The organism is Microcoleus sp. LAD1_D3, from assembly GCF_036702135.1.
In the GTDB taxonomy this organism is placed as follows: Bacteria; Cyanobacteriota; Cyanobacteriia; order Cyanobacteriales; family Microcoleaceae; genus Microcoleus.
Map to the genome: position 1 here is coordinate 1 of NZ_JAUBSB010000045.1, position 50449 is coordinate 50449.

Here is a 50449-nt window from a genome sequence, read left to right on the forward strand (position 1 = left end):
TTGCACACGCGGAGCGTTCAAACCATTCAAAGTCTTTCTCTGTCGAGGTTTTAGGCTTTTTCGGCAAGCCCTAATTAGGACGGGCTCTCCGGCCCATCCCACAAGAAAAAATACAGCATATTCCATGTAGATGTAGAGCGCGATCTACCGGGTTTCGAGCAACAGAATCAGTAATGATGCGAGAACTCCTAAAAACCAGGTTTTGCGCGGCGTACTTCATAAAGCTGGAATACGCTGTATCACTCATCAAGCTGCCGTAGTCTCACTACTTCAAATTAGCAGGAGGATTTTCAGGTACAACCCAGTAGTAGACTGTTCTGCCGTCCACTTTTACTACCTGCTCAGGTTTCCACTCGCCCATATCGAATTCATGGGACACAATGCGCGTACCTGGTTTTAATTCACTGAGTAATTTGGGGCGCAGTTTTACGTTAAGTTCTGGCAGTAGGTAAAGCGTGACAACTGTTGCCTCACTGAAGTCTGTTTGGAATAAATCTTGCTGACGAAACTCGACACGATCGGTCACGCCAGCCTTTTTGGCGTTCTCGTTAGCTTCTCGAATGCGTTCTGGGTTGATGTCAATACCAATGCCCCGCGCGCCAACCTTTTGAGCGGCTGCAATCACAATCCTACCGTCGCCACTACCTAGGTCGTAAACCACGTCATTGGCTTGCACGTTTGCCAGCCGCAGCATTTCATTCACAACCGGTACAGGGGTTGGAACGTAAACGACATCGGGTTGACGGGTGGGAGCTTCTGTTGTGGGGCTAGGAGTCGCTTGAGCCAGATCAGAAACAGAATTAGTTGGGGATGTGGCAGCCGGAGTTGGAGCCACTGTCTCAAAGTTACGTTGTTCGGTACAGCCGATCGCAGCAAAACTGAGAATGCTAACGCCAACAAAGAGTGATTGCCTAATGGTTTTGAGTTGCATGATCGTAAATCTCCAAAAAAAGTTGCTATGTAGTATGACGGGCAAAGGGAATACCCAGTAGAACAACGATGACCCCTGCGATCGCGCCGACGCCTGTATAGACCAGGCTGGAATAGAGCAAATAGCCACAAATGGCGCAGAACACTATGGGAATGATCGGGTAAAGCGGTACGCTAAACGGGCGGAGTCGATCGGGTTCTCGAATGCGTAAAACAATTAACGACAGGGTGCTGATCAAAAAGAAAAACCAGAAGATGGGCGCAGTGTAGTCCACCATTGTTTCAAATCCTTTGCGGGTGAAGGTTCCCAGCCCAATCAGCGTCAGGGCGATCGCACCTTGCAATAAATAAGCGGTTGTCGGCGAACTCGGATGCGGGTGCCAGCGTCCCAACCAGCGAAACGCAGACCTATCCTGCCCCAGAGCAAAGCTGCTGCGTGCCCCCGTAAAGATGCTGGCGTTGATCGACCCCAGCGTGGCGGTCACAACCACTAAACTCACAAACGCGGCTCCCGGTTCACCCAGCACTCGCCGCAGTAAATCTGATGCAACGGCTTGAGAGTCGGCCATGCCTGCGATACCCAATCCCCGCAGATATGCCAGATTAATCAGCACATAAAGTCCTGTAATGATGCCAATGCTCCAGAGGAACGATCGCACAATATTGCGCTGTGGGTTGTGAATTTCGGCAGAAATGTAAGCAGCTTCATTCCAACCACCATAGGACAGCAGCACGAAGACCAGCGCTAAGCCCCAGGAAGAGGTAGGGGAGGCATTCGAGGAAAGGGGCCCGACGGCAGGAGGGGAGGAGGCCAGACCAACTACGATGACCAGCAGTAAGCCTAAAACGAGTATCACCGCTAGCCAGTTCTGGAGGCCTTTACTCTGGCGCAGTCCAATGATGTTCAGCATTGTGAGCAGGGCGATCGCGAGTGCTGCGTAAATTGCAGGCGAGTAGCCACCTAGTCGAAATAGCTGAGAGGCATAGTCGCCAAACACAAATGCCAGCAGCGCGATCGATCCAGTCTGAATCACGGTCATGCGTGCCCAGGCAAATAAAACTGCGATCGGTTGCCCAAATGCCCGTTTCAGGTAGTAGTAGTTGCCGCCGACATGGGGATATGTCGTTGCCAATTCCGCGTAGCAAAGTGCCCCCAGCAATGACACCACACCGCCTATCAGCCATACTCCTATGACACCACCAACCGTTCCGGTATTAGCAGCGACCAGAGCAGGGGTTTCAAAAATGCCTGCGCCGATTACTAGCCCGACAATCAAGGCGATCGCATCAATTAAAGTAATAGAGGGTTTTGGAGTCCCTGTTAGGGATTCGTTACGTTCTACCAGTGCAGTGTTCTCTAATCTATCCACAGTTTTAGCTTCTCAACGAGTAGAATTTTTAACGACACCCAGGCGTAAAGCAATTTCCGTTTTGCCCAAAAATCCAACGCCCACTCAGAAGAATTAAAATTCCTACGATACCAGAAATTAAAAAGAGTTGCTGGAAACGTGAACTGTTCATCCTTAAAAATCTATTTAGGAGAGGGTTGACAATCAAGGTCTACTCTTAGCGTCAACAGCAAATGTGACTCAAAGGTGACAATCCCCACATTTTTCCAATTAATTACTCAGAACAGGCTCCCATGCTTCGATTGTTTGCAGGATAATCAAACCAGAACGAACCATTGCTTGCAGTTGAGGTAGTATCTACCAAATCCGCGTCACTCCTGAAATCAATAGATGAGCGCTTCGATCGCCAATCAGACAACCGCACAGATAATCCAGAAACTGCACTCAGCCTTTTGTAAGATGATCGGCTCTACACGATCTTGCACAATAGCAATCATGTTGTTGAATGGTCAATACTCCGGACAGTTTTTGGAACGAGACTACAATCTTTACAGCGCAAGGATCATAAATAAAGTCCAATTAAATGCAACGAGCGGGGTGGAGCTGACATTGATTTAATTATCCACAGTGGCTCAAAGTCCTACAGAATAAGCCATTGGGCCATATGAAAACAGTCCGGACTATTGTGAATGGTTAGAACCACTGGATTGCTAGATCGGGGCTTGGTATTGTCGGCAAATTTTCGGCTTAAAAGTGATTAAACGACGATCGATCGTGTCTACAAGAAAAAGTGATTTGAACAAGTGGATAAGCGGTGTTAGCTCTTTTCTTTGATTCACAAAAAAAACTGATGGCAATTGGAGCATAGCTCAAAAGTAATTAGTAGGTAAAAAGGCATGAAACGAACAAACATTCTTAAAAGTGGACTAATGTTCAGCATCATGGGTCTAGTTGGCTGCAGTTCTCCCCAGACGCAGGTGCGCGAAACACCGGCTTCTGTCCAAATCAGTAGTGAAGCGCAACAGGCACAAACTAATCAAACTGCCCAGCCAGCCAGTTGCAAATTGGTAGAAAACGGGTTTGGTCCGCAGGGGCAGGTGAGTGTACGGGTGGAGGAAGTGGTGACAGGGCTGGATGTTCCCTGGGGGATTGCCTTCTTACCAAACCGCGATCTGCTTGTTTCTGAACGATCGGGACGGGTGCGGCTAGTGCAAAATGGCAAGCTGCGCCCCCAAGCGATCGCCACCATCAATGTTAGCGATCGCGGTGAAGGTGGATTACTGGGCATTGCCGCTCATCCCGATTTTGCCAATAAGCGATTCTTTTATGTGTATTTCACTGCCAACCAAAATGGCACTCCAGTGAATCGTGTGGAACGCTGGCAGTTGTCCCAGGATGGGGTGAGTGCAACCCGCGATCGCACCATTGTTGACAATATTCCGGTTGCTCAATTCCACAACGGCGGACGGATTCGGTTTGGTCCCGATGGGATGCTTTATATTGGCACCGGAGACGCCAGAGATCCAAACCTTTCTCAGAATGTCAAAAGTCTTGCAGGCAAGATTTTGCGCGTCACCCCTGATGGCCAGGTGCCCGCTGATAATCCCTTCCCAGGAAATCCAGTTTATATCCTGGGGATTCGCAATACTCAGGGGTTTGATTGGGTGAATGTATCGACTCTGTGGGTCAGCGATCATGGCCCCAGTGGCGAGTTAGGGCGATCGGGACACGATAAAGTCAGTGTTGCCAAGGCAGGTGATAATTTGGGCTGGCCCACTATCTACCGCTGTGAATCACAGCAAGGATTGGTAACTCCTGCGATCGTGTGGCAGCAGGCATTACCCCCCGGAGGAGCCACCATCTACACAGGCAATGCGATTCCTGAATGGAAAGGCAACCTCATAGTTGCAGGACTGCGGGCAGAGCAATTGCAGCGAATCGTCATTGATCCTCGATCGGGTCAGGTGCAGCAGCATGAAGTTTATTTGCAGGGGCAGCAGGGACGGCTCAGAGAAGCGATTATGGGCCCCGATGGGGAATTGTATGTGACCACCAGTAATTGTGATGGTCGCGGCAGTTGCCCACCAGAACAGGACAAGATTCTTCGGATTACTCGCTGAGTCTGTTTTTGAACCTGTCACCTTCTGATCACTTTTGGGCTTCAAATTGAAAACAGGTAGAGAATCACGATCGCTCGATCGATTGCTTTACCTGTTCTTTTATGAGTTGAATGGGTAATTCTAATGCTGGATCTCTGGTACAAAAATGCCATCATCTATTGCATCGATGTCAAAACCTTCATGGATGCCAATGGTGATGGCATTGGTGACTTTGCAGGCTTGACTGAGCGCGTTGATTATCTGTCTGGGTTGGGCGTTACCTGCATCTGGCTCATGCCTTTCTATCCATCTCCCAATAAAGATAATGGGTACGATGTGATGGATTACTACAGCATCGATCCTCGTTTAGGAACATTGGGAGATTTTGTTGCATTCACCCATAGGGCAGAAGAACGAGGAATTCGGGTTATTGTTGATTTGGTTGTCAACCATACATCTGATCAGCACCCCTGGTTTCAAGCAGCTTGTAGAGATAAAACTTCCAAATACTGGAACTACTACTTGTGGTCGAAAGAGAAACCGGAGGATTTGCTAGAAGGTATTATCTTCCCTGGTTTTCAGAAAGCGACGTGGGCATATCAACCAGAAGCAGAAGCCTATTATGCCCATCGGTTCTATGACCATCAGGCTGACTTGAATATTACTAATCCTGAAGTCAGGATAGAGATTCAAAAAATCATGGGCTTTTGGTTGATGTTGGGCGTATCTGGGTTTCGGATTGATGCTGCTCCCTATCTCATTGAACTGAGACAGGCTGATAACCTGTTTGAGCAAGTCGATGATCCTTACATCTACATTGATGAACTGCGGAATTTTCTTTCCTGGCGACGGGGAGATGCGATTTTGCTGGCAGAAGCCAATGAACCTCCCGAAGCACTATCCAGGTATTTTGGGGATGGCAACCGGATGCAAATGCTGTTTAACTTTTGGGGAAATCAACATTTAATGCTTGCCCTGGCACAGGAAACAGCAACTCCACTAATTGAAGCATTTAAAGAATTGCCAGATGTCCCCCCCATTGGGCAATGGGCAAACTTTATTCGCAATCATGATGAACTGTCGCTCGATCAACTCTCCAATGTTCAGCAAGACGAAATTGCAGGGGCATTTGCGCCCGATCGCGATCGAATGTGGATTTTCGATCGCGGTATCCGTCGTCGATTTGCTCCTATGGTCAACGGCGATCTTCAGCGACTGCGACTAACCTATAGTTTGCTGCTAACCCTACCAGGCACGCCAGTGATTAACTATGGCGAAGAATTGGGTATGGGTGATGACTTATCATTGAACGAGCGCGATCCGGCTCGGACACCAATGCAATGGTCGAGTGCGCCCAATGGTGGATTTTCGACGGCCGCGGCCGATCGACTCCTCCTTCCTGTTATTTCCGAAGGCGAATACAGCTACGAGCATTTGAATGTCAAGGTTCAACGTCGAAACCCTGACTCGTTGCTCAACTGGATGGAACGCGCCATCCGCGTGCGGAAGGAATGCCCAGAGTTTGGTTGGGGCGCATGGCAAATCTTGGAGGCAAATCACCCCAGTGTATTTGCCCATCGGTGTGAATGGCAGGGCAGGGTGGTTATTGCCGTACATAATCTGGCAGAAGCTGCCTGTACAGCAACATTGACACTGAAAGAAGATGCCAACAAATATTTGATTGATTTGTTTGAAGATCGGCCCGATGAGGCGATCGTGGATTCAGCTCATAAAATTCATCTCAAAGGCTACGGTTACCATTGGTTTCGCGTGGGCAACCAGCCTTTTTAACAGCTTTCCATACACAGCAAAGGAGTTAGACCCCCATCTTTTAAAAAGGTCAAGAAATACCAATCTTTCACCCTCAAACAAGCTGGATACAAGTTATTAGGAGCTAACCGCATCAAAATCGGTAAGCGCATCTATCAGTTCTGGAAAAGTCAAGAAATTATAAGCAGAGTTAAAACTGTTACCGTTAAACGGACTCCGCTGGGAGAAGTGTTTTTAGCTGTTGTAGTGCATGATGTGGCAGAACCTACATCGAAACTAAGTCAGGTAAAATTGCAGGTTTTGATTTTGGTTTGAAAACGTTTCTCACTATTTCTGATGCTACTCGAATTGAGTCTCCAGAATTTTTAAAAGCAGGACTACGATCAATCCAAGTTACTTCTAAAAAACTATCCAGAAAAGTCTAGGAGTTTGTTATGAAAAGGTTGTTGATGCATAGCCCGAGCGCTGTTGCTGTTCTCTGGATTGTAGGGTATTTGTCACTAACTCTATTTCCTCTGTTGGTGCTGTTACTGCATCCGGCTCCCTCTGGACGTGGATTCTGGACTGAGTTTTCGGTAGCACTGGGCTTTATTGGGTTGGCGATGATGGCGTTGCAATTTATCCTGACGGCCCGCGTCAATCGGATCGAAACCTCTTACGGGATTGATATCCTGCTGCAGTTTCATCGCTATACCTCACTGGTGGCATTTTTCATGGTGCTGGTACATCCAGTTATCTTATTTATTGCTCAACCGGAAACCCTGCAACTACTCAACTTTCCCCAGGCGCCCTGGCGGGCGCGGATGGCTGTCTTGGGTACACTGGCATTTCTGGCAATGGTGGTGACAACTATCTGGCGCAAACCACTAAAGATTCCCTACGAACCCTGGCGAGCCTCTCACACCATTCTGGCAGTGGTGGCAGTGGGGTTCGGCTTTGCACATGCCCTCGCTGTTGGCAATTATTTAAGCTTGTTCTGGAAAGCTGTGCTATGGGGAGGCATTATTCTCGTCTCGCTCTGGCTAATCATTTATGTGCGGTTGGTCAAACCCTGGTTGATGACTAAAAAGCCCTATGTGGTAGAGGAAGTGCTGCCACAACGGGGTGATGTCTGGACGCTGGCATTGCGTCCGCTGGGACATGAAGGCTTTACCTTTGAACCCGGTCAATTTGCCTGGTTGACGCTGAATATTACCCCGTTGAGTATGCGAGAACATCCGTTTTCGATGTCGTCTAGTGCCGATCGCGCCGATCGCATCGAGTTTGGTATCAAAGCGATCGGAGATTTCACCAAAGGCATCAAAGATGTTCAACCGGGAACGAGAGCGTATTTGGATGGGCCCTATGGGGTATTTACGACCGAGCGCTATTGGGACAGCGCTGGCTTTGTGCTGATTGCGGGTGGAGTGGGGATTACACCCATCTTCAGCATCCTGTTGACAGCGGCGGAACGAAAGGACGATCGCCCCTTTTTGCTCATCTACGCGGCTTCCTCCTGGGACGACCTGACCTATCAAGAAGAGCTAGATGCTTTAAAGGAAAAATTAGATCTATCGATCGTCTATGTGTTGCGAAAAGTTCATGACGATTGGGCAGGTGACACAGGTTATGTTGACCAAGCATTATTAGAAAAATACATTCCTCTTCATCGGGGCAGTCGGCATTACTTTGTCTGTGCGGCTCCGGTGATGATGGATGCAGTTGAGCGGGCGTTATTTGAACTAAATGTTCCCGTCACGAACGTTCACATGGAACACTTTGATTTAGCTTAATGGGGGGCTATGCGTTACAGTATCATGTTGCAACTGGTAGCAGGCACAACGCTCATTTTGTTGGGAGTTGCTGTTCTCTTTGCCTGGCTTCAAACTCGAATTGAGCCTATTGATCTTAGAGAAGACACAATTTCTAGTCCTTCTCATCAAAGGCACTAAATCCATGCTTATGATCGGCGGCACTCGATCTATTTCCCACTCGCGAATGGTGCAGCAATTTTTCGATCATCCGCTTAGTGCTTCATCCGGTAGCTGATCAATTTGCGGACATTTTCAATCGGCATTGCTAATTCTTGGGCGATCGCTGCTTCGACCTGACTGGTTTGGGTTACTGGAAACTCGTATTCCAGCTTCTTTAAAGTTGAGTCACTGGTGTTGACAAAAATAGTGGTAACACCCAGGCTGCGATCGATTTCTGCATTTATGCTCAAGATTGTTACTGGTAATCTCCGATTTAACTGTCTATCTGCCTGGAGTTTGTGCACAGAGTTAAAAGGACGGCTGAGAATTTGGGTCGCGATGAAGTTACCTGTAGTCCAGAATAAGGCTGCTACTAAAGGCAGGGGTACCCAGAATTCCCAGGCAGCGCGGTGTAGAAGTGGTAAAAAGCGAGGTAAAGCCATTGAAATGTTGGATTTTAGATTTAGATTGCTCGAAATAATCTGGAGAAACTACCAACATTTTAGTTAGCAACAGATTGGCATAAATCTTACCTGTGATGGAGGATTTTCCTAAATTTCTCCTCTACCATACATACAATTTGCCGAACAATGGTTAGACGGATGCGAATTCTCCTGGTAGAAGACGATGTAGATCAACTGGAGCCACTTCAAGCTGCTCTCTCTGAGGCAGGACATATTGTGGATGGTGTAGAAGATGGGGCGACAGCCCAGTGGATTTTATCGAAGCGGGACTACGATCTGTTGATCCTGGATTGGTTATTACCGGAGGTCAGTGGCTTAAGCTTATGCCAGCAATACCGCCGTCTGGGAAAAACGGCCCCAGTGTTGATGTTGACAGCCAAAGATGCGATTGTTGACAAAATTAGCGGTTTAGACGCTGGAGCAGATGATTATCTCATCAAACCTGCCGATGTGTTTGAACTGCTGGCACGGGTGCGGGCATTGGGGCGACGATCGCCACTTTGGAAAGGGGATACTTTACAGGTTGAAGATCTGACTCTACATCTATCAACGCTGACTATTGAACGGGGGGAGCAAAGTCTGCATTTATCGACTCGGGAATTTCTATTTCTAGAGTATCTGATGCGCCATCCTCGTCAGGTACTCTCCCGTAGCCAAATTGAACAAGCCTTGTGGCAGTGGGGCAGCGAACCGGAGAGTAATGCGATTACTGTCCTAGTGCGTCGTCTGCGGCAGCGATTGCAGATGATAGGTGCTGTCAGTTGGCTAGAAACCGTATATGGTATGGGATATCGCTTGAATCCAGATGTTTAATCGTAGCCGCCGCAATCTTGCCCACTGGTTTACGCTGTCGATGGGGACTATTCTCATCATTTTTGCAGGCATCATTTACTACCAGCGAGCGGTTAACAGCTTAGAAGAGAGCGATCGAATACTCTACAAAAAAGCAAGAGTCATGGCTGCCAATATTGACTATGGTTGGCGGCAGGGAAAAGAGCAAATCGATCTGAGTAAGGTTCCGATTCTGGGGAATTATTCTCCCCCCTCTGACAGTGAAGTGGTTTACGCTCGCTGGTATGCAGCGACTGGACAACTGCAACAGTTTTATGGGAGGCAGCCCTCGGATCAGATTCAGGTGATCGCGGCGTTTCAAACCATTGAGTCTCCCCCCGAGTGGCTGCGACAATTAACGCTTCCGGTTGACCACAACGGACGCACGATTGGCTACCTCCAGATTGCCATCCCGTTGACGGATGCTCAGAAAACACTGAGAGAGTTACTGATTGTGATGGTGGTAACAGTGCCCTTGACCCTGGGCACGATTAGTCTAGTAGGTTGGTTTTTAGGCGGATTGGCAATGCAACCCATTCAAAACGCCTATGCCCAAATGCAACGATTTACGTCTGATGCTTCCCACGAACTAAGGGCACCGCTTGCTACTATACTCAGCAATGCCCAAGTTGGCTTACTCAGCCCAGTCGATGCCGGCCAGCCTAAGCACTCTCGATTGGAAAAGATTGCTGAAACGGCTAAGTCGATGAATCGGTTGGTGACTGATCTCTTGTTTTTAGCACGACAGGCAGGACAGTTAGACCCAAACTCGCTTCAATCGATTCACTTGAATGACCTGTTGAAAGATACGATCGCCACTTCATCAATACAGGGTGTTGCCCAGCATTTAAGCCTACATTTAGAACTGCCAGAAGAGAGAGTTATCATCAAAGGGAATTCTGATTTATTAAAACAAGCTATCACTAATCTACTCACCAATGCCTGCAAATATACCTTACCTGAAGGAAAAGTGTGGCTGCGGTTATTGACTCAATCTCATCGCATTTTAATTCAAATAGAAGATAGGGGAATCGGCATTCCAGAGGCAGATTTGCCACACATTTTTGATCGATTTTACCGAGTTGATGAGGTACGAACACGGAAGAAAGGTGGCTCTGGATTAGGATTGGCGATCGCCCAGCAAATTGTGGAAGCTCACGGCGGACACCTAACGGTAAGTAGCGAGGTTGGGAAAGGTTCTCTGTTTCAAATAGAACTGCCCCTGTCATAGAAGATATCCTGCGGCTATAACGGGGACATCCAAGATTGTCACTCTTGAATCAGAGTTGCGATCGATTGTGTAGTTGCGGTTTCAACCGCCGAGGGTAAAGTGCGCGACTGTATTAACTTCCACAGCCGATCGCACTTTTGTCGATCTGTCGCTGTCGCGCACTCTACTCCCAAATCAATCTGAAACAATCAGATTTAATCTCAATTAGCAATTAGCAATTACTAATTACCAATTAGCAATTAGCAATTACTCTACAAGTAATTACCAATTACCAACTCTCAACTATTTATTCAACGCTTCGCGGGCGGCTACCGCTTCGTCGGGATGAATGTTCAAGCGGGTCAAATTAATTCGACCTTTATTGTCAATCTCTCGCACTTTGACAATCACTTCATCGTTGACAGCTAACTCATCTTCCACTTTCCCGACGCGGTAGTCCGCTAACTGGGAAATATGAATCATTCCTTCTTTTCCTGGCAAAATTTCCACAAAAGCGCCGATCGGAATAATTCGAGTTACGCGGCCGACATACACGTCTCCTGCATTCAACTTGCGCGTCATGCCTTGGACAATGTTGTAAGCCCGCTGAGCTTTTTCGCTGTCGTTGCCAGCAATTGTCACGGTTCCGTCGTCTTCGATGTCAATTTTGACACCGGTTTCTTCGGTGATGGCTTTGATCGTTTTGCCACCTGGCCCAATTACCAAACCGATAAATTCCGGATCGATTTTCAGGGTTAGCAAACGCGGTGCAAACGGCGACATTTCCTTGCGGGGAGTGTCGATGGTTGCCAGCATTCTTTCTAAAATTTGCAGTCTGGCCGGTTTGGCTTGGCGGATGGCATTGGCAATCACATCTAAGGGCAAACCTTTGATTTTCATGTCCATCTGCAAAGCGGTAATGCCGGTGTCGGTACCAGCTACTTTGAAGTCCATGTCGCCTAAAAAGTCTTCAATTGCCTGAATGTCAGTCAAAATTCGGACTTCATCGCCTTCTTTAATTAAGCCCATTGCCGCGCCGCTGACGGGTTGGGAAAGGGGAACGCCTGCATCCATTAATGCTAGCGTTGAGGCGCAAACTGAACCCATTGAGGTGGAACCGTCGGAAGAAAGGACTTCTGAAACTACGCGAATCACGTAGGGGAAATCTTCTTTGGATGGCAAAACCGGCAGCAAAGCGCGTTCTGCCAGGGCTCCGTGACCGATTTCTCGGCGTCCGGGCGATCGCATCGGCTTGGTTTCTCCCACAGAAAACGGCGGGAAATTGTAGTGGTGGAGGTAGCGTTTGTCTTGCTGCGGGTGCAAGTCGTCTCCTAAGTCTTGGGCGTCGCCTGGGGTTCCCAGGGTAGCAGCAGACAAGACTTGAGTCAACCCCCGATTAAACAACCCACTGCCGTGTACTCGCGAGGGCAGCACCCCTACGCGACAAGAAACTTGTCGCACCTCGTCTAGCTTGCGGCCGTCTACACGGACGCCATCTTCGAGGATTTGCTTACGCATCATTTTTTTGGTAACGTCTTTGAAAACGTTGCCGATCGTCTTGCTGTTGGCGCTGGCGGCTAGTTTTACCGGATCGTCTTCCGAGAGTTCGGCGATCACAGATTCGACTGCATTTGCCTTAACTTCGTCCAAAGCTGCATTCCGCTGGTTTTTGTCTTGTTCAAATTTAGACAAAATGATGCGGATTGGGGCTTCGGCGTGCTCGCGAATGAAGGTTTCCAGGGCCGAATCTTGCGATGGCCGTTCTTCTACCACCAAATCGATGCCCAATTCCGCCATAATTTCGCGCTGGGCTTGAATCAAGTCACAGGCTGCTTCGTAGCCGAAGTCGATCGCCTCGATGATATCCTGTTCGGGCAACTGGTTGGCACCGGCTTCTACCATGATTACTCCGTCAGGAGAACCAGCTACCACGAGATCCAACTCGCCTTCTCTGATTTCGCTGTAGGTGGGGTTGATGATGAAATCGTCCCCTACCAAACCGACTCGCACCGCCGCCATCGGCCCGTAAAACGGCATTTTCGCCAGCAGTATCGCCACCGAAGCCCCCGTCACCGCCAAAACGTCCGGTGGCACTTGTTCGTCCATCGAAACCGTTGTGGCTACAACTTGGATGTCATCTCGCAGCCAGCTTGGAAATAGGGGACGCAGCGGTCGATCGATCAAACGACCCGTGAGAGTCACTTTTTCGGGGGGACGCCCTTCCCGGCGCAAAAATCCACCGGGAATTTTACCGCCAGCGTAGAGTCTCTCTTCGTAATCCACCAACAGGGGCAGGAAATCAATTCCCTCTCTCCCCTGCGATCGAGTCGCTGTCACTAAAACCGCCGTGTCACCCGACTGAATCAAAACTGCACCGCCTGCTTGAGGCGCTAGTAAACCAATCTTCAGTCTAATATCCCGTCCATCGAAGGATATTGACTTGTCTATCTCTACCATGTAGCACTGCTTCCTTATCTACCACATTCTTTCTCTGTCGGGATCGTAACATTACCACAGGATGTTTGAGAGTCCGACGCCAAAAGACGGGGATAATTCGGTGTCGATCGACTGCTGGCCGCTCGACTGTAAGCATTTATACTCTTTAATGGTTTTTGGTATTGGGTGATCGATCGCCCAATACCTGAAATAGATGGTAGGATCAATTTTCATTTGTCTGTTGTCTGTTGTCTGTTGTCTGTTGACTGTTGACTGTTGACTGACTCATGAGTAATTCGGTGGTTAGTTAAAAAAATATTTTTTACAAAAAAACACTATTTCTGTAGTAAATTTGGCAAATTATAAAATTATAAGGGTTCAATAAAATGGCAATTTTACACGGCACTTGGCTGCTTGATGTCGAAAAAAGTGGCTTATTTATTTGGGGGGAAACTTGGCGAAAAATAGGAACCATCGAGATCATTGAATCGATAAATGTTCGCCATCCATTGGCAATGACCGAAGCTGAATTGAAGAGGTTCCTAACTTCCTTGCAGCAGTCGGGAAAACTGGATTGGCAATTACCGGAAACCGCAGCAACTCCACCGGAAAAAAGGCTAAAAACTAGGCGATCGACCAAAACTCAAAACGCAGCAGAAGTTCCCGCCCAAAACTCTTCACTTCAAAGGCAAGTTCGGGCGATCGCACTTCCCACCCAAATCTCAGAATCGAACGCAACCCTGATGCCGCAGCATTCAGCCGCAGCACTTGACGAATCTGTCCCTACCGAGGAAATTTACCTTTATCCCTGGCAAGTCGAGGGTTATTTTCTCAACCCTCAAGCAGCTTTTGTTTTCTTGCAATCACTGCCGCTTAATAGCACAGAACCAGACTCTTTTATCGGCTCAGATTTACGTTTTTGGTCTCATGTTGCTAGGTGGAGTTTGGATTTGTTGGCAAGATGCAAATTTTTGCCTGGATTGGAGAAACAGTCGGACGGTTCCGCTATTGCTAAATGGCAACCGTTGTTAGATAGTTCTACAGATCAACTCCGTCTCGCTACTTTCGTCAAGCAAATGCCGACGGCTTGCCGAACATATCAATCGAAGGAAGAAGTCCGATGGAAGTCGGAAGAAGGAAGTTCGGCAACGGATTTTGTAACGGATGTAACGGATGTAACGGATGGAAGTCCGATGGAAGTCGGAAGAAGGAAGAAGGAAGAAGGAAGAGGGGAAAAGGAAGAAGAATCCAGTCAATTGCCTTTAGCGGTGGATTTGCCGACGGGGGCCCAGGAATTGGTGTTAGGCTTTTTGAGCAGTATTGTAGATAGTCAAGTGCGATCGGCTGGTAGCTCTACTTTAGACATCAAAGCAGTTTCTCCTGTGCGCGACTGGCTGCAAGCTTTGCAGCAGGAATCTGGGATAGTTCAAGTAGAAACAACAGCATTGGAAAACTTGGCAACCAAGCTGAGTGCTTGGACTGCACCGCTGCAAAACCAATTATCTCAACAAAGTCAATTTCGCACTTGCTTTCAACTCATACCGCCGTCTCCTGGTAAAGCCAACTGGAATTTAAATTATTGCTTGCAAGCAGCAGATGAAAACGAATTTTTGGTAGATGCGACAACTGTTTGGAACAACTCAGTTGAGCGTTTGGCTTATGCGGGGCGGACAATAGAATTGCCTCAAGAAACTTTGCTCAGCGGCTTGGGTTTAGCCTCGAAACTTTATCCGTTAATTGAACCGAGTTTGCAAGCACAGCGGCCTCAATCTTGTCTTTTAAAACCGTTAGATGCTTACAATTTTATCAAGTCTGTGGCTTGGCGGTTTACTGATAGCGGATTGGGCGTAGTTTTGCCCCCTAGTTTGACAAAGACTGATGGTTGGGCGAGTCGTTTGGGTTTGAGTATTTTAGCCGAAACTCCGAAATTAAATCCTGCTAAGGGTGGAGTGGGATTGCAAAGTCTGCTAAATTTTAAGTGGGAATTGACGATCGGCGGACAGCGCATTTCTAAAGCAGAGTTTGACAGATTGATCGCGTTGAATTCGCCTTTGGTGGAAATTAACGGCGAGTGGGTGGAGTTGCGCGCGCCGGATGTGAAAGCGGCTCAAACTTTTTTTGCTAGTCGCAAAGAGCAAATGACTCTTTCTTTGGAAGATGCTTTGCGTTTGGCTTCGGGCGATTCTCAGATGATAGAGAAATTGCCTGTGGTGAATTTTGAGGCCACGGGTCAACTTCAGGAATTGTTGAATACTTTGAGCGATAATCAAGCGGTAAGTGCGATCGCAACTCCGGCTAGTTTCCGAGGAGAATTGCGACCATATCAAGCGCTAGGAGTCGGCTGGTTAGCATTCTTAGAACGCTGGGGTTTGGGTGCTTGTCTCGCGGACGATATGGGATTGGGGAAGACCATCGAGCTAATTGCTTTCCTCGTGCATTTACAAGAACAAGATGCCCTAGAATCACCAACATTACTGGTTTGTCCGACATCGGTACTGGGCAATTGGGAGCGCGAAGTCAAGAAATTTGGCCCGACGCTGAAAGTGTTAGTTCACCACGGAGACAAACGCGCTAAAGGCAAAGCTTTGGCGGCGGCCATTAAGGGAAAGCATTTAATAATTACCAGTTACTCGCTAGTGTTCCGCGATGCCAAGGAAATTCAAAGCACTAAATGGCAAGGATTGGTTTTAGATGAAGCCCAAAATATTAAAAATTCCGAGGCGAAGCAGTCGCAATCGGTGCGACAAATCGAGGCATCTTTTAAAATTGCGCTGACGGGCACTCCCGTGGAAAATAGGCTGCAAGAATTGTGGTCTATTTTAGAATTTCTGAATCCGGGATATTTGGGGCCGCGCAATTTCTTTCAGCGCCGATTTGCAATTCCGATCGAGAAATACGGAGATAGGGAATCATTGCAGACTTTGCGATCGCTCGTTCGGCCTTTCATCCTCCGCCGCCTGAAAACAGATAAAGAAATCATCCAAGATTTGCCCGAAAAACAGGAGATGACTATATTTTGTGGGCTCGCGACTCAACAGGCGGCATTATATCAGAAAATAGTCGAAGAGTCAATAGCGGAATTAGAGTCAGCCGAAGGTATTCAGCGCCGGGGAATGATTCTGGCTTTGCTGGTAAAACTCAAGCAACTTTGCAACCATCCGGCTCTTGTGAAAGCAGAAGCTAAGCCGAAAGAATTGGGCATTAAGAGTCAGGAATCGGGGAAACTGCAGCGGTTGGTGGAAATGTTAGAAGAGGTTGTCGCTGAGGGCGATCGGGCTTTAATTTTTACTCAATTTGCCGAATGGGGAAAACTCCTGAAACCCCATCTAGAACAGCATTTAGGGCGAGAAGTTTTGTTCTTGTACGGCGGAGTTAAGCAGCAGCAGCGGGAAGAAATGATCGATCGCTTCCAGCACGACCCCCAAGGCCCGCCGATTATGATTTTATCTTTAAAAGCAGGCGGTACAGGTTTGAACTTAACCAGAGCAACCCACGTTTTTCACTATGACAGATGGTGGAATCCCGCAGTTGAAAATCAAGCAACTGACCGCGTATTTCGCATCGGTCAAACCCGGAATGTGCAAGTTCACAAATTTGTCTGCACGGGCACGTTAGAGGAGAAAATACACGATATGATCGAAAGTAAGAAAGCTCTAGCCGAACAAGTTGTCAGCGCCGGCGAAAACTGGCTCACCGAGTTAGATACAGACCAACTTCGCAATTTACTAATTCTCGATCGCAATGCTATCATAGAAAACGAAGAAGAATAATGTGCTTAATTTTTTTCGACTTGTAGTAAGGACTTCAGTCCTCAAAAATCAGAGGACTAAAGTCCTCACTACAAACCTTGGGACTTCGGACTTACATCCGTTACATCCGTTACAGAATCCGTTGGTGAACTTCCTTCTTCCTTGGGCTTATGATTGATAGAGAATGGTGGACACAACAGTGGTTAGATTTAATCAATACTTACCGCTTCAAAAAGCGCTTAGAACGTGGCTGGCAGTACGCGCGGGAAGGTAAAGTTCTCAGCATTAAATTTCCCAATCAAGAAGTAATTGCCATAGTTCAAGGAACCGATCCCAAACCATATCAAGTTTCTTTAGGACTCGACACATTGACTGATGAAGATTGGGATTATGTGATTGAAAATATGTCGCAAAGAGCTGTTTTTTCAGCTAAATTACTAGCAGGAGAAATGCCGCACAATATTGAAGATGTATTTGCAGCCGCGGGCAAAACGCTATTTCCGTTAAGTTTATCTGATATTCGATCGCGCTGTAGCTGTCCTGACCCGCAAAACCCTTGCAAACACATCAGTGCAGTATACTACTTATTGGGCGATCGCTTCAGCGAAGACCCCTTTGTACTCTTTCAATTGCGGGGGAGAACCAAAGAGCAAATCTTGACAGCACTCCGTCAAAGACGAGGTACGCAAGGAGAGGAAAATTCCCAACTCAACTCCGGCGAAAATGCCCCCACTGCGAATGCTAAATTGCCAAAGGTCGATCGCTTTTGGGAATACAATCACCAGCTAGAATCATCTTTAGTCGTGATTGTACCGCCGCCCAGCAGCGAAACAGTATTAGATATCTTAGGGCCAATTCCCCTCGCAACCGACGGAAAAGGAACCGCTAGCAAATCCTCCCCCGCATCAGACGTTCTCAAGCAGCATTTTAGCAAAATCTACCAAGCAGTTAGCCAGCAAGCAGTTTTAGCAGCACTGAAACGGGGCGAAGGAGATTAACATAATTTACTCGCAGAGATGATACTAGGGAATATGGTCGATCACAAATCAGGCTTTAATACCCCTTTTATTCTTTAGTCCCTCTCTGGTGGAACGAGAGTTTGTTTAGAATAGATTTCAACCGACGAGTCTTACTTTTTGCAAGGTCAGTTTACAGTTCCCGCAAATTACTCATAATCTCTATCAATTCCTGGGGGCGTTTAATCAAAAAATCGGGATTGTGTGCAGCCAAAGCCTCCTGAGAATTAAAACCCCAACCTACAGCCATTATCTTAATTCCCGTTTTTCTAGCAGCGTCTATATCTCGAATCTCATCTCCCACATAAACGACTTCTTTAGCATTTATATTCTCTCTTTTTAGCCATCTATTAATAACTTTATGTTTGCCAAAAGTTGAACCAGAGTAAATAAACGTGAAAGTGTCTTGCAAACCGTTTTTTGCCAGCGATGCCAAGACGTTTTCTCTGGAATTAGAGGTGATAATGCCGAGTTGAAATCCCACTTTTTTTAAATCGAGTAAAACTTCTTTAATTCCCGGAAATAATTGAATATTGGGAATTTCGCTGCGTAACTCTGCTTTCAACCTTCTAATCAACAGCGGGAATTTGAAGATAGAAATGCCAGAATACTGAAGGAGTTGCCAAGAAGTTAAATTGCTCAGTTGAGCGATTTGCTCTTTGGTCGCAGACTTAAAGCCTAATTCTACTGACAAACGGTTGGTGATGCTCAGAAGAATATCGATTGTATCTGCTAAAGTACCGTCAAAATCAAAAATAATTACTTTGGTCATTGGACAATAGCAAATAAGGAACGGGGGATCATACAATTTTAGATTTTAGATTTTAGATTTTAGATGGGGAATGACCGAAAGCATCCAGGATACAAGCCCCCGGATTCATCCGTCCAGAAATAAAAAACCTGTATCCTATGAAACCTGCCCCCCGAATTTATCCGTGGGGTCAATGCTTCAATTCTTTAATCTAAAATCGCGCAATCGATGGACTTACTACATAATGTATTGGCTCTTGGCGCTCCGTACATACCCTAGGGTTATTATCTATAGGGTAAGGTGCCGCCTCAGCACCCTGAGCGCGAACATCTCAACTTTTAATCGTTAATTTGATTGGCTTTAGCATTTCGCCGCAGCATTTCGGGTTTAATACGCCGCAGCGCCGAAGCGGTAAATCTGCGGTTCCATTCCTCGTCGGAAATGTCGGCTAATTCTGCAAGTGTCGGTGCTATATTTTCAGGATAAGGCTCAAACTCTGCCACATCAGTTGGTTTCGCAAATCGCTGATTCCAAGGACAAACATCCTGACAAATGTCGCAACCTGCTACCCAACCTTGTAAATTAGATGCAATTTCGTCGGGCAATTTTTCGGCTCGATTCTCGATCGTGTGATAAGCTATACATCGATCGGCATTCACCACAAAAGGCTCAGTAATTGCTCCCGTCGGACACGCCTTAATGCAGCGAGTACAAGTACCGCAATGTTCCGTATGAGACTCATCCGACGCTAACTCCAAATTAGTCAAGATTTCGCCCAAAAACACCCAAGAACCGTATTCGCGCGAAATTACATTACCATTTTTAGCAATCCAACCAATCCCGGCACGCTGCGCCCACATTTTATCCTGAACTGGCCCGGTATCAGCATAATACCGCGCTTCAATTCCCTCGCCTTGCGATCGCAGCCAATTTGCCAAAATTTTCAGTTTTTTGTGCAAAATTTTGTGGTAATCCCGCCCCCAACCGTAGCGAGAGATTTTAGCATATTCGACCGCTGCATCGTCCCCCCCCTCCCACAGGGGATTTTCGGGGCGTTGGTGGGGCGTGTAGTAGTTGATGGCGACACATATTAATGACTGCACCTCTGGCATCACCAATTGAATATCCTGCCGTTTCGGGTTTGCCATCCAGGCCATATCCGCCTGATAACCCTTATCCAGCCAAGCCTGCAATCGTTGTTTTTCTAGATCGAAATCCGCGTCTTTTGAGGCTATCCCGACTTTGTGAAATCCCAACTCAAGGGCTTTTTGCTTAACCAAAATGCTGTTAATTGGCGCTTTCATTTGACACCAGGCAAATATTTACCTTTTGTATTGACTATTTTGATTTTATATGATATGCAAAGCGATTTTAATGATCGGTTTCCTAGATAAACTAATTCGGGGCACAGTCTAGTGACGGCGATCGCAATTTACCAAACCATTGATTATAGTTTTGTAACTCAGTCATATGTAATTTATATTTGCAAAAATTAACAAAACGTTACATAATTTTAATCAAGGGAGCTTGACGTTTCCTAACTCAAGTACCTCACTAAAACCACAAATCCCACAGCATACACATGGCAGTTAGTATTCAATCAGCTCAATCTATTTTCTCGAACACCGAGATTGCTAGCGTTGTTCCGGCTACCACGGAAGCGTTCTACAAACTCAGCGTTGAAGACCAACTCGCACTGCTCTGGTATGCCTACACCGAAATGGGCGTTTCCATCACCGCAGCAGCACCGGGAGTAGCCAGCATGGCGCTTGTCGAAGGCATACTGACCGAAATCAAGCAAATGTCGCCGGCTGCTCAAAGCAAAACCATGTTTGACCTCGCCAGCAACGCCGACACCACCATAGGTCGGATTTACACTTCTTTGCGCGTCAATACCAAACTCGGTTTCTGGTACGAGTTGGGACAGTTGATGAAACAGGGCCTTGTCGCTCCGATCCCCGCTGGCTATCAAATGTCTCCCGAAGCCACCCAAGTCCTTGAAACCATCAAGAAACTAGATCCAGGTCAGCAAATTACCGTACTTCGGAATACCGTAGTTAACATGGGCTACGACCCTGCTTTTAACCAAGAGTACGGCAAACGCTCAGCCCCCCGCAGCACTCCCACCGCTCCAGAAGAGCGGGTGAAAACACAGATTGAAGGTATCACCGAGCAGACTGTGCTCAGCTACATCGACTACATGAACGCCTTCGACTTCACCCCAGCCGTCGGTTTATTTGCTGAAGAAGGTGCCCTGCAACCGCCTTTCCAAAAGCCGATCGTTGGTCGCGAAGCTATCCTCAACTATATGCGGGAAGAGTGCATCGGACTGAAAATGATGCCACAGCAAGGCGTATCTGAACCTGCCGAAGATGGCTACCGCCAAGTGAAAGTCACGGGCAAAGTCGAAACTCCCTGGTTCGGATCGAATGTGGGAATGAACATTGCGTGGCGGTTTTTGCTCGATCCCCAAGGTCAAATTTTCTTTGTGGCGATCGACTTGTTGGCATCTCCTAAGGAATTGCTCAATTTGATGCGCAAATAGAATATTCTGGTTCGCTCAGTCAAACAGGCTTGCCCAGAAACCCAGATGCCATTAGGTGTCTGGGTTTATAGCATTTTAGATTTTAGATTTTAAATTTTAGATTCAAGAATTTAAGGATGGAAAATGACTGATGGTATCAGGGTTTGCAGCTTGGCTACACTTGTATTTTTTGAAAGTAGTATTGATTTTGGTCGATCGCTCTGAAAGCTGCGATCGACCCTCTCCGGTTCCTCCTTTTTTCGGAGAATTATTTTCCTACCCCTACTTATATCTTTTGAGGGATTTGCTGCGACAAAGAGAATGATTACAGTATACTCATTCATCTTAAATCACTTCTTTTATGACCGCAACAACTCCACCTATTATAACTAACTCTATAAAAATTGCAGGCATCACAAACCCAACGGTAGTGGGATATTTTGAAACTTTAAACGCGGGCGATTTTGACGCGACGGCTAATTTGTTTGCTGATGACGGGGTTCTGCACGCGCCGTTTGAAGAGCCAATTATCGGCAGCATCTCGATCGCTACTTATCTAAAAACCGAAGCGCGAGGAATGCAGCTAGAGCCCCAGAAAGGTGTCAGCCAAATTTTAGAAGATGGCAATGTGGAACTTCAGGTCAGCGGCCGGGTGCAAACTTCCGCATTTGGTGTTAATGTCGGATGGCTGTTCTTGCTCAATTCTGACGAAAAAATCCTTTCTGTCACGGTCAAACTGTTAGCTTCTCCCCAAGAATTGCTAAATCTGCGGTCACATAAGAAATAAGCTGTTTGATAATGTGTTTCACATTTAAATTGTCTATTTTGGTTTGACCTGTCGATCGCACGTAATGGCTAAAGTCATTCAATGGACAGGTTGAGTGCCTTTTTATAGCAAGAATGAGGCAGAAACCGGGTTTTTTATCCAAATCTCTGGTGAAGTGCCGCTAACGGTATAAAAAATCGGTTTCTTGGCTATTTGTGCGATCGGGACTGTACCCCTACAATCTTACAGTCTCTTAGAGAGGGACGATACTGCACGAAAAACTGGCTGTCACCGCACCGTGCGACAGACAGCCAAAGCGAGTCAAAAAGTGCATTGTCAATCACTAATCACTTATGACTAATGACTAACGACTAATTAAGATTTTTCCGGCAAACTCGCTTCCAACTTTAGACAGTTGCGACCGTCTATTTGCAAAGTGTAGTCCACCCGATCCATAAGTCTGCTCATAATCAGCCAGCCGTAGCCGCTTTCCTGTTTAGCTTCCGGCCTCGGGGGATTGTAAGTATCCATTTCGTAACCTTTACCGTAATCCCAAATTTCTAAACCAATATCCCTATTTTTTAAATTCAAGCGAATTAACACGGGCAAATTGGGTTGATCTTTGTGAGCATGGCGGATCACGTTAGAATAGGCTTCTGCTAACACCAAGCGCAAACGATTCGACTGACGCGGCCAATCGACGTGCTCTCCTAGCTCTACTTCCAAACTGCTCAGCAACCAATTTTCAACAATTGTTAAAAACCGCAAGTCGCTTGGCACATGAAGCTCAGTATTCATAAAAAAATCCCGTAAGTTTGAAAACCCTGTGTCTTCACACCAGGTATGAAACACGACGCGCCGAATTGATTCGGCCTCAATACTTGTCGCTACTCGGGGGATACTAGCCTTTTCTGTTTAAAAATCAGGCATTCGTCATTCGGTAGAAGGCAGAAGTTAAGAGTATCGTTGAAAACTTTAGTTATGGGTATAAAGCCCATTAACTATTGATAATTATACCGAGACTGCAAGCAGGGAGGTATAAAAAATCTGTGTTTCAATCCTTTGCTTTTAAGCGTTGGTTTTTTCTGACGAATGCCTTCTACCTTAACCCTTTACAGGTATTTAATCCCCCAGGAAAGCGATTCAGGAAACTAGCTGCGCCATCGCCGGCTAGGTTTTTTACTGTGGTTTTTTACTGTTGACGATAACGCCGTCCTTTGCAGGACTACTCTATGAGCCGTCAACAAGCAGAGCTTAAGTTTTTTCGGCTCTCACCCCCGACGATGCGTCGGGAGTCGCTGACAGATTCAAAGAACCTCCAGAGAGAGTATGGTTTGGTCGTCTTCCTGAACGGGATTGTCAGCTCGGATGTGAGCCAACAAATTGTCCAAGTTGAAAGAACCAGGTTCCTGAATCAAAAGTTGCCAAAGCCCTTCTTGTTGTAGCATAGAACGGGTTGGTACACCCCCTGCGACCGCTTCAGTAGTCACGCTAGCTTCAGTAATCCCGTCACTCGTCAGCAGAAATACATCTCCTGACTTTAATTCGATCGCACCCGCTTTGCCCCTCCAAACTGGCAGTATCCCCAAGGGAATGCCACGAGCTTTCAGGAAATTCGGCTCGACTGGCGTTTTACCGCTAGCGGCTTGAGCTTTCACCTCCGAGTGAGACCAAACGATGGGGTAAATGTGACCGGCATTAGCAAACGCGAGGTGTCCCGTTGACGGAGTGTAACGAGCTACAACCATTGTAATAAAATGGTTGTTGCCGATCAGGTCGTCAGACATAGTGCTATTCATGTTCTGCATAACTTGATCGGGTTCTGGAGAAACTTCTTGGGAAAGTTCCCGCCGCATCACCGAAATCGCGCTGGCCATAAATAGAGCAGCCGGAACTCCCTTACCCGAAACATCTCCCACCGCTATCCAAATATCCCCCTGAGAGTGGACGTAGACTTCAAAAAAGTCGCCGCCAACTTCCCGCGCGGGATAGCAGCAAGCTTGCACCCTGACAGTTTCAAAATCCGGCCAACTTTGGCGCAACAAGTTTGTTTGGATTTGGCGAGCCACTTCCAACTCGTTTTGCATCTGCTTGGCTAAATCCAGAGTGCGCTGGTAGAGCTTAGCTTGAGACAGGGCCAGAGCAGCTTGAGCTGCTACACCTTCTATTAACTCTATATCTTCTGCCGACCAAGGGTTAGCGCCGCCAATCTGGCACAAAGCCAGTACCGCCAGCAATTCTTGCTGGTAAGTCAGGGGCACAGCAATCTCAACCGAGTTACCATCCCCCCCACTGTTTGGGTTCACTTGAGTTTGGCGGGTGGCTACGGCTTGAACCAGCAAATTTTCATCAAAAGAAAAGCTACTGGCTTCAGAGGTTTGGGATTGGTAAGGGAAGGTACTCGGCAATAGTCGATCGGTCTCTACCGGCCGCAGCATACAATAGTTGGCCTCAAAAGTTTGACCTACGGTTTGAACAATAGTTTGTACCATACTAGAGTAATCTAGCGACCCGCGAATCACGCTCATTACCTCATTGAACAGAGATTCCTTGCGTAAAGCGCGGCGCAATGCAACGCTGCGCTGCTTGTAGTATTTGTAAGTGTCTGAGGCTTGATTGATCACCAATTTGAGTTCTTCTGGATTCCACGGTTTGGTGATGTATTTGAAAACTTGACCTGAGTTGATGGCCTCAACCAAATCTTCAACATCTGTGTATCCCGTTAGCAGAATCCGAATCGTATCGGGAAATCGCTCGACTGTTTTCCCCAAAAACTCGGTCCCATTCATTTCTGGCATCCGCTGGTCAGATATAATCACAGCCATCTCACCCTGTTCGTCTAGAACTTCCAGAGCGCTGAGGGCGCTATCTGCTTTGTAAACCTGAAAGTCGCGTCGAAAGGTCCGGTACAATAAATCCAAGTTGTCGGGTTCGTCATCGACTACCATCAGTTTCAGCTTGCTTCCATCTCCCCGACTCATCTTTCTTCCCCCTTGAAAACCCCCACCATAGCTGTAATCAGCAAGGTGGCGGGAGGAAAAGGGGGGCTGGATATATGCAACATATCAGTTACGTCAAGTTGAGTTAAAGAAACCCGTTTTACCTCAAGGTGAGCATTCCTTTCGCACCATCGGTTCGCACAACAGATGAGAGGCTTTCGATACTGTAACCCGCCTCGGTAGGCCGCTTCAATAGGGAAAATTCCCGAGTCAGCTTTCACGCTGTGATACGAGCAATGACCTGGTTAGCAGTCGGTACTTTTCTAAACACACCAGCATTCAAAACGGCTAATTAATGCTCTGATTGCAGAGTTCTTAACTAGCTGGGCACTGTCCTCGGTGTGAATTTTAACACTTACTACTAAGGCAGGTATTGCTACCTAAGTCTGGTCAACACCGGCTGTATTTCAAGCCCCACGGTACCCGAAGGGTTAGTGGTGGGTTGTTGGCGCTATTCCCTACATCTTTGCCGAATCGTACTTGATTGCTGCATGCAAGTCTCCCTAATCTCTGAACTTTTTGCAGCAAGCATATTACTACTGCCGAATCAAGTTATTCTTTCTGCTAGTCTGAGCTTAGCAGAACGAGAGCGGGGATTTCTAGCGACTTCTTCGGATTGCGGCCCGATCGGCTTTTTTGTCAGTACCTGCAAACTGGGTGTTCCTCTGAGTTGGTGCTTGACCGGTCGGTCTTCCAGGCTGTGAAATGTAATGATTCCGATTCTCCCACCGGGTTTTAACCACCGTGGGGCTTGGTTGAGGAAAGTTTCTAAAGATGATAGTTCCGAGTTGACGGCTATCCTTAAAGCTTGGAAAGTGCGGGTGGCCGGATGGATTCTGCCGTTGCGCTGCTTGGGGGGGAAGCTGGAGGCGATCGCCCCTGCAAGTTCTGTTGTAGTTTGAAAAGGACGCCCTTGCACAATCCGCCTTGCGATGCGCCGCGACAGTCGCTCCTCGCCGTACTGGTAAATAATATCTGCTAGTTTAACTTCTTCCCAGTGATTGATAATCTCTTCTGCTGTCAAAGATTGCTGCTGGTTCATACGCATATCTAGTTGAGCTGGGTGGCGAAAACTAAATCCTCGTTCCGGTGTATCGAACTGAGCAGAGCTGACGCCCAAGTCTGCTATGATACCATCAAATTCGGCCTCTGAGGACTGATATTCAGCAAAGTTGCCGTGCCAAAACTCAACGGGCGAGTTGGCAAATCGGGCTTGGCAAAAACGGATGGCTTGTTCATCGCGGTCGATCGCCACTACTGTAACATCGGCCGCCGCCGCTAAAATCAAACTCGTGTGTCCGCCGCCCCCAAGCGTCGCGTCCAAATAGCGGCCGCCGGGACGGACAGCCAAACCCGCAATTAACTCTTGACCCAAAACTGGAACGTGATAGGTGTCAATACTGACATCTGATCCAAGGGTCTCCTTCTCAGAGAGCTCGATATCCTTCATAATCATAAAAGCCAAACCAAAATCAACAATAGCTAGTAATCATTAATTCATTTAATTATGTCAAGAATTGAGACTAGAACCGAACCGATGGTGCTCAACATGGGGCCGCACCACCCATCCATGCACGGGGTACTCCGGCTAATCGTCACCCTAGACGGGGAAGATGTGGTGGACTGCGAGCCTGTTTTGGGCTATCTGCACCGCGGGATGGAAAAAATCGCCGAAAATCGCACCAACGTGATGTACGTGCCCTACGTGAGCCGCTGGGACTATGCCGAGGGGATGTTTAACGAAGCGGTGACAGTAAATGCGCCGGAAAAGTTGGCGAATATTGCTGTCCCCAAACGGGCGAGTTACATTCGGGTAATCATGCTGGAGTTGAACCGGATTGCTAACCATTTGTTGTGGTTGGGGCCGTTTTTGGCGGACGTGGGGGCGCAAACTCCTTTTTTCTATACTATGCGCGATCGCGAACCAATTCTTGACTTGTGGGAAGCTGCTACAGGTTATCGCATGGTGAATAATAACTATTTCCGCATAGGCGGAGTCGCCGCAGATTTGCCCTACGGTTGGGTAGATAAGTGCCACGATTTCTGCGATTATTTCGTTCCCAAAATTGACGAGTACGAACGTTTAATTACCAACAATCCAATTTTCCGCCGCCGGATAGAAGGCCTGGGTACTATTTCTCGCGAAGAAGCGATTAACTGGGGACTTTCCGGCCCCATGTTGCGCGCTTCCGGCGTTAAGTGGGATTTGCGGAAAGTTGACCATTATGAATGTTACGACGACTTCGACTGGGAAGTTTGTACCGAAGCTGCTGGCGATTGTTTGGCCCGGTATTTGGTGCGGGTTCGGGAGATGCGCGAGTCGGTTAAGATTCTCTATCAAGCCTTGAAAGGACTCCCCGGTGGCTCTTACGAGAATTTGGAAGCGAAGCGCTTAGAAAGCGGACCAAAATCTGAATGGAATGGTTTTGACTATCAGTTTATTGGCAAAAAAGTAGCGCCCACTTTTAAGATTCCCAAGGGCGAACATTATGTCCGCGTTGAAAGCGGCAAGGGTGAGTTGGGGATTTATATTATCGGGGATGATAATGTGTTTCCTTGGCGCTGGAAGATTCGGACTGGGGATTTTAATAATTTGCAGATTTTGCCTCACATTGTTCGCGGCGTGAAGATTGCGGATTTGGTGGCGATTTTGGGGAGTATCGACATTATTATGGGCTCGGTTGATAGGTAGGTTTTGTCGGTTTTTATCTGAGAATTTAACCCGGTTTTTTTATGGAACCGGGTTGATTTTTTTTGAACTGCAGATAAACGCGGATAGATATCGATTAATTTTGCTCTTAAGGTAGCTAAAATGTACCTTGTTTCTCTCTTGTCTCTTCCTCTGCGCCCTCTGCGGTTAATAAAAAAAATCTCTCCTTCACAAATGAAACAACATCAACTTTAATTCGATAAATTATGAAAGTTCAGCAATCAGATATCAATGACAGTAACCCGGAACTCTGCGCTTTAATCTGCGAAAGAATTGCCGCCAGTCCGCAGCGGCGTATTACTTTTGCTGAATATATGAATTTGGCATTATATCATCCGCACCACGGTTATTACAATAGCGATCGCCCGTCGATCGGCAAACAAGGCGATTTTATCACGTCGTCTCATTGGGGTGCTGATTTTGCGGAGGTTTTGGCGGAGCAATTTGTGGAAATGTGGGAATTTCTCGATCGCCCTTTCAATTTCGCGATCGTAGAAATGGGCGCTGGGCGGGGAACTTTTGCAGCTAATGTGCTGCAATATCTGCAAATACAATATCCCGATTTATTTCATGTTTTAGAATACATTATTGTTGAAGTTTCCCCTGTACTCGAAGCGGAACAGCGGCAAAGATTAGCCGATACCAAGTGTGTTAAGTGGTGTAAGTGGGATGATATAGTTAATAATTCAATTGTCGGTTGTTTCTTTTCTAATGAGTTAGTCGATGCTTTGCCCGTACATCAATTCATTCTGGAAGAAGGGCAAGTTAGGGAGATTTACGTTGCCGCAGAAACCCCAAAAAATGAACAAGAAAAGATAAATTTTGTTGAAGTAATTGGCGAAGTTTCCATCCCTAAAATTGCCGAATATTTGAATTTTGTAAGCATCGATTTGTCTACCAGTGTTTATGGCGATGGTTATCGCAGTGAGGTGAATTTGGCGGCTTTGGACTGGATGAGTACAGTTGCTCAAAAGTTGCAGCGGGGATATTTATTAACAATTGATTACGGTTATCCGGCGCACCGCTATTACAATCCGAGGCGCAGGGAGGGGACGCTACAGTGTTATTATCTCCACCGATATCACAATAATCCTTATATTAATGTGGGGCGGCAGGATTTAACGGCTCATGTTAATTTTACGGCGCTGGAAAGGCAGGGTGAATTGTGCGGTTTGGATGTGGTAGGGTTTACTCAGCAGGCTTTGTTTTTGATGGCGTTGGGTTTGGGCGATCGTATTGCTTCTCTGTCTACAAATGATGCGGAAGTATTGGATTTGGCAACGTTTTTGCGGCGCCGGGAGGCTTTGCATCAGTTGATCGATCCGATGGGTTTGGGGGGTTTTGAGGTTTTGGTGCAGTCGAAGGGGTTGAGGGAGGAGGAAAAGGGGAGAATTTTGAAGGGTTTGATGGTGCCTGATTGATTATTTTAGATGGATTATGAACTAATTAAGCTGTTTGATAACCGCACGAGCGATTAAAGGCGCTTTCTTTTCTAACCCTTTTAAATTAAGTTCGTTCTCTAGATACATTCGATACCACTCCTGGCGTTGTTCTATCACCCATTCACTATTCTGAAGCTGTAACTTTTTGAGGGTAAATTCGGCTCGATCGCGCTTGTGGGAAGGAATCGCCTCAGTCAAAACCAACTGACAAGAAGGTAGGATAATCTCAAACCAATTATCTTCTACTTCAAACGGATCGAGAATTTGTGTATCGTAAGTTCCTTTGCAGCTATTTACCCGTTGCAAAGTATAGCGATAGTTTTTCCAGTCATAAATCAAATGCCGATTTTCTGCTTTACTTTTACTCAAATAATGATCGACAGTACCCATCCGACTCGGTATGTACATCACCGCATAGCCACAAAGATGTTGGAACTCTTTAGCTAATTGAGGTTTGAAGGAAGACCAAAAATCTTTTGGTTCTTTAGTAGGATTTTGAACTAACCAATTATTGCCTGCTTGTCGCACCTGTTGCTCAAAATCTTCGGGTTCCGGTGGCGGAATAAATCGCATCATCTTTACTCTACCTCGGTGTTCACAATCCATCGCGGCCAGAAGCGATCGTGTTCTGGTAAAACTCCCAGGAGTTCCTGATGAATTTGCTCCTTAGTTCTGAGGTATTCAGGAAAAGTTTCCATGCTTTCTCCTCGCATGAAAGTATACGCAGCCTCAATCGCTATTTCTGCTTCGCGGGAACGAGCCTGTTTTAACCCAAAAATATCTGAAGTTAGCCACCCAACAGCATCCCCATGTTTGGTCCAAGGAACTTCATTAAGAGTTACATCTTTACCTTGTAACTCAAACAAAAATAACTTATCTTGCTCCTCATCAAATTCAGGCTCAATTGAGGCAAGAACAAGAGGAGAGTGAGTCGTAGCTATTAGCTGAATTTTCATTTCATTCTTAAGACCTTTAGCTACTTCTAATATCGCAGGAAGAATAGATCGTTGCCAAGCTGGATGTAAGTGAGCTTCAACCTCGTCTATTAAAAAGACTATTTGATCAATAGGTTCTTGCTGGCGCAACTTAGATGCTTGCGTATGTTCATACCAAGTCCACATTAGTAAGTAAGCAAGTCCTAAAATTCGTTTTATTCCTGCTGATGTGTAGATGATAGGCACATTTCCATAAGGGAAATCCAGGGTAGGAATATCACGAGTATCTTCTACAGAAACCCGTGTTGGCTGCCCGGGTTCCATCCATTCATCTGCATGGGGAGAAAGTTGTCGAATTACAGAAGAAAATATTTCAAATTTAGAGATATCTGGCTGTCGCTGCCAATTCACCCAATCCTGAATTAAACCATTACATAGAACTTTATTATCGGCTCTTAAACCATTCCAAAGATGATCGGAAGTAAAGTGATAAATACTCGAGTGTTGACGAGCCGGGTCAAGAACTGAAAATCCACCATCAACACGGACATAAACGATCAAGCTTCTTAACAAGGGAGGCATTCGCAGATTCAGCCATTTCTGATCTGAAAGACTAAAAAGGCTACGATATTCCTCAGAATCTCTCTGATGACTCAACACAGAGGTAATTTCTGGTGTTTTTCCCTCTACCTGTTGAGGCCAAGCAGGTTGATCAACCCAGTTTCCCGTTAGTACCCACCAAGCAACATCTAGCAAAAAAGTTTTACCAAGACCATTGTCTCCAGTAAACAAGTTGAGTCTTTCGGCGAAGTAAACATGGAATTCCGGAGCTGTCCCCACCCATTTTAGGTGAAGTTCTTTCAGCATTTTATAGTGAATAGATACATCAAATTCTATGTAGTATTCAGAATCAGATAGTTTATATAAACGGATATAGTCTCTTCCATAGGTTTGAAGTGTCTGGCTTGTAACAGGTTCAAATTGTTTCAGAGCACCACTTTTTTCTAGCTTGCCTTTAATCCAACGTCCTAAAATTTTTAAATCATCTTTGGATCTAAAGTTTTTATGCTTGGCTCCTTGAGTTTGGCAATCAAATGTTAAACCATCATCTGTATGAACGATAAAATCACCTTTTGGATAAATAGGATCTCTTATTGTTTCTGCATCCACAATAAGTTCAACTTCGTACCAATCTCTTGGGATAATTTTACCAGTAGACTTATTCTCGCGGCCTTTGCCAAAAAAAGTATTGAGATTTGATTGCTGCTGTCGATCAACTCTGGATAAAGATATGTCCACATAGGGCGTTTCTGGAGTTATGGCAGGTATGGACATTAAGTTACCTCACTTCACTAAGTAAATGTTAATTGTAATTGCTGTTGTGAAGCCTCTAATTCTGCGTGTTCTAATCGTTCCTTAATTGACATCATTTGCAGTTTTTGATTTAACTTGTATAAATCCACTTTCGGATAATTCCCTTTAAATAGCGGAATCAGTGAGTCAACTACGTCAACTATTCCATCTGGCGGAACTGCATTGCCAATTTGTCTTCTTACTTCAGTAATAGAACCTTCAAAAACAAAATCATCCGGAAAACTTTGCAACCTAGCTCTTTCACGATTGGTCAATGAACGGGGTTCGGGATAATGATATCCCCAAGTACCACCACCACCACCAGCAATAATTGTAGCACAGGGTTTATCTGGATGAATTCGCCGATAAACGTGACTGATCATGCCTTTTACATAGTATGGACTATCCTTAGGAATATCAGTAAAATTCCCTCCGGGGTTAATTAGACTCAAAATTTCAATGGTTCGAGGCTGAATTTTCTGATGTTCCTGATTATATTTCACTTTTTCCACATTTTTGAGTGCTTCACCTGCTGTGCGATAGGGATATTTACGATTTTGTCCGTATTTGGGCTGAGGATGCACAAAATTAAATTCTGTATCCATCCGAATGCCAACTAATAAAACTCTTTGGCGAAATTGGGGAACTCCGTAATCCGCAAAGTTGTAGAGTTTAGGTTTAACTAAGTAGCCCGGTGCGATACTTTCAAAGTCGGAGATTATTTGTTTTATTGCTTGATAATTATTCGCACTTAATAAACCTTTGACATTTTCTGCTACAAAAGCTTTGGGCTGTTTTTTGTTGACAAAATCCAGAAAATATGTATATAAATTGCCTCTGGTTCCTTCCAGGCCGGGACGTTTCCAAATCATGGAAAAGTCTTGACAAGGAAACCCTCCTATACATATTTCTGCTGCGGGCACTTGTGCAATGTCTATATTTTCTATGCTGTCGTTGACGATGACATCAGCAATGTTTCTGCTGAAAGTTTTGCAGGCGTATTTATTGGAGTCGATCGCCCAAACTACTTCAAACCCCGCTTTGTGGAATGGCAAGTCCATACCGCCACAACCTGAAAACAATGATATCAGTTGCGGTTTGGTTTTCCAGGCGATCGGCTTGAGACGTTCGATTAACATATTAGTTCGCATTAGGACAAGGGCGGGCTGGATGCCTGAACCCCAAGATATTAATTATACCAAAACATTATGGTATTCGACTAATCAATTTATATTTCACTCTTCGTCATCTAATTCGATTCCCGCTTGACGCAATTTTTCGGCCAATCTTTCAGCGCGGAGGCGTTCGCGATCGGCTCTTTCTTCCGACCACAGCAACAACTCGCCTTCTGCATCCCACCACCTCAACCAACAGCCTGTTCTCCCTTCGTGCGTTCCTTCCCAAATACCTAAAAATAAGTCTAATCCCGGTATCCAATAACGTCCGTTTTCATCTGCTTTTTGCAAGTTGTAGTGCTGTGATTCTAAAGCGTAAACTTCTAAATGAGCTGTTTTCGCTCGGAATATGACGTATCGGGGTACTTTGATTACTTGCTCGTAAAAATACCACTTTCCCACCCGCGATGTAAACTCTACAGAGTATTCTTCTCCATAGGTTTCTGAAAGAAATTCCATCACGATTTGGGGGATGGTTCCTTCTGTGTGCGGGGTGTAGCTGCGGCGGACTTGCGAGACATTTTTTGGATTGACGGGTTTCACGTACATCCAATCTGGTGCTTTGCAGATAATACGCTGTTCGTCGCGGGTGGATGCTGGAAAACTAATTCCGGCACAAAGGGCAAAGTTGGAAACAATTAAGGCATCCTGCATTAATTCAGGAAATCCTGTTAGCGGCTGGCGCAAAGCCGCAGCTAACAATGGTTGACTTTCGTCTTCCACGGGGTCGTCTGGTAGTTGGAAATCTTCTGGTAGTAGCGGCCAGGTGATTGTGAGTTGTGTTTTATAATTTTTAGTTGCTACAGACATAGTTTATCAGAGGTTAAATGTTTTAATGTTTAAATTATATCTCTTGGTTTTTGGGATTAATGTTAATGGCTTAATGACGAGGCAGAGCCTCTGGATATGCGTTACCAGGCAGAGCCTGGTAACGAGAGGATTGGAATTCAAAGTCCCCCTTTTAAGAAGGGGGATTTAGGGGGATCGAGACTGGGCTAAAACCGAGAGTTCTAAGGGTTGTTAATTTTCTGCTGTAGTTCGCTGGTCATTGCTAGTAGTTCTGATTGCCCGATCGCACTTTGTTCACCACTCGCCAACCACTTCAATTGTACCGTCTCGTTTTCAGCTTCCGCATCTCCCAAAACTAAACAGGCAACTGCACCGCTTCTGTCGGCTCTCTTAAACTGTTTCCCGAAAGCACTACCGCTCAAATCTATCTCGACACTAAGCCCCGCACTTCGCAATTTTTGAGCTAACAATACCGATTGCTGTTCTGCTTTTTCGCCCCTGGATACCAAATAAAAATCCAACTTGGGCGCGGGCAAAGGTTGCAACTTTTGCAGCAGGATAATCAACCTTTCGATACCCATTGCCCAACCGACTGCCGCCGTATCTGGGCCGCCCAATTCCTTGACTAAACTGTCGTAGCGGCCGCCTCCGCAAACTGTTGCTTGCGCTCCCAAATCGTCGGAGATAATTTCAAATGCGGTGTAAGTATAGTAATCTAAACCGCGCACTAATCTGGGATTTAACTGATAGCTAATTCCTAAGTTTTTGAGCATTTGCTGCACTTGCTCGAAGTGCGATCGCGATTCTTCTCCCAAATAGTCCAAAATACTCGGCGCACCAGCTACAATTTCTTGAGTGCGCTGATTTTTGCTGTCCAAAATCCGCAGCGGATTGCGATTCAACCGGTCTTGGGAATCGGCGTCTAATTCGTCTTTGTGCGGTGTAAAATAATCGATTAATGCTTGGCGATAATTTTTTCTGTCTTCCTTGTTTCCGACAGAGTTAATATCTAGTCGCAAATTTTTTAAACCGAGAGTTTGCAGGATATCGCAGGCGATCGCAATTACCTCGACATCCGCACGAGGATTCGCACTCCCCAAGACTTCCACCCCAATTTGATTAAACTGTCGCTGTCTTCCTTCTTGCGCGCGTTCGTAACGAAACATCGGCCCCGCATACCACAGACGCTGCACGTCTCCTGCTGCGTACAAACTGTTTTGAATAAAAGCTCGCACTACTCCGGCGGTGCCTTCTGGACGCAAAGTAGTCGATCGATCGCCCTTATCTTTAAAAGTGTACATTTCCTTACCCACAACATCGGTAGCTTCGCCGATGCCGCGTTCAAATAAAGATGTCTGTTCAAAAATTGGCGTCCGAATTTCTCGATAAGCCGCTTTTTTCAAAATTGTTCTAGCGACTTCTTCTATATTTTGCCAATATTGAATTTCAGCGGGCAAAATATCCCGCGTTCCCGGTAAAGTTTTAATTGCACTCATTTTGTTAGTCATTAGTCCTTAGTCATTAGTCCGCAGTCCTTAATCATTAGTCAGTAGTTATTAGTTAACAGTTAACAGTTAACAGTCAACAGCTAACAATTCCCCATAACTAATGACTTAATAATTCCCAAACTCCATAACGATCGCCATAATAAGCCAAAATGCGATCGACTCGCTCGCGACCTGCCAAATCGAACCCTTCAGGATACTGTATCCACAAACCCCCAACTTGGCTGTCGCCGTAATCAAACCGCTGCGACTGCTGCGGAATTAAACCGGTTTGCACCCCTTCAACTTGACGCAAATGGACCGCGACTTCGCGATATACCGCCAGCGGCAATCCAGGGCTTTGAATTTGATAGCGGAGTTGTTTTTCTTGTGCCGTTTGCATCATTTCTTTGCCTGTACCCAACCAGAATCCCTACTTAAGATACTTCTTTATCGATCGGCCGCGGTAAAGGGCAGCAGTTAATATTATCCAAACATACCTTTCCCCACTGCAACGCCCAGCGTACAAGCGTAACTCGATTGTCAGCGCGTGTCTTGTTCAAGATATTGCTAATGTGGTTGTCAACTGTACGCTTGCTAATCTCTAACTTTTCGGCAATTTTCTCATTAGTCAATCCCGCCGCTACTAACTCTACCACTTGCAATTCTCTGTCCGACAGGGTGACAGGGGTCCCAGAGACAATCCCACTCATAAATTTTTCCTATGTCTGCATATTTACCTATCTACAATTCTAAAGGATGAGGGATCGAGTATGAAGAGAAAATTAAATTTGCTGTGCTACTCTTTCGGGCCCGAAGCGCCAACTCGCTTGGAGAATCGCCCGGAGTGCAAACCCAGCGCCGACACAGCAAGACGCGCAGCCACTTGCACTGCTTGTGCGTCGGGTGGCCGATGCTGCCTTTACCTACGCCTATCTGACCTCCGGGCCCAACCTGTAGATGTTTGCACGTAAAACAACTAACTGATAGGCCCGCACTATACTTCAGCCTTAAGGGAGTAACTGCCAATAATATCAGTAGGTCTGATATTATAGGAGCAGCCATTAAAAAATAGCTTGCAATTTTTCTGGGATGGGTTAAAAATAATTATTGACCTGTCTACTGCTGGTCTAAAATCTAAAATCTAAAATCTAAAATTCCTATGACTTCTCCTCGCGTTCTGTGTCTGGGTGAAATTTTATTTGATTGTTTAGCAGATAAACCAGGAGTATCTCTCGAAGAGGTAGAATCTTGGACGGCATATCCCGGTGGTGCTCCTGCTAATGTTGCCTGTGCTTTGGTTAAATTGGGGACGGCGGCGGGATTTATCGGTGCTGTAGGTGGGGATGAATTGGGGAATTCCCTAGTGCAGGTATTGCAAGAAGTAGGGGTTGATATCGCTGGAGTGCAGCGACATCCAAGTGCGCCGACGCGGCAAGTTTATGTCTTGCGGAATGAAGCGGGCGATCGAAATTTTGCCGGTTTTGGTAAATTTGATACTGCGGATTTTGCCGACACCCACCTCCTCGCTGCACAACTACCGGAGGTGTTGTTTGAAAATGCCGAATATTTAGTGCTAGGTACTTTAGAATTAGCTTATCCTGAAAGTCGAGAGGCGATCGCCAGATCGCTCGAACTAGCAGAACAGTATGACGTTAAAATTATACTTGACATCAATTGGCGTCCCGTATTTTGGCCAAATCCAGAGGAAGCAAAAGCGTACATTAGAAAACTCTTAAAAAAAGTTGATTTTGTCAAGTTATCTGAGGAAGAAGCCGAATGGTTGTTTGACACTACCGATGCAGGATCTATTACCTACCGCCTCGATTCTGTAGAAGGCGTTTTGGTGACTGCGGGGGAGAAAGGTTGCGGTTATTGTATCTCGGAAAATGAAGGAAAAATCCCCGCCTTTACAGTAGATGTTGAGGATACAACAGGTGCAGGCGACGCATTTCTGGCTGGTTTTGTGCGGCAGTTGTGCAAGCATGGAATTAAGAATCTAGCCGATCCCAAAATAGCCCAAAAAATTGTAACTTATGCCAGTGCGGTAGGTGCGATGACAGCGATGAAACCGGGGGCAATTAGATCTCAACCTACTGCGGCTGAAGTAGAAGCTTTCTTATATTTGTACAAAAATTAGAGCCGCAAACCTATCAGTATGGAAACGGAGAGGGGGCTAAATTTGGTTCAGAAACTCGGTTAATTAGCAAAAAAAATAACTCTTATACTAAATCCGCCTTAAAAAACCTCGATCGGACTAGGCGATTGGAATCGGTACTATACAAACTCTCCTCCTAGCGGAGAGAAATTAAGAAATAAAGAGGTATTTAAGTTAAGCCAGATTTAGTATTATATGTTTTATTGGGGGCAATTAACCCCAGATCAGATGAATTCTAATTTGGCGCAAGATTACCTCTAACGGCTGCGAAGCATCTATGATAATTGCATCTTCTGGTTCTTCGAGATTGTCTAACTGACTTAACAATAAGTCTGCTTTCATGTAGTGATTTTCGCGACTTGTTAATCGGGCTGCCAATAGCTCAAAAGAACATTTCAGATAAACTATGTTCATTCGCTTTTGGTCTCGGTAGAGCATTTCGCGGTAAGATGTTTTTAAAGCAGAACAAGCCAAAACCACATTTTTATTTTCTAACAGCCATCTGTCTATTGTAGCTTGCAATTGTAATAGCCAAGGAAGGCGATCCGCATCTTCTAAAGGAATCCCCAGACTCATTTTCTCGATATTAGCTGATGGGTGAAAATCGTCGGCATCGCTGAAATCCCAGTTGAGAGATTGCGCCAGCAACTTGCCAACAGTAGTTTTGCCTGAACCGGAGACTCCCATCACAATCGTAATCATAGCGCCTATTTACCGAAATACTTGTAATTTGATCGAGTTGGGCAACTTAAGAAACCGGGTTTCTTAAGTTGCCCGATGAATCATACAATTATAAACAATTCAACAAACCCAGTCTATTTCTAATTCTAGAGCAATTTTATTACCGAGTGGGTCTAATGAATTCACAATAATTAACTTGGGTTCTTCCCTAACTTTGTGATCCTAATATTACTTCTTGTTGCTGATTATCCGATCGCACTTGCAGCTAAAACCTCACTGCCAATCGGCTGGTACATCGGACTGGAGAAGGGGCGAAAGTCTCGCCAAGCGGCGGTCATCTTGCACAGCAAGCGGAACTGTAGCGGCGTTGGGGGTTCATTGAGGCGATCGACTTGTACGCAAACCAATTCTGGATGCTGCGAAATAATTTCAAAAATATCATCCACAAGATAGCGCTGACAATAGCCGACAATCCAGTGATCTTTAGTACACAGAAGCAGACGGGAAACGCGCGGATTTTGAAATTCGTGGGCTAAGTACAAAAATTCGCCCACTTGAAGCCGATTAATCCGTTCAATTGCCGACTTTGAAAGGTATCGCAGTCCATCTGCAAAAAAATGGATACAGTAACGTCCATTTTCATCGGGTTCGAGACAAGGGAACACCTCAAATTTATCAGTTACCCGTTTGCCTCCGCTGCGCGCCAATAAAGCAATTGGGTCATGTTCGTGTTCAGGGATATTCAACCATTGTACAAATTCAGGGTAGTCAGGGCGCGATCGCGACATCACTCGATTAGAAAACAACGAAAACAGTTTCTGTGAAGTGTAAACATTATTGAAATTCGGGAAAGATGGCAAGGGTTGAAACCCGCACTTAAGTTTCGCTTCTAGAACACCATTTGTATAATTGAACTGGTATTCTTTACCGTTAAACGTCAATCGACCAATCGGAAACCAAGAGCCGCCGTTTGGGTCTTTCCAAGCCAAAAATAGTGTTTTCAAAGCAAATCTCCTGTCAATTCAAGTAGGGTGCGCCGTGTGCACTGCACAAACACAACTCACCCACACGGCTTAAAAAATGTTTACCCGATCGACCCTTGACACTTTCCTCTCAAAATGAGAGTATGAGTATACAAACAGGACTTATACTAAATCCGAGTTTACCACCCCTGTTATAAATATTCCGTCATTGCGAGGGAAGCGAAGCAATCGCTTGCATCTCTGCGATTGCTTTGCTTCCCTCGCAATGACAATAAAGGGGATGCCTAACCCGGATTTGGTATAACGCTGCATAACCGAACTTTGACATCACCTGTAGAGTTCTGGTGGACAGCGATCGCTCTATAGATAAAATCTGTGAGTAAGTCCTGTATAAAGTGATGGAATAAGCCACGTTAGGGAAGCGAAAGAGATGCAATACAAAACCACCAAAAAGCTAAAAACAAATGCACCCAATTTCGATCCGCAACCTCCGTAATGATGCTGCTAAGTACCCGGATGTCAAAAACCAAATTGAGATTTGGAAAGAAACTGTCAACAAAGCGGAATGGCAGAATTTGGAGGATGTTCGCAAAATTTATCGGGATGCTGAAGCAGTAGGAAACTTTACCGTCTTTAATATCAAAGGCAACGACTATCGCCTGATTGTTGGGATTAACTATGAGAACCAAACTGTTTTCTACAAATATTTCCTAACCCACTCTGAATACGACAAAGAAAAATGGAAAAATGACCCTTACTTTTGACCGAACGACTTACAGCAACTTGCTCGCAGAAATTGCTCCAAAGGCGATCGAAACTGAAGAAGAATACGATCGCCTCCTAGCAGTTGCAGAAAGGCTAACATTTGCTAAAAACCTCACTCCAGAGGAGAAAGTTTTATACAAGTTGTTAGTCACTTTGATAGAAGTTTACGAGACAGAAAACTATCCGATAGACAAATCAGAACCTCATGAGATTTTGCAACATATCATGGAATCCAGCGGCACCCGCCAAGCAGACTTGGTAGGTATCATTGGATCTAGCGGCGTAGTATCTGAAGTTGTGAACGGCAAGCGATCCATTAGCAAAGCACAAGCTAAGGCACTCGGCGATTATTTTCAAATCTCACCTAGCTTGTTCATTTAATTTAAGATGAATCGATCGGTTACGATCTAATTCCATGTCTTGTAGGGGCGGCTTGGGCGACAATAATCGCCTAGAATCGACAATACAATAAACCCGCCCCCCAGATCGAGACTAATCGATCGAACATAATATAAGGTGCGTCATATCCCAAACCCTCGATAAATTCTAGAGTGAAAGTCTGACGCACCCTACAACTGGTAGAAAGCAACTTCTAACACAGGAATTCGCGTGGATCGGTGACATACCCAGTCAGGGCAGAAGCCGCCGCCGTATAAGGCGAAGCTAGATAAACTTGCGCTTCTTTATTTCCCATCCGACCGGGGAAATTGCGGTTAGTTGTAGACACGCAAATTTCGGGTTCATTCATCCGCCCGAAAGTATCTTTTGGCCCGCCCAAACAAGCGGCGCAAGAAGGCGCTGCGGGTTCGATGCAGCCTGCAGCTAAGAAGATTTCCGAAAGCGTTTGACCCTCGTATTTTGTGACAAACAAATCTTCGTAAACTTTCTGAGTTGCTGGTACTAAATAAGTCGGAACTTTGACTTGATTTCCTTTCAGAATGCGGGCGGCATTCAGAAAGTCGGAGGTTTTGCCGCCGGTGCAGGAACCGATGTAAACTCGATCGATCTTGACATCGCGGCAGTTGCGGGCTAAGTCGCGGTTGTCGGGAGAGTGCGGTTTGGCGACAACTGGTTCTAATTTGCTGACATCGTAGGTGCGATCGCTATAAAATCTAGCATCCCCATCGCTGTAAAATGAATCGAAGGGTCTGTCAGTCCGCGAAGTAACGTAATCAAACGTAGTTTTGTCGGGCGCAACCGTGCCGTTTTTACCGCCAGCTTCAATCACCATATTGCACAGCGTCATCCGTTCTTCCATCGTCAAACGCTCAACTGTATCGCCGGCAAATTCCATCGTCCGGTAGTTAGCACCAGCAACGCTAATATCACCAATAATCTGCAAAATCAGGTCTTTTGCTAACAAATAATCCGGCAGTTCACCGTTGAACACAAAGCGCATCGTCGCCGGAACTTTGATTAACAGTTTGCCGGTTCCCATGATAAAAGCCGCGTCTGTATTGCCGATACCGGTGGCAAATTGTCCGAAAGCGCCGGCATTACAGGTGTGGGAATCGGTGCCGAAGAGCACTTCGCCCGGCCGAGTGTGGCCTTCTTGTGCTAGGGCGATGTGGCAAACTCCTTTGTAGTCGGGATTTGCTTTGAAGTCCGATCGATCCGTGATGTCGTAAAAGTATTTTATCCCTTGTTCTTTGGCAAAATCGCGGAGAATATCAACGTTGCGGTTAGCGCGTTCGTCGTTGGTGAAAATGTAGTGGTCGGGAATGAGGACGATTTTGTCGGGATTCCAGACTTTAGCATTCTCACCGAATTCGCGTTTGAAAACGCCGATGGTGCCGGGCCCGCAGACATCGTGGGTCATCAGCACGTCTGTTTCTACCCAAATGTTTTCTCCGGGTTCGACTTTAGTGCGGCCTGATGCTTTGGCTAATATTTTTTCGGTCAGAGTCATTCCCATAGTTCGATCGCTCTTTTTTATTAGATGCTACATAGTGTATTGTACGAAACATCGCCTGATGTTGACAGGTAATTTATCAACTAAAGATTTTCTTCAATCTCAAATCTCAAATCTCAAATCGCTTGACTGCCATTAGCACAAAAAAAAAATTATGCAAGTCACTCGATTATGTGACTGGTAACTAACAGCTAGTCAGTGTTATTGTTAGTGATTATTTAACAATAGTCCGGACAGTTTTTATATAGCCCAATGGCTTATGCTCGCTTGACTTTGAGCCACTGTGGATAATTAAATCAATGTCAGCTCCACCCCTGACTTACATTTAATTCGACTTTTTTACGATCCTTGCCCTGTAAAGCTTGTAGTATCGTTCCAAAAACTGTCCGGAGTATTGATTTAAGAAAAGCAACTTAAATCAGGGACTGTCAAAAATCTCAGAGTGCATTTCTACAGTTGTAGACCTCAACCAGAGTGAAATGAGCAAGATACCCGCATCGCAATGGTATCTACTTTCGCCATTGTCACCTTGTATGCCACTGGAGATAATTCCCATGAATTCACAGACACAAATCAATCAAATCTTGGATCGGGTAGGGGCGATAGTTGTGGAAATTGCAGGCGAAGTGCAATTCATGACTCAACGGGCAGAAGAACTTTTGAGCCAGTATTTTTTACACCGCATTCCCTACTCCTTGCCAGAATCCTTACAACATTGGTTCAAGGATCAAATTTCGCGACTCACGTTCAACGGTGATATTCCATCTCGCTGTTTGCCCTTGCACATTCAACAAGCAGGAAAACAGTTGATAGTCCGTCTGATGCCCGATCGCATCAAAGAGCAATATCTCTTGCTGTTGGAGGAAGAAGAACTGCAATCATTCTCTATTTCCGCCCTGGAATTGCTAGGACTCACCAAACGCGAGGCGGAGGTTTTATTCTGGATTGCCAAAGATAAAAGCAATGCAGCAATCGCTAAAGCGATCGGTTGCAGTGAAGGAACAGTACGAAAACATCTGGAACATCTTTACGGGAAACTAAGCGTACAAACCCGGACGGCTGCTGTGATGGTTGCTCTGGAAAAATTGGGGTTGTTCAACGGGGAATTTGTTGCAATATCTTCATAATCCTATACGCGGATCGTCGTATTGCTCTCAAAGTTTATTTTGAGGAATATGGGATCAAACGCTATACGGAGTCTCTAAACTGTGCCAAACAAAAATCCACTACGGAGGTAAAAATGGAAACCAATAATGTAGATGCAACGGTCGATTTTGTCGATGTCGGTGTTCAGAAACAGGATTCGGCAGCTCGCGAAGGTCAATCTGATGCTAAACCAGGCATCGAAAATGAAACCTTACTTCACACGCTACGCGCATCATCGATGTTCTCTGTGGAAAACAAAGAAGTTTTACCTCAAAAAAGCCAAGAAGATGCAACAGTCGATTTTGTTGATGTCGCTGCACTGAAACAAGAATCGGCAGCTCGCGAAGGTCAATCTGATGCTCAACCGGGCATCGAAAATCAAACATTCCTTCACACCCTACGTGCATCATCGATGTTCTCTGTGGAAAACAAAGAAGTTTTACCTGAATTTACCCGTTCCAACACAGGGACATAGAACCGTATTCATTCGCAATTACTCATTGTAAGAGGTGGAATATGCTCACAATTTGCAACAAATATACATCTGGTGTTTGGGTAGCTATTATGTACTATCGCCCCAACTGTCCAGATGGTGGAAATTGGGCAAAAAAAGGTTGGTGGCGGCTCAATCCTGGCGAATGCAAAGTGGTGTATGGGGGTAGTTTGCGTAGTCTGAATCGCTACTACTGCTACTATGCTGAGGCTGATAACGGAGCAAGTTGGGCAGGGCCTTACGTGAGGCCTGTCCCTCCACAAACATTTGACTGGTGTGAGTGGACAAGCAGCACCCAAGCAACTAATGTAGGCTTCCGGTTGCTTGATATTAACAGTTACGACAATTTCACGCTGAATTTGACAGCATAAATCTGAGTGGCGTTGTCAAGTTAAATTTTTATTCTAAATTTAACTTGACAAATCTATCCAAATATACCTCTCCAATAATCATTGTGGAACAGGCATCCTGCCTGTTCAAGACTGCCTTTTCTGGAGAAGTCTAATAGGAATCGTAACAGTTACATAAGTTGTTGCAATATCTTCATAATCATATACGCGGATCGTCGTATTGCTTGCCAAATGAATTTGGATGATTATGAGATAGAAAGCCGTTATTCAGCTTCGGCACATAGCGATAAACTACTTCCCATTAACGTTAAATAACAAGGAAACAAACCATGTCTTCTACCACAGAAATTTTTGTATCGAATTCTCAGCTAGAGCTTCCCACAATTCAGGAAAGCCAAGAGGCTAACCTTGAAGAGGTGCGTCAACTGGGCGCGCCTCAAGATGGAGCTTCGCCCGCAATATTGTTTGGTAATGGCTACGCTTATCGCCATGACTGGGGGTTCAAGAAAGGACAGCACATCTTGCCTCTCAATTGGGGCTTAATCACACCCAACTCTCTCGTCTTCGTTGCGATCGGCGAAGGTGTTTCTCCAAATACCACGGCTGGAAAGAAGATTGGTGAGGCTCGATATACTCTCCATAACGTTTCCCCACAAAATGGTGTAGTCAAGATTTGGGTCAACATCGAGTGGGAACACAGCCTGATTCGGCTCTATGCTGACTATTTCGTATTCAACCCTTAGAAGCATGGATTAAATACAGGGCTGTTTCTTGACAAGTCACAGCCTGGGAATTCCATAAATCTCTTTGCCAACTCAACGCATTATCCAACTCTAAATAAGAGGTATTTTATGTCTCAACAACCTAGTTTTCCTATCCCAGAAACTGCCCAAGCTGATGAAACAACAGGGCGTTACATTATTACTTTCCGCGATGATGCGGTGATAGAAGCGTTAGACCTTCTGAACGACCAAACTGGCATCACAGGCCTGGCAAACGCTGCCGATTTCCCCGACTCTGCTCTAGACTTGAGCCAAATTGAAGCAGCAGGGGGAGCGGTGTTTCCCACTCTCGGCGTTGCCGTTGTTTCCTTAGACGAAGGGGGTTTCAGCAGCATCATGACCTCAGTGGGAGAGAATTCTGCTATCCTGGCGATCGAACCGGAGAGCACTTTCTACGCCATTAGCGATGGGTTGTCGGCAGACTACCTGCGGGGCTATCGCGATGCGGTGGATAACCTGTACGAGAAAGCCACTAATACAGAGGTAGCAGACATCCAGAAACAAGAATGTTTTGCTGATGATAGCGAGTTTACTTGGGGTCTGAAGGCAACGAAGGCGATGAAGTCTCTGTTGAGTGGTAGCGGAATCAAAGTTGCGGTGCTGGATACGGGGATGGATCTATTACATCCCGACTTCGCGGGTCGATCGATCGTATCGCAGTCCTTCGTACCGGGGGAGGACGTACAAGATGGCCACAGTCATGGCACGCACTGCATTGGGACAGCCTGCGGGTTCAAGGATCTTAACGGCCGCAGGTACGGGGTCGCTCACAAATCGACCATTTATGTCGGTAAAGTGCTGAGCAATGCCGGTAGTGGCGCTAGTGGCTGGATTCTGGCTGGCATGGAATGGGCGATCGCCAACGGCTGTCAAGTGATCTCAATGTCATTAGGAAACACCACTCGAACACCGTCTACTGCTTACGAAACTGTGGGCCGCCGGGCACTGCAAAATGGGTGTCTGATCGTGGCAGCCGCCGGCAATAACGGACGAACCGGAGGAACCGTCGGACAACCAGCCAATAGCCCGTCGATTATGGCTGTTGCAGCGATCGATAACTGCGTCCAAGTGGCTGACTTCTCGGCTACCTCTGACCTAATTCAAGGAACTAAAGTCGATATCGCCGCTCCAGGAGTGAAAGTATACTCATCAGTGCCTATGAATAAAGGGCGTTATGCTGCTTACAATGGCACTAGCATGGCTACACCGCACGTGGCTGGGCTCGCGGCCTTGTATGCCGAATCGACTGGTAAACGAGGTGCTGAACTTTGGCAATTGCTGACTTCCTATGCTATGGCGCTACCGTTGCCAAATACTCGTGTCGGAAGCGGTTTAGTACAAGCTCCGTAATGCAGAATACCCAAATCCCCGCAGCACTTTAAGCCTGCGGGGATTTAACAGAAGACAATTTACAATACCGCAATGGATTTGCTCCAAAGGATGCTAAATATGTCTGACGAACAAGTACAGCGCATCATAGTGACTGTTGACGACCAAAACATATCGGTAATTCAATCGGTTGTCACTGCCTTACAATCGGCGGGAATGAAAGTGGAGCAGGTGTTAGCTGTTACTGGCATCATTACTGGAGAAGTTTCTCAGTCGAAGCTAGAAAGACTAAAGAGCGTACCGGGCGTGGCTAGTGTCGAGATCGATCGAGAAATGCAGGCAATTTAAACCTATTATTTAGGGGTGAGTAGATCCAGTTTTGCTAACCCCAAATAGCGAATGCCTTCCGGTGTCACATCAAAGCGACAGGGCAAAATTTCTACACCTGCACTAATTGCCTGTCTGAACAATTCTCCGTAAAGGCGATCGGCACTATCCCCCGGAGCAAAATCAATACAATCTCCGCGATTAATAAAATACAGCATTACAGCCCTCGAACCCTGCCGCACCACTTCTATCAATTCTCTCAAATGTTTCTGTCCCCTCTCCGTCACTGTATCGGGAAATAAAGCCAACTCCTCTTTTACCCAAGTTGTATTTTTTACTTCCAGAAAAATCGGTTTTTCCTCACCAGTTAGCCAAAAATCCACTCTACTTTTTTTATCACTGCCGTAAACAACCTCCGGTTGAATTAAACTGTAATTGCCCAACTCTGGAAACAATTTCAATTCCAAAGCTAATTTAACTACTCGATTTGGCAACCCAGTATTAACTCCCACCCAAGTTGGCACAGTGTCGCAAACTTTAATTAATTCCCAAGTATAAGCTAACTCGCGTTTAGGATTGTCGCTGGGAGATACTAGCACTGGATTGCCCGGAATGTAAACACCAGTCATCGGGCCAGTATTTGGACAGTGCGCGGTGATTATTTCTCCAGAATCTAGTTCTATTTCGGCAAAAAATCGCTTGTACCGCTTGATTAAAATGCCGGGTAAAAGAGGGGGATATTTGTAAATTAAGTCAGTCATTCTATTTTAGATTTTAGATTGAGGAATCCTAGCATGAAACGACGGTTTGTAGTTTAGGGAGGCTTACTTATTCATTCATTCTTTGTTTCATATCCTTTGCAGCTAAAGTATAACCTCCATCAGCACCGTCTATAAAATGTACTTGGCGACCGTTGCGTTCAAAGAGCAAACAAGTCATCAACGCTCTGTCAGCAACGTGCAAACCGTAAACCAGCTTGCCTTCTCGGTAATTATTTTCCAAGTACGCCGTCAATTTTTTTCGCTGCCACCCATTCCCCGAAATTACCATTCTCAACATATCATCAAATTTGCGGTAATCCGTAGCGGCGATCGCAATATCTTTATAAACTCCCCAATCTAACTCTTCTGTCTTAACTTTTAAATTCATTAGCAGCGAGCCAAGTGCCGTCTCTAACTGTATTTTTGATAAATCTCTCTGGCGGTCAAACCAACTAGCATTGTACGCTTTAACTTGAATTTCTTTGATCAGCTTTTTGCTATTCAATGTCAAATTAAGATTTTTACCATTAATAGGATTTAAACAATCTTCCTGACCGTAAATGGATTCGATTTTTTCTAAAATATTTCTATAACGTTGATGGTTCTGCTGATCCAAATCCGATCGCACCATTACCAGCAGCGTTACTATTTCCCCGTACTTGCTGGGAATATCCTGCCATCGGCACTCCAATCCCGAAAAATCGGCTGTTGCAGAAATGCCCTTATTTTTAATAGTGTAAATATTACCAGCAGCAGGGTCTTTAATAAGTTCAGTAGCACGGGTTAAGCCGCCGCCAACAAAAACAGCTTGGCTGTAATTTTCCGAAACTTTAAACTTAGCTATTTTAACTGGGTAATTAGCTGCTACCACAACTTTAACCGGCACAGCCCCAACTCGCAAATCCATGTCAAATTGAGTCTTAGCCATTTGTTGAGTGGCGAGCAAAGCAATCTTAGCAGCGGGTAAAAGCGATGGGCCCATTAAAAGAGTAGCGCCGTCGCCACCAAAGACAAAGGGAATTTCTATTTTGCCTGCTACATTCAAAACAGCAACGATCGAACTAGCCCCCAATAAGTTAACTTCTTTGTATTTTCCAGCTTCAATCGCTTTGGTAGAACCGCGAATATCTGTGACAATAATGTACCAGTCATCGGGTACATCCACAAAATTCCGCAAGTCAGTAATATCGATAAAATTTTCCAGTAAACGCAATTCGGAATAGAAGTTTTCTGAATTCATGATATGATTCTCCCGATTCGCGATTAAAATAAGTGAATCCTTTTAGCATTAGCGTTTGTAACCATTTGTGTCCCAATTACAGAAGCCCTCTCGTTCCCTCGCAGGGATTGCCGGCATTGTCGCAGTCGCCACTCTAATTAGCAAAGTCTTTGGATTGGTGCGCCAAATTGCGATCGCCGCAGCCTTTGGAGTCGGTGTCGCCGTCGATGCCTACAACTACGCCTACGTCATCCCTGGTTTCTTATTTATTTTGCTGGGAGGGATTAACGGGCCATTTCACAGCGCCATAGTCAGTGTTTTAGCCCGCCGGGATAAAAAAGAAGCAGCACCCTTAGTCGAGACTATCACCACCTTAGTCGGGGGCTTGTTGCTGTTGGTGACGATCGCTTTAATTATTTTTGCAGATCCGCTGATCGATTTGGTGGCACCGGGATTAAATAGAACAGCAGAAGGTTTACAAATTAAAGCAATTGCCGTCCAGCAATTTCGGATTATGGCACCGATGGCATTACTTTCAGGCTTAATCGGCATTGGTTTCGGCACTCTCAACGCCGCCGATATGTACTGGTTGCCTTCGATTAGTCCTTTATTTTCCAGCGTTGCACTTGTCGGCGGTTTGGGGGTTCTCGCACTGCAACTCGGAGACAAAATTATTCAGCCGGAATACGCACTAATGGGCGGCCTAGTGTTAGCTTGGGGAACTTTAGCGGGCGCAGTTTTGCAGTGGTTGGTGCAACTGGTGGCGCAGTGGCGCGCGGGCTTGGGAACATTGCGTTTGCGGTTTAATTTTCAACGGCCCGGAGTGCAAGAAGTAATTAAGGTGATGGTTCCTGCTACCTTATCATCAGGAATGCTGCAAATTAATGTCTATACTGACCTCTTTTTTGCATCCTACATCCCTCAAGCTGCCTCTGCGTTGGGTTACAGTGGCTTGTTAGTTATGACGCCTTTAGGCATCATTTCTAATGTAATTTTAGTGCCATTTTTACCCATATTTTCTCGCCTCACCGATCCGATAGATTGGCCGGAATTAAAAGATCGAATTCGTCAATCTTTAGTTTTGACCGCCCTTACGATGCTGCCCCTGAGCGCTTTAATGGTAACGCTGGCTGGGCCGATCGTCCGCGTTGTTTACGAACGCTATGCTTTCGATCGGTCAGCGTCGCAGTTTGTCACGCCGATATTGATGGCTTACAGTATTGGAATGTTTGTGTATTTGGGACGCGACGTTTTGGTACGGGTATTTTACGCTTTGGGAGACGGGGAAACCCCTTTTCGCATCAGTATAATCAATATCTTTTTAAACGGTCTTTTGGATTATTTGTTGGTTGGAGCTTTTGGGGCGCCCGGATTAGTTTTGGCGACGGTGGGAGTGAATCTTATTTCGATGATTATGCTTTTGTACTGTTTAGATAAAAAGCTGGGTGGCCTGCCTTGGGGGGAGTGGAGTTTGCCTTTTCTGGGGTTAACTTCTGGCAGTTGTCTAACTGCTTTCGTTACCTTGGCTACTCTGCAAGCCTGTCAAAGAGTTTTGGGTACTGAAGGTTTGGTAATTCAATTAGTGCAGTTGAGTGTGGCAAGTTTTGTAGGGTTAGGAGTTTTTGCCGTGTTTATCAGTCAGATGAAGTTGCCGGAAGTTGATATGTTTGTCGATCGCATTCGGGGCCGTTTTCGCAAATAAATCGGAAAAGCTAAAACCGGAATTTTACATGAGAAGTCTCGATAGACAGACAAGACTTTGCGATTTGCGAGGTTTATTTGCTAGGAACCCCACGCCTCGTGAATGTTGCCGTAGTCGTTAATGGCATACTCTATTTGCAGCATCAAGCGCGGTTTCTCAGTTGGCTGCGTTCCTTTGTGAAAGCAAAGGGGATTTTCTACAAAGCCAAAACCAGCTTTTCCGCAGACATTTACCACATTTTGGGCACCGTAACATTCAACAATCTTTTCGTCGTCGATGTTTGCACAGCGCGTGCCTATAAGTTGGTGCAGCAACTTTTTGTCCTTGTGAGTTCCGCGAATGTAAGCGTGCGGCCCGCTGGAAATATCGACATCCGTAAGGTAGAAGAAAAATTTAATGAACCGATAGTCGTCTAAATCGTAGTGAAATACTTGGGCGGCCTCACGCTGCTGGACATGAGTTCCTGCAACGGGAAAACTCCACGATATTTCACTTCCCATGTGTACTGCTTGGGCACCTAGAAATTTAGCTGCAATAGCCAATATGCCGGGGTCTTTTTCCAGTTTTTTGAGAGTTGAAGATAGCTTGCTGTTGCTCATGTAGCTGCAAAGGCGGGAGTTTTTGGGCAAGTTTGCACCGACTTGTTCTGTTCCTTTACAGCGCCAGGGACGCTTCAAATCTCTGTTAATGTAGCAAACGGTAGAACTGGCAAATTCCAAAAGTTCTTGAACTACATCTTCAGGTAGCTGGAGACCCTGATAGCAACTGTCAGTTTCGATAGTGGCAGCGATCGAATTTACATCCAAATTTCCCAAAATCGAAGATTCTTCTCGGCCAATTTCACGGGGTTTAGTTGGACTCTTCAACAACATCGCTGCCCAGTCGCGTACAATCTCGAAACGAGCAAACTTTCGCATTAAAACAGTCGGGGGTCTTGAGTCAGACATTGATAGTTTTTAAGGCAATAGTTGGAAAGCTTAGACCATAATTTTTCCGGAGATTGAATCAGGGTTGTATTCATCGGTTGCAGTAGACCTCTTGCAAAAAAAATCTATGCTATAATAGAAGGTTTTCAATTTAATCCCCCTAGAGCTAACTCATAATTAT

At 45.8% G+C, this 50449-nt stretch carries 47 protein-coding genes; 23 read left to right on the forward strand and 24 right to left on the reverse strand.

All coding sequences use genetic code 11. The features are described 5' to 3' along the window. Positions 1-265: 265 nt before the first annotated feature. Together QUA74_RS21480 and QUA74_RS21485 are read right to left on the reverse strand one after the other, a co-directional pair. Positions 266-931 (reverse strand): class I SAM-dependent methyltransferase, encoded by a 666-nt coding sequence (locus tag QUA74_RS21480; RefSeq protein WP_333333293.1) that lies wholly within the window; start codon positions 929-931, stop codon positions 266-268. Positions 932-956: 25 nt separating this feature from the next. Further along, a complete protein-coding gene (locus tag QUA74_RS21485) occupies positions 957-2300 on the reverse strand; it encodes an amino acid permease (protein ID WP_333333296.1) in 1344 nt (447 codons plus the stop codon). Between the two features lie 875 nt (positions 2301-3175). Here QUA74_RS21485 and QUA74_RS21490 point away from each other — a divergent pair. From QUA74_RS21490 to QUA74_RS21500, 3 genes are all read left to right on the forward strand, one after another. Beyond that, positions 3176-4399, forward strand: coding sequence for a PQQ-dependent sugar dehydrogenase (locus tag QUA74_RS21490; protein ID WP_333333297.1), 1224 nt, complete (start codon positions 3176-3178; stop codon positions 4397-4399). A 123-nt stretch (positions 4400-4522) separates the two neighbouring features. Beyond that, on the forward strand, positions 4523-6169 hold the full coding sequence (locus QUA74_RS21495; protein ID WP_333333299.1) for an alpha-amylase family protein: 1647 nt from the start codon (positions 4523-4525) through the stop codon (positions 6167-6169). 428 nt (positions 6170-6597) lie between these two features. Continuing rightward, entirely contained in the window at positions 6598-7920 is a 1323-nt protein-coding gene (locus QUA74_RS21500) for a ferric reductase-like transmembrane domain-containing protein (RefSeq protein WP_333333301.1), read from the forward strand. Positions 7921-8153: 233 nt separating this feature from the next. On the opposite strand, the gene QUA74_RS21505 is transcribed toward QUA74_RS21500, so the two are convergent. Continuing rightward, positions 8154-8543: a hypothetical protein gene (locus QUA74_RS21505; protein ID WP_333333303.1), complete on the reverse strand. Its 390-nt coding sequence runs from the start codon at positions 8541-8543 to the stop codon at positions 8154-8156. Positions 8544-8702: 159 nt separating this feature from the next. Here QUA74_RS21505 and rppA point away from each other — a divergent pair, with 159 nt between their 5' ends. Then, a complete protein-coding gene (gene rppA / locus QUA74_RS21510; protein WP_333333371.1) occupies positions 8703-9377 on the forward strand; it encodes a two-component system response regulator RppA in 675 nt (224 codons plus the stop codon). Then, complete coding sequence (locus QUA74_RS21515; RefSeq protein WP_333333305.1) at positions 9370-10626, forward strand: HAMP domain-containing sensor histidine kinase; 1257 nt, start codon at positions 9370-9372, stop codon at positions 10624-10626. Before rppA ends, QUA74_RS21515 begins: the two co-directional genes overlap by 8 nt. A gap of 38 nt (positions 10627-10664) precedes the next feature. On the opposite strand, the gene QUA74_RS21520 is transcribed toward QUA74_RS21515, so the two are convergent. The 3 genes from QUA74_RS21520 to QUA74_RS21530 form a co-directional block, all read right to left on the reverse strand. Then, positions 10665-10814, reverse strand: a complete 150-nt coding sequence (locus QUA74_RS21520) for a hypothetical protein (RefSeq protein WP_333333307.1) — start codon at positions 10812-10814, stop codon at positions 10665-10667. 94 nt (positions 10815-10908) lie between these two features. After that, positions 10909-13062 carry a polyribonucleotide nucleotidyltransferase gene (locus QUA74_RS21525; RefSeq protein ID WP_333333309.1) on the reverse strand — a complete coding sequence of 718 codons (2154 nt, stop codon included), beginning with the start codon at positions 13060-13062 and terminating at the stop codon, positions 10909-10911. 51 nt (positions 13063-13113) lie between these two features. Next, positions 13114-13275, reverse strand: coding sequence for a hypothetical protein (locus tag QUA74_RS21530; RefSeq protein WP_333333311.1), 162 nt, complete (start codon positions 13273-13275; stop codon positions 13114-13116). Between the two features lie 152 nt (positions 13276-13427). Between QUA74_RS21530 and QUA74_RS21535 the strand changes: the two genes are divergently transcribed. Then, the gene (locus QUA74_RS21535) at positions 13428-16811 is read left to right on the forward strand and encodes a DEAD/DEAH box helicase (RefSeq protein ID WP_333333312.1); all 3384 of its coding nucleotides are present in this window, start codon (positions 13428-13430) and stop codon (positions 16809-16811) included. Between the two features lie 149 nt (positions 16812-16960). Next, positions 16961-17788, forward strand: a complete 828-nt coding sequence (locus QUA74_RS21540) for an SWIM zinc finger family protein (RefSeq protein ID WP_333333314.1) — start codon at positions 16961-16963, stop codon at positions 17786-17788. 151 nt (positions 17789-17939) lie between these two features. Here the strand turns inward: QUA74_RS21540 and QUA74_RS21545 are convergent, their stop codons facing one another. Both QUA74_RS21545 and queG read right to left on the reverse strand, forming a co-directional pair. Beyond that, positions 17940-18578 carry an HAD-IA family hydrolase gene (locus QUA74_RS21545; RefSeq protein WP_333333316.1) on the reverse strand — a complete coding sequence of 213 codons (639 nt, stop codon included), beginning with the start codon at positions 18576-18578 and terminating at the stop codon, positions 17940-17942. A 317-nt stretch (positions 18579-18895) separates the two neighbouring features. Next, on the reverse strand, positions 18896-19861 hold the full coding sequence (gene queG, locus QUA74_RS21550; RefSeq protein WP_333333318.1) for a tRNA epoxyqueuosine(34) reductase QueG: 966 nt from the start codon (positions 19859-19861) through the stop codon (positions 18896-18898). Between the two features lie 278 nt (positions 19862-20139). Between queG and QUA74_RS21555 the strand changes: the two genes are divergently transcribed. The 3 genes from QUA74_RS21555 to QUA74_RS21565 all read left to right on the forward strand — a co-directional run bounded on the left by QUA74_RS21555 (position 20140) and on the right by QUA74_RS21565 (position 21868). Next, positions 20140-21102: an orange carotenoid protein N-terminal domain-containing protein gene (locus QUA74_RS21555; RefSeq protein WP_333333320.1), complete on the forward strand. Its 963-nt coding sequence runs from the start codon at positions 20140-20142 to the stop codon at positions 21100-21102. Positions 21103-21232: 130 nt separating this feature from the next. After that, positions 21233-21406, forward strand: coding sequence for a hypothetical protein (locus tag QUA74_RS21560; RefSeq protein ID WP_333333322.1), 174 nt, complete (start codon positions 21233-21235; stop codon positions 21404-21406). A gap of 36 nt (positions 21407-21442) precedes the next feature. Beyond that, the gene (locus QUA74_RS21565; protein WP_333333324.1) at positions 21443-21868 is read left to right on the forward strand and encodes a nuclear transport factor 2 family protein; all 426 of its coding nucleotides are present in this window, start codon (positions 21443-21445) and stop codon (positions 21866-21868) included. A gap of 354 nt (positions 21869-22222) precedes the next feature. On the opposite strand, the gene QUA74_RS21570 is transcribed toward QUA74_RS21565, so the two are convergent. The 3 genes from QUA74_RS21570 to rsmH form a co-directional block, all read right to left on the reverse strand. Then, positions 22223-22645, reverse strand: coding sequence for an ATP-binding protein (locus QUA74_RS21570; RefSeq protein ID WP_006633914.1), 423 nt, complete (start codon positions 22643-22645; stop codon positions 22223-22225). A gap of 509 nt (positions 22646-23154) precedes the next feature. Continuing rightward, positions 23155-24828 (reverse strand): SpoIIE family protein phosphatase, encoded by a 1674-nt coding sequence (locus tag QUA74_RS21575; protein WP_333333326.1) that lies wholly within the window; start codon positions 24826-24828, stop codon positions 23155-23157. A gap of 565 nt (positions 24829-25393) precedes the next feature. Further along, a complete protein-coding gene (gene rsmH, locus QUA74_RS21580; RefSeq protein ID WP_333333328.1) occupies positions 25394-26296 on the reverse strand; it encodes a 16S rRNA (cytosine(1402)-N(4))-methyltransferase RsmH in 903 nt (300 codons plus the stop codon). Between the two features lie 57 nt (positions 26297-26353). Here rsmH and QUA74_RS21585 point away from each other — a divergent pair, with 57 nt between their 5' ends. Together QUA74_RS21585 and QUA74_RS21590 are read left to right on the forward strand one after the other, a co-directional pair. Then, positions 26354-27538, forward strand: coding sequence for an NAD(P)H-quinone oxidoreductase subunit H (locus QUA74_RS21585; RefSeq protein WP_333030262.1), 1185 nt, complete (start codon positions 26354-26356; stop codon positions 27536-27538). Positions 27539-27762: 224 nt separating this feature from the next. Continuing rightward, on the forward strand, positions 27763-28977 hold the full coding sequence (locus QUA74_RS21590) for a class I SAM-dependent methyltransferase (RefSeq protein ID WP_333333330.1): 1215 nt from the start codon (positions 27763-27765) through the stop codon (positions 28975-28977). A 21-nt stretch (positions 28978-28998) separates the two neighbouring features. On the opposite strand, the gene QUA74_RS21595 is transcribed toward QUA74_RS21590, so the two are convergent. From QUA74_RS21595 to QUA74_RS21625, 7 genes are all read right to left on the reverse strand, one after another. Further along, positions 28999-29574, reverse strand: coding sequence for a hypothetical protein (locus tag QUA74_RS21595; RefSeq protein WP_333333332.1), 576 nt, complete (start codon positions 29572-29574; stop codon positions 28999-29001). 2 nt (positions 29575-29576) lie between these two features. After that, positions 29577-31268 carry an AAA family ATPase gene (locus tag QUA74_RS21600; protein WP_333333334.1) on the reverse strand — a complete coding sequence of 564 codons (1692 nt, stop codon included), beginning with the start codon at positions 31266-31268 and terminating at the stop codon, positions 29577-29579. A gap of 17 nt (positions 31269-31285) precedes the next feature. After that, the gene (locus QUA74_RS21605; protein WP_333333336.1) at positions 31286-32425 is read right to left on the reverse strand and encodes a DNA cytosine methyltransferase; all 1140 of its coding nucleotides are present in this window, start codon (positions 32423-32425) and stop codon (positions 31286-31288) included. A gap of 96 nt (positions 32426-32521) precedes the next feature. Then, positions 32522-33271, reverse strand: coding sequence for a Uma2 family endonuclease (locus QUA74_RS21610; RefSeq protein ID WP_333333337.1), 750 nt, complete (start codon positions 33269-33271; stop codon positions 32522-32524). A 200-nt stretch (positions 33272-33471) separates the two neighbouring features. Beyond that, positions 33472-34746: a histidine--tRNA ligase gene (hisS, locus tag QUA74_RS21615; protein WP_333333373.1), complete on the reverse strand. Its 1275-nt coding sequence runs from the start codon at positions 34744-34746 to the stop codon at positions 33472-33474. Positions 34747-34855: 109 nt separating this feature from the next. Further along, positions 34856-35137, reverse strand: a complete 282-nt coding sequence (locus QUA74_RS21620) for a hypothetical protein (protein WP_333333375.1) — start codon at positions 35135-35137, stop codon at positions 34856-34858. Positions 35138-35171: 34 nt separating this feature from the next. Next, positions 35172-35447: a photosynthetic electron transport-dependent transcriptional regulator PedR gene (locus QUA74_RS21625; protein ID WP_006633901.1), complete on the reverse strand. Its 276-nt coding sequence runs from the start codon at positions 35445-35447 to the stop codon at positions 35172-35174. Between the two features lie 60 nt (positions 35448-35507). On the opposite strand from QUA74_RS21625, the gene QUA74_RS21630 reads away from it, so the two are divergent. Together QUA74_RS21630 and QUA74_RS21635 are read left to right on the forward strand one after the other, a co-directional pair. Beyond that, a complete protein-coding gene (locus tag QUA74_RS21630) occupies positions 35508-35708 on the forward strand; it encodes a hypothetical protein (protein ID WP_333333339.1) in 201 nt (66 codons plus the stop codon). A 188-nt stretch (positions 35709-35896) separates the two neighbouring features. Beyond that, positions 35897-36874 (forward strand): carbohydrate kinase, encoded by a 978-nt coding sequence (locus tag QUA74_RS21635; RefSeq protein ID WP_333333341.1) that lies wholly within the window; start codon positions 35897-35899, stop codon positions 36872-36874. Between the two features lie 231 nt (positions 36875-37105). On the opposite strand, the gene QUA74_RS21640 is transcribed toward QUA74_RS21635, so the two are convergent. Continuing rightward, entirely contained in the window at positions 37106-37594 is a 489-nt protein-coding gene (locus QUA74_RS21640) for a gluconokinase (RefSeq protein ID WP_333333343.1), read from the reverse strand. Positions 37595-37818: 224 nt separating this feature from the next. Further along, positions 37819-38577: a DNA-binding protein gene (locus QUA74_RS21645; protein WP_333333345.1), complete on the reverse strand. Its 759-nt coding sequence runs from the start codon at positions 38575-38577 to the stop codon at positions 37819-37821. 443 nt (positions 38578-39020) lie between these two features. Here QUA74_RS21645 and QUA74_RS21650 point away from each other — a divergent pair, with 443 nt between their 5' ends. Next, on the forward strand, positions 39021-39320 hold the full coding sequence (locus QUA74_RS21650) for a type II toxin-antitoxin system HigB family toxin (RefSeq protein ID WP_333333347.1): 300 nt from the start codon (positions 39021-39023) through the stop codon (positions 39318-39320). After that, positions 39304-39702 carry a transcriptional regulator gene (locus tag QUA74_RS21655; protein ID WP_333154684.1) on the forward strand — a complete coding sequence of 133 codons (399 nt, stop codon included), beginning with the start codon at positions 39304-39306 and terminating at the stop codon, positions 39700-39702. Before QUA74_RS21650 ends, QUA74_RS21655 begins: the two co-directional genes overlap by 17 nt. 211 nt (positions 39703-39913) lie before the next feature. On the opposite strand, the gene QUA74_RS21660 is transcribed toward QUA74_RS21655, so the two are convergent. Continuing rightward, complete coding sequence (locus QUA74_RS21660; protein WP_333333349.1) at positions 39914-41236, reverse strand: 3-isopropylmalate dehydratase large subunit; 1323 nt, start codon at positions 41234-41236, stop codon at positions 39914-39916. A gap of 551 nt (positions 41237-41787) precedes the next feature. Here QUA74_RS21660 and QUA74_RS21665 point away from each other — a divergent pair. The 6 genes from QUA74_RS21665 (at position 41788) to QUA74_RS21690 (ending at position 45681) form a co-directional block, all read left to right on the forward strand. Next, entirely contained in the window at positions 41788-42360 is a 573-nt protein-coding gene (locus tag QUA74_RS21665; RefSeq protein WP_333333351.1) for a helix-turn-helix transcriptional regulator, read from the forward strand. A gap of 113 nt (positions 42361-42473) precedes the next feature. Continuing rightward, entirely contained in the window at positions 42474-42854 is a 381-nt protein-coding gene (locus QUA74_RS21670) for a hypothetical protein (protein WP_333333353.1), read from the forward strand. Between the two features lie 41 nt (positions 42855-42895). Continuing rightward, complete coding sequence (locus QUA74_RS21675; protein WP_333333355.1) at positions 42896-43243, forward strand: DUF1036 domain-containing protein; 348 nt, start codon at positions 42896-42898, stop codon at positions 43241-43243. A 308-nt stretch (positions 43244-43551) separates the two neighbouring features. Continuing rightward, a complete protein-coding gene (locus tag QUA74_RS21680; RefSeq protein ID WP_333333357.1) occupies positions 43552-43965 on the forward strand; it encodes a hypothetical protein in 414 nt (137 codons plus the stop codon). 108 nt (positions 43966-44073) lie between these two features. Further along, complete coding sequence (locus QUA74_RS21685) at positions 44074-45354, forward strand: S8 family serine peptidase (protein ID WP_333333359.1); 1281 nt, start codon at positions 44074-44076, stop codon at positions 45352-45354. Positions 45355-45453: 99 nt separating this feature from the next. After that, positions 45454-45681 carry a hypothetical protein gene (locus QUA74_RS21690; protein ID WP_333333361.1) on the forward strand — a complete coding sequence of 76 codons (228 nt, stop codon included), beginning with the start codon at positions 45454-45456 and terminating at the stop codon, positions 45679-45681. 5 nt (positions 45682-45686) lie between these two features. Here the strand turns inward: QUA74_RS21690 and sfsA are convergent, their stop codons facing one another. Both sfsA and QUA74_RS21700 read right to left on the reverse strand, forming a co-directional pair. Beyond that, positions 45687-46421: a DNA/RNA nuclease SfsA gene (gene sfsA / locus QUA74_RS21695; RefSeq protein ID WP_333333363.1), complete on the reverse strand. Its 735-nt coding sequence runs from the start codon at positions 46419-46421 to the stop codon at positions 45687-45689. A gap of 67 nt (positions 46422-46488) precedes the next feature. Then, on the reverse strand, positions 46489-47661 hold the full coding sequence (locus QUA74_RS21700; RefSeq protein WP_333333365.1) for a DUF3095 domain-containing protein: 1173 nt from the start codon (positions 47659-47661) through the stop codon (positions 46489-46491). A 67-nt stretch (positions 47662-47728) separates the two neighbouring features. Between QUA74_RS21700 and murJ the strand changes: the two genes are divergently transcribed. Continuing rightward, on the forward strand, positions 47729-49342 hold the full coding sequence (murJ, locus tag QUA74_RS21705; RefSeq protein ID WP_333333367.1) for a murein biosynthesis integral membrane protein MurJ: 1614 nt from the start codon (positions 47729-47731) through the stop codon (positions 49340-49342). Between the two features lie 80 nt (positions 49343-49422). Here murJ and QUA74_RS21710 read toward each other — a convergent pair whose 3' ends face one another. Further along, the gene (locus QUA74_RS21710; protein WP_333333369.1) at positions 49423-50289 is read right to left on the reverse strand and encodes a phytanoyl-CoA dioxygenase family protein; all 867 of its coding nucleotides are present in this window, start codon (positions 50287-50289) and stop codon (positions 49423-49425) included. Positions 50290-50449: the final 160 nt, after the last annotated feature.

What these genes read in the sequence shown, in the direction of transcription:
- QUA74_RS21700 (WP_333333365.1), bottom strand. Translation starts at nt 47,661, where the DNA reads ATGAATTCAGAAAACTTCTATTCCGAATTGCGTTTACTGGAAAATTTT.
- QUA74_RS21540 (WP_333333314.1), top strand. Translation starts at nt 16,961, where the DNA reads ATGATTGATAGAGAATGGTGGACACAACAGTGGTTAGATTTAATCAAT.
- QUA74_RS21610 (WP_333333337.1), bottom strand. Translation starts at nt 33,271, where the DNA reads ATGTCTGTAGCAACTAAAAATTATAAAACACAACTCACAATCACCTGG.
- QUA74_RS21585 (WP_333030262.1), top strand. Translation starts at nt 26,354, where the DNA reads ATGTCAAGAATTGAGACTAGAACCGAACCGATGGTGCTCAACATGGGG.
- QUA74_RS21650 (WP_333333347.1), top strand. Translation starts at nt 39,021, where the DNA reads ATGCACCCAATTTCGATCCGCAACCTCCGTAATGATGCTGCTAAGTAC.
- QUA74_RS21660 (WP_333333349.1), bottom strand. Translation starts at nt 41,236, where the DNA reads ATGGGAATGACTCTGACCGAAAAAATATTAGCCAAAGCATCAGGCCGC.
- QUA74_RS21685 (WP_333333359.1), top strand. Translation starts at nt 44,074, where the DNA reads ATGTCTCAACAACCTAGTTTTCCTATCCCAGAAACTGCCCAAGCTGAT.
- QUA74_RS21480 (WP_333333293.1), bottom strand. Translation starts at nt 931, where the DNA reads ATGCAACTCAAAACCATTAGGCAATCACTCTTTGTTGGCGTTAGCATT.
- QUA74_RS21630 (WP_333333339.1), top strand. Translation starts at nt 35,508, where the DNA reads ATGAAGAGAAAATTAAATTTGCTGTGCTACTCTTTCGGGCCCGAAGCG.
- QUA74_RS21640 (WP_333333343.1), bottom strand. Translation starts at nt 37,594, where the DNA reads ATGATTACGATTGTGATGGGAGTCTCCGGTTCAGGCAAAACTACTGTT.
- QUA74_RS21560 (WP_333333322.1), top strand. Translation starts at nt 21,233, where the DNA reads ATGGTATCAGGGTTTGCAGCTTGGCTACACTTGTATTTTTTGAAAGTA.
- QUA74_RS21665 (WP_333333351.1), top strand. Translation starts at nt 41,788, where the DNA reads ATGAATTCACAGACACAAATCAATCAAATCTTGGATCGGGTAGGGGCG.
- QUA74_RS21515 (WP_333333305.1), top strand. Translation starts at nt 9,370, where the DNA reads ATGTTTAATCGTAGCCGCCGCAATCTTGCCCACTGGTTTACGCTGTCG.
- rppA (WP_333333371.1), top strand. Translation starts at nt 8,703, where the DNA reads ATGCGAATTCTCCTGGTAGAAGACGATGTAGATCAACTGGAGCCACTT.
- QUA74_RS21710 (WP_333333369.1), bottom strand. Translation starts at nt 50,289, where the DNA reads ATGTCTGACTCAAGACCCCCGACTGTTTTAATGCGAAAGTTTGCTCGT.
- QUA74_RS21570 (WP_006633914.1), bottom strand. Translation starts at nt 22,645, where the DNA reads ATGAATACTGAGCTTCATGTGCCAAGCGACTTGCGGTTTTTAACAATT.
- QUA74_RS21565 (WP_333333324.1), top strand. Translation starts at nt 21,443, where the DNA reads ATGACCGCAACAACTCCACCTATTATAACTAACTCTATAAAAATTGCA.
- QUA74_RS21535 (WP_333333312.1), top strand. Translation starts at nt 13,428, where the DNA reads ATGGCAATTTTACACGGCACTTGGCTGCTTGATGTCGAAAAAAGTGGC.
- QUA74_RS21595 (WP_333333332.1), bottom strand. Translation starts at nt 29,574, where the DNA reads ATGATGCGATTTATTCCGCCACCGGAACCCGAAGATTTTGAGCAACAG.
- QUA74_RS21600 (WP_333333334.1), bottom strand. Translation starts at nt 31,268, where the DNA reads ATGTCCATACCTGCCATAACTCCAGAAACGCCCTATGTGGACATATCT.
- QUA74_RS21655 (WP_333154684.1), top strand. Translation starts at nt 39,304, where the DNA reads ATGACCCTTACTTTTGACCGAACGACTTACAGCAACTTGCTCGCAGAA.
- QUA74_RS21575 (WP_333333326.1), bottom strand. Translation starts at nt 24,828, where the DNA reads ATGAGTCGGGGAGATGGAAGCAAGCTGAAACTGATGGTAGTCGATGAC.
- QUA74_RS21555 (WP_333333320.1), top strand. Translation starts at nt 20,140, where the DNA reads ATGGCAGTTAGTATTCAATCAGCTCAATCTATTTTCTCGAACACCGAG.
- sfsA (WP_333333363.1), bottom strand. Translation starts at nt 46,421, where the DNA reads ATGACTGACTTAATTTACAAATATCCCCCTCTTTTACCCGGCATTTTA.
- QUA74_RS21495 (WP_333333299.1), top strand. Translation starts at nt 4,523, where the DNA reads ATGCTGGATCTCTGGTACAAAAATGCCATCATCTATTGCATCGATGTC.
- QUA74_RS21620 (WP_333333375.1), bottom strand. Translation starts at nt 35,137, where the DNA reads ATGCAAACGGCACAAGAAAAACAACTCCGCTATCAAATTCAAAGCCCT.
- QUA74_RS21505 (WP_333333303.1), bottom strand. Translation starts at nt 8,543, where the DNA reads ATGGCTTTACCTCGCTTTTTACCACTTCTACACCGCGCTGCCTGGGAA.
- QUA74_RS21675 (WP_333333355.1), top strand. Translation starts at nt 42,896, where the DNA reads ATGCTCACAATTTGCAACAAATATACATCTGGTGTTTGGGTAGCTATT.
- QUA74_RS21590 (WP_333333330.1), top strand. Translation starts at nt 27,763, where the DNA reads ATGAAAGTTCAGCAATCAGATATCAATGACAGTAACCCGGAACTCTGC.
- QUA74_RS21605 (WP_333333336.1), bottom strand. Translation starts at nt 32,425, where the DNA reads ATGTTAATCGAACGTCTCAAGCCGATCGCCTGGAAAACCAAACCGCAA.
- QUA74_RS21625 (WP_006633901.1), bottom strand. Translation starts at nt 35,447, where the DNA reads ATGAGTGGGATTGTCTCTGGGACCCCTGTCACCCTGTCGGACAGAGAA.
- QUA74_RS21490 (WP_333333297.1), top strand. Translation starts at nt 3,176, where the DNA reads ATGAAACGAACAAACATTCTTAAAAGTGGACTAATGTTCAGCATCATG.
- QUA74_RS21670 (WP_333333353.1), top strand. Translation starts at nt 42,474, where the DNA reads ATGGAAACCAATAATGTAGATGCAACGGTCGATTTTGTCGATGTCGGT.
- QUA74_RS21525 (WP_333333309.1), bottom strand. Translation starts at nt 13,062, where the DNA reads ATGGTAGAGATAGACAAGTCAATATCCTTCGATGGACGGGATATTAGA.
- rsmH (WP_333333328.1), bottom strand. Translation starts at nt 26,296, where the DNA reads ATGAAGGATATCGAGCTCTCTGAGAAGGAGACCCTTGGATCAGATGTC.
- QUA74_RS21545 (WP_333333316.1), bottom strand. Translation starts at nt 18,578, where the DNA reads ATGACCAAAGTAATTATTTTTGATTTTGACGGTACTTTAGCAGATACA.
- QUA74_RS21500 (WP_333333301.1), top strand. Translation starts at nt 6,598, where the DNA reads ATGCATAGCCCGAGCGCTGTTGCTGTTCTCTGGATTGTAGGGTATTTG.
- QUA74_RS21530 (WP_333333311.1), bottom strand. Translation starts at nt 13,275, where the DNA reads ATGAAAATTGATCCTACCATCTATTTCAGGTATTGGGCGATCGATCAC.
- QUA74_RS21680 (WP_333333357.1), top strand. Translation starts at nt 43,552, where the DNA reads ATGTCTTCTACCACAGAAATTTTTGTATCGAATTCTCAGCTAGAGCTT.
- queG (WP_333333318.1), bottom strand. Translation starts at nt 19,861, where the DNA reads ATGAAAGCGCCAATTAACAGCATTTTGGTTAAGCAAAAAGCCCTTGAG.
- QUA74_RS21635 (WP_333333341.1), top strand. Translation starts at nt 35,897, where the DNA reads ATGACTTCTCCTCGCGTTCTGTGTCTGGGTGAAATTTTATTTGATTGT.
- QUA74_RS21690 (WP_333333361.1), top strand. Translation starts at nt 45,454, where the DNA reads ATGTCTGACGAACAAGTACAGCGCATCATAGTGACTGTTGACGACCAA.
- hisS (WP_333333373.1), bottom strand. Translation starts at nt 34,746, where the DNA reads ATGAGTGCAATTAAAACTTTACCGGGAACGCGGGATATTTTGCCCGCT.